Annotated in this window: 53 protein-coding genes and 1 pseudogene (1 of these 54 cut by a window edge); 33 read left to right on the forward strand and 21 right to left on the reverse strand. The window is 71.5% G+C overall.

Annotated features, from left to right (window positions below; genetic code table 11):
* A pseudogene (locus JSX79_RS10375) lies at positions 1-1,133 on the forward strand (hypothetical protein); the annotation flags it as partial.
* 118 nt (positions 1,134-1,251) lie between these two features.
* Here the strand turns inward: JSX79_RS10375 and JSX79_RS10380 are convergent.
* A complete protein-coding gene (locus tag JSX79_RS10380) occupies positions 1,252-2,109 on the reverse strand; it encodes a LysR substrate-binding domain-containing protein (RefSeq protein WP_070418614.1) in 858 nt (285 codons plus the stop codon).
* Positions 2,110-2,252: 143 nt separating this feature from the next.
* Here JSX79_RS10380 and JSX79_RS10385 point away from each other — a divergent pair, with 143 nt between their 5' ends.
* Positions 2,253-3,578 (forward strand): MFS transporter, encoded by a 1,326-nt coding sequence (locus tag JSX79_RS10385; protein ID WP_229086094.1) that lies wholly within the window; start codon positions 2,253-2,255, stop codon positions 3,576-3,578.
* A 385-nt stretch (positions 3,579-3,963) separates the two neighbouring features.
* Here the strand turns inward: JSX79_RS10385 and JSX79_RS10390 are convergent, their stop codons facing one another.
* The gene (locus JSX79_RS10390; RefSeq protein WP_070418613.1) at positions 3,964-4,611 is read right to left on the reverse strand and encodes an NAD(P)-dependent oxidoreductase; all 648 of its coding nucleotides are present in this window, start codon (positions 4,609-4,611) and stop codon (positions 3,964-3,966) included.
* Positions 4,612-4,704: 93 nt separating this feature from the next.
* On the opposite strand from JSX79_RS10390, the gene JSX79_RS10395 reads away from it, so the two are divergent.
* The 3 genes from JSX79_RS10395 (at position 4,705) to JSX79_RS10405 (ending at position 7,946) form a co-directional block, all read left to right on the forward strand.
* Positions 4,705-5,067 carry a helix-turn-helix domain-containing protein gene (locus tag JSX79_RS10395; RefSeq protein WP_229086096.1) on the forward strand — a complete coding sequence of 121 codons (363 nt, stop codon included), beginning with the start codon at positions 4,705-4,707 and terminating at the stop codon, positions 5,065-5,067.
* Positions 5,068-5,112: 45 nt separating this feature from the next.
* On the forward strand, positions 5,113-6,816 hold the full coding sequence (locus JSX79_RS10400) for an ATP-dependent endonuclease (protein ID WP_229086098.1): 1,704 nt from the start codon (positions 5,113-5,115) through the stop codon (positions 6,814-6,816).
* Between the two features lie 101 nt (positions 6,817-6,917).
* Positions 6,918-7,946, forward strand: a complete 1,029-nt coding sequence (locus JSX79_RS10405) for an NADPH:quinone reductase (protein WP_229086100.1) — start codon at positions 6,918-6,920, stop codon at positions 7,944-7,946.
* Between the two features lie 66 nt (positions 7,947-8,012).
* On the opposite strand, the gene JSX79_RS10410 is transcribed toward JSX79_RS10405, so the two are convergent.
* Positions 8,013-8,198 (reverse strand): hypothetical protein, encoded by a 186-nt coding sequence (locus tag JSX79_RS10410; RefSeq protein ID WP_022907754.1) that lies wholly within the window; start codon positions 8,196-8,198, stop codon positions 8,013-8,015.
* Between the two features lie 41 nt (positions 8,199-8,239).
* Positions 8,240-9,067 carry a GAF domain-containing protein gene (locus tag JSX79_RS10415; protein WP_229086101.1) on the reverse strand — a complete coding sequence of 276 codons (828 nt, stop codon included), beginning with the start codon at positions 9,065-9,067 and terminating at the stop codon, positions 8,240-8,242.
* 113 nt (positions 9,068-9,180) lie between these two features.
* Between JSX79_RS10415 and JSX79_RS10420 the strand changes: the two genes are divergently transcribed.
* From JSX79_RS10420 to JSX79_RS10430, 3 genes are all read left to right on the forward strand, one after another.
* Entirely contained in the window at positions 9,181-9,930 is a 750-nt protein-coding gene (locus JSX79_RS10420) for a S1 family peptidase (RefSeq protein WP_229086103.1), read from the forward strand.
* A 152-nt stretch (positions 9,931-10,082) separates the two neighbouring features.
* Complete coding sequence (locus JSX79_RS10425) at positions 10,083-10,955, forward strand: patatin-like phospholipase family protein (RefSeq protein WP_092387682.1); 873 nt, start codon at positions 10,083-10,085, stop codon at positions 10,953-10,955.
* A 60-nt stretch (positions 10,956-11,015) separates the two neighbouring features.
* Positions 11,016-13,136, forward strand: a complete 2,121-nt coding sequence (locus JSX79_RS10430) for an alpha/beta fold hydrolase (protein ID WP_229086105.1) — start codon at positions 11,016-11,018, stop codon at positions 13,134-13,136.
* A 207-nt stretch (positions 13,137-13,343) separates the two neighbouring features.
* Here JSX79_RS10430 and JSX79_RS10435 read toward each other — a convergent pair whose 3' ends face one another.
* The gene (locus tag JSX79_RS10435) at positions 13,344-14,537 is read right to left on the reverse strand and encodes an acyl-CoA dehydrogenase family protein (protein ID WP_229086107.1); all 1,194 of its coding nucleotides are present in this window, start codon (positions 14,535-14,537) and stop codon (positions 13,344-13,346) included.
* A gap of 46 nt (positions 14,538-14,583) precedes the next feature.
* On the opposite strand from JSX79_RS10435, the gene JSX79_RS10440 reads away from it, so the two are divergent.
* Positions 14,584-15,159: a QsdR family transcriptional regulator gene (locus JSX79_RS10440; protein ID WP_092387686.1), complete on the forward strand. Its 576-nt coding sequence runs from the start codon at positions 14,584-14,586 to the stop codon at positions 15,157-15,159.
* Positions 15,156-15,614, forward strand: coding sequence for a thioesterase family protein (locus JSX79_RS10445; protein ID WP_229086108.1), 459 nt, complete (start codon positions 15,156-15,158; stop codon positions 15,612-15,614). The genes JSX79_RS10440 and JSX79_RS10445 overlap by 4 nt, the downstream gene beginning before the upstream one ends.
* Here the strand turns inward: JSX79_RS10445 and JSX79_RS10450 are convergent.
* Together JSX79_RS10450 and JSX79_RS10455 are read right to left on the reverse strand one after the other, a co-directional pair.
* A complete protein-coding gene (locus JSX79_RS10450) occupies positions 15,602-15,751 on the reverse strand; it encodes a hypothetical protein (protein WP_229086109.1) in 150 nt (49 codons plus the stop codon). The two genes, JSX79_RS10445 and JSX79_RS10450, sit on opposite strands and share 13 nt — an antisense overlap.
* A gap of 19 nt (positions 15,752-15,770) precedes the next feature.
* A complete protein-coding gene (locus tag JSX79_RS10455) occupies positions 15,771-16,211 on the reverse strand; it encodes a VOC family protein (RefSeq protein WP_071296676.1) in 441 nt (146 codons plus the stop codon).
* A gap of 113 nt (positions 16,212-16,324) precedes the next feature.
* Between JSX79_RS10455 and JSX79_RS10460 the strand changes: the two genes are divergently transcribed.
* A complete protein-coding gene (locus JSX79_RS10460) occupies positions 16,325-16,549 on the forward strand; it encodes a hypothetical protein (RefSeq protein ID WP_229086111.1) in 225 nt (74 codons plus the stop codon).
* 147 nt (positions 16,550-16,696) lie between these two features.
* Here JSX79_RS10460 and JSX79_RS10465 read toward each other — a convergent pair whose 3' ends face one another.
* Positions 16,697-20,158, reverse strand: coding sequence for a bifunctional proline dehydrogenase/L-glutamate gamma-semialdehyde dehydrogenase (locus tag JSX79_RS10465; protein WP_229086112.1), 3,462 nt, complete (start codon positions 20,156-20,158; stop codon positions 16,697-16,699).
* Positions 20,159-20,239: 81 nt separating this feature from the next.
* Between JSX79_RS10465 and JSX79_RS10470 the strand changes: the two genes are divergently transcribed.
* The 5 genes from JSX79_RS10470 to JSX79_RS10490 all read left to right on the forward strand — a co-directional run bounded on the left by JSX79_RS10470 (position 20,240) and on the right by JSX79_RS10490 (position 26,842).
* On the forward strand, positions 20,240-21,142 hold the full coding sequence (locus JSX79_RS10470; RefSeq protein ID WP_070418601.1) for a LysR family transcriptional regulator: 903 nt from the start codon (positions 20,240-20,242) through the stop codon (positions 21,140-21,142).
* 193 nt (positions 21,143-21,335) lie between these two features.
* Entirely contained in the window at positions 21,336-23,243 is a 1,908-nt protein-coding gene (locus JSX79_RS10475; RefSeq protein ID WP_229086114.1) for a hypothetical protein, read from the forward strand.
* Positions 23,244-23,410: 167 nt separating this feature from the next.
* The gene (locus JSX79_RS10480) at positions 23,411-24,244 is read left to right on the forward strand and encodes a hypothetical protein (protein ID WP_229086116.1); all 834 of its coding nucleotides are present in this window, start codon (positions 23,411-23,413) and stop codon (positions 24,242-24,244) included.
* Between the two features lie 200 nt (positions 24,245-24,444).
* Positions 24,445-26,076, forward strand: coding sequence for a putative Ig domain-containing protein (locus JSX79_RS10485; RefSeq protein ID WP_229086117.1), 1,632 nt, complete (start codon positions 24,445-24,447; stop codon positions 26,074-26,076).
* A gap of 133 nt (positions 26,077-26,209) precedes the next feature.
* A complete protein-coding gene (locus tag JSX79_RS10490; protein ID WP_229086118.1) occupies positions 26,210-26,842 on the forward strand; it encodes an FMN-dependent NADH-azoreductase in 633 nt (210 codons plus the stop codon).
* A 143-nt stretch (positions 26,843-26,985) separates the two neighbouring features.
* Here JSX79_RS10490 and JSX79_RS10495 read toward each other — a convergent pair whose 3' ends face one another.
* Positions 26,986-28,029 carry an MBL fold metallo-hydrolase gene (locus JSX79_RS10495; RefSeq protein ID WP_229086121.1) on the reverse strand — a complete coding sequence of 348 codons (1,044 nt, stop codon included), beginning with the start codon at positions 28,027-28,029 and terminating at the stop codon, positions 26,986-26,988.
* 120 nt (positions 28,030-28,149) lie between these two features.
* Between JSX79_RS10495 and JSX79_RS10500 the strand changes: the two genes are divergently transcribed.
* Both JSX79_RS10500 and JSX79_RS10505 read left to right on the forward strand, forming a co-directional pair.
* Positions 28,150-29,199 (forward strand): ATP-dependent DNA ligase, encoded by a 1,050-nt coding sequence (locus JSX79_RS10500; RefSeq protein WP_229086123.1) that lies wholly within the window; start codon positions 28,150-28,152, stop codon positions 29,197-29,199.
* 82 nt (positions 29,200-29,281) lie between these two features.
* Positions 29,282-29,425, forward strand: a complete 144-nt coding sequence (locus JSX79_RS10505) for a hypothetical protein (RefSeq protein ID WP_175473622.1) — start codon at positions 29,282-29,284, stop codon at positions 29,423-29,425.
* Between the two features lie 5 nt (positions 29,426-29,430).
* Here the strand turns inward: JSX79_RS10505 and ligD are convergent, their stop codons facing one another.
* Positions 29,431-30,450, reverse strand: a complete 1,020-nt coding sequence (gene ligD / locus JSX79_RS10510) for a non-homologous end-joining DNA ligase (RefSeq protein WP_229086124.1) — start codon at positions 30,448-30,450, stop codon at positions 29,431-29,433.
* Positions 30,451-30,640: 190 nt separating this feature from the next.
* On the opposite strand from ligD, the gene JSX79_RS10515 reads away from it, so the two are divergent.
* The 3 genes from JSX79_RS10515 to JSX79_RS10525 are packed head-to-tail and all read left to right on the forward strand — an operon-like array spanning position 30,641 to position 33,303.
* Entirely contained in the window at positions 30,641-31,477 is an 837-nt protein-coding gene (locus tag JSX79_RS10515) for a DUF429 domain-containing protein (RefSeq protein ID WP_229086125.1), read from the forward strand.
* 9 nt (positions 31,478-31,486) lie between these two features.
* Positions 31,487-32,689: a glycosyltransferase gene (locus JSX79_RS10520; protein ID WP_229086127.1), complete on the forward strand. Its 1,203-nt coding sequence runs from the start codon at positions 31,487-31,489 to the stop codon at positions 32,687-32,689.
* A complete protein-coding gene (locus JSX79_RS10525; protein ID WP_229086128.1) occupies positions 32,686-33,303 on the forward strand; it encodes a uracil-DNA glycosylase in 618 nt (205 codons plus the stop codon). The genes JSX79_RS10520 and JSX79_RS10525 overlap by 4 nt, the downstream gene beginning before the upstream one ends.
* A gap of 137 nt (positions 33,304-33,440) precedes the next feature.
* On the opposite strand, the gene JSX79_RS10530 is transcribed toward JSX79_RS10525, so the two are convergent.
* Entirely contained in the window at positions 33,441-33,866 is a 426-nt protein-coding gene (locus tag JSX79_RS10530) for a hypothetical protein (RefSeq protein ID WP_071296665.1), read from the reverse strand.
* A gap of 138 nt (positions 33,867-34,004) precedes the next feature.
* Between JSX79_RS10530 and JSX79_RS10535 the strand changes: the two genes are divergently transcribed.
* Entirely contained in the window at positions 34,005-35,486 is a 1,482-nt protein-coding gene (locus JSX79_RS10535) for an APC family permease (protein WP_229086129.1), read from the forward strand.
* Between the two features lie 116 nt (positions 35,487-35,602).
* The gene (locus JSX79_RS10540) at positions 35,603-36,223 is read left to right on the forward strand and encodes a hypothetical protein (RefSeq protein ID WP_070418587.1); all 621 of its coding nucleotides are present in this window, start codon (positions 35,603-35,605) and stop codon (positions 36,221-36,223) included.
* An 8-nt stretch (positions 36,224-36,231) separates the two neighbouring features.
* Here the strand turns inward: JSX79_RS10540 and JSX79_RS10545 are convergent, their stop codons facing one another.
* From JSX79_RS10545 to JSX79_RS10555, 3 genes are all read right to left on the reverse strand, one after another.
* Entirely contained in the window at positions 36,232-36,693 is a 462-nt protein-coding gene (locus tag JSX79_RS10545) for a hypothetical protein (protein WP_071296662.1), read from the reverse strand.
* Positions 36,694-36,788: 95 nt separating this feature from the next.
* Positions 36,789-37,208 carry a DUF6264 family protein gene (locus JSX79_RS10550; protein WP_229086130.1) on the reverse strand — a complete coding sequence of 140 codons (420 nt, stop codon included), beginning with the start codon at positions 37,206-37,208 and terminating at the stop codon, positions 36,789-36,791.
* Positions 37,208-37,588 carry a hypothetical protein gene (locus JSX79_RS10555; RefSeq protein ID WP_070418584.1) on the reverse strand — a complete coding sequence of 127 codons (381 nt, stop codon included), beginning with the start codon at positions 37,586-37,588 and terminating at the stop codon, positions 37,208-37,210. Before JSX79_RS10555 ends, JSX79_RS10550 begins: the two co-directional genes overlap by 1 nt.
* Before the next feature lie 56 nt (positions 37,589-37,644).
* On the opposite strand from JSX79_RS10555, the gene JSX79_RS10560 reads away from it, so the two are divergent.
* A complete protein-coding gene (locus tag JSX79_RS10560; protein ID WP_308061374.1) occupies positions 37,645-38,814 on the forward strand; it encodes an acyltransferase in 1,170 nt (389 codons plus the stop codon).
* A gap of 10 nt (positions 38,815-38,824) precedes the next feature.
* Complete coding sequence (locus JSX79_RS10565) at positions 38,825-39,160, forward strand: hypothetical protein (RefSeq protein WP_229086134.1); 336 nt, start codon at positions 38,825-38,827, stop codon at positions 39,158-39,160.
* 9 nt (positions 39,161-39,169) lie between these two features.
* Here JSX79_RS10565 and JSX79_RS10570 read toward each other — a convergent pair whose 3' ends face one another.
* Positions 39,170-39,658, reverse strand: a complete 489-nt coding sequence (locus JSX79_RS10570; protein WP_229086136.1) for a DUF427 domain-containing protein — start codon at positions 39,656-39,658, stop codon at positions 39,170-39,172.
* A 146-nt stretch (positions 39,659-39,804) separates the two neighbouring features.
* On the opposite strand from JSX79_RS10570, the gene JSX79_RS10575 reads away from it, so the two are divergent.
* Positions 39,805-41,232, forward strand: a complete 1,428-nt coding sequence (locus JSX79_RS10575) for an amino acid permease (RefSeq protein WP_070418581.1) — start codon at positions 39,805-39,807, stop codon at positions 41,230-41,232.
* A gap of 91 nt (positions 41,233-41,323) precedes the next feature.
* On the opposite strand, the gene JSX79_RS10580 is transcribed toward JSX79_RS10575, so the two are convergent.
* From JSX79_RS10580 to JSX79_RS10590, 3 genes are all read right to left on the reverse strand, one after another.
* Positions 41,324-41,917 (reverse strand): MmpS family transport accessory protein, encoded by a 594-nt coding sequence (locus JSX79_RS10580; protein ID WP_229086138.1) that lies wholly within the window; start codon positions 41,915-41,917, stop codon positions 41,324-41,326.
* 107 nt (positions 41,918-42,024) lie between these two features.
* Positions 42,025-42,474, reverse strand: a complete 450-nt coding sequence (locus JSX79_RS10585; protein ID WP_071301818.1) for a BLUF domain-containing protein — start codon at positions 42,472-42,474, stop codon at positions 42,025-42,027.
* Positions 42,475-42,535: 61 nt separating this feature from the next.
* The gene (locus tag JSX79_RS10590; RefSeq protein ID WP_071301817.1) at positions 42,536-42,841 is read right to left on the reverse strand and encodes a hypothetical protein; all 306 of its coding nucleotides are present in this window, start codon (positions 42,839-42,841) and stop codon (positions 42,536-42,538) included.
* 86 nt (positions 42,842-42,927) lie between these two features.
* Here JSX79_RS10590 and JSX79_RS10595 point away from each other — a divergent pair, with 86 nt between their 5' ends.
* Complete coding sequence (locus tag JSX79_RS10595) at positions 42,928-43,608, forward strand: hypothetical protein (protein ID WP_229086139.1); 681 nt, start codon at positions 42,928-42,930, stop codon at positions 43,606-43,608.
* A 44-nt stretch (positions 43,609-43,652) separates the two neighbouring features.
* Positions 43,653-46,943: a DEAD/DEAH box helicase gene (locus JSX79_RS10600; protein WP_229086140.1), complete on the forward strand. Its 3,291-nt coding sequence runs from the start codon at positions 43,653-43,655 to the stop codon at positions 46,941-46,943.
* A gap of 307 nt (positions 46,944-47,250) precedes the next feature.
* Here JSX79_RS10600 and JSX79_RS10605 read toward each other — a convergent pair whose 3' ends face one another.
* Both JSX79_RS10605 and JSX79_RS10610 read right to left on the reverse strand, forming a co-directional pair.
* Positions 47,251-48,030 carry an aldo/keto reductase gene (locus JSX79_RS10605; protein WP_229086141.1) on the reverse strand — a complete coding sequence of 260 codons (780 nt, stop codon included), beginning with the start codon at positions 48,028-48,030 and terminating at the stop codon, positions 47,251-47,253.
* 33 nt (positions 48,031-48,063) lie between these two features.
* Positions 48,064-48,609 (reverse strand): cysteine hydrolase family protein, encoded by a 546-nt coding sequence (locus tag JSX79_RS10610; protein ID WP_070418575.1) that lies wholly within the window; start codon positions 48,607-48,609, stop codon positions 48,064-48,066.
* 140 nt (positions 48,610-48,749) lie between these two features.
* On the opposite strand from JSX79_RS10610, the gene JSX79_RS10615 reads away from it, so the two are divergent.
* The 5 genes from JSX79_RS10615 (at position 48,750) to JSX79_RS10635 (ending at position 52,832) form a co-directional block, all read left to right on the forward strand.
* Positions 48,750-49,568, forward strand: a complete 819-nt coding sequence (locus JSX79_RS10615; RefSeq protein ID WP_229086143.1) for an HNH endonuclease family protein — start codon at positions 48,750-48,752, stop codon at positions 49,566-49,568.
* A gap of 120 nt (positions 49,569-49,688) precedes the next feature.
* The gene (locus tag JSX79_RS10620; protein WP_229086145.1) at positions 49,689-50,507 is read left to right on the forward strand and encodes an SDR family oxidoreductase; all 819 of its coding nucleotides are present in this window, start codon (positions 49,689-49,691) and stop codon (positions 50,505-50,507) included.
* Positions 50,508-50,599: 92 nt separating this feature from the next.
* Entirely contained in the window at positions 50,600-51,268 is a 669-nt protein-coding gene (locus tag JSX79_RS10625; RefSeq protein ID WP_229086147.1) for a GPP34 family phosphoprotein, read from the forward strand.
* Between the two features lie 193 nt (positions 51,269-51,461).
* The gene (locus tag JSX79_RS10630; protein WP_229086148.1) at positions 51,462-51,890 is read left to right on the forward strand and encodes an SseB family protein; all 429 of its coding nucleotides are present in this window, start codon (positions 51,462-51,464) and stop codon (positions 51,888-51,890) included.
* Positions 51,891-52,601: 711 nt separating this feature from the next.
* Entirely contained in the window at positions 52,602-52,832 is a 231-nt protein-coding gene (locus JSX79_RS10635) for a hypothetical protein (protein WP_229086150.1), read from the forward strand.
* A gap of 133 nt (positions 52,833-52,965) precedes the next feature.
* On the opposite strand, the gene JSX79_RS10640 is transcribed toward JSX79_RS10635, so the two are convergent.
* Positions 52,966-56,503, reverse strand: the 3' portion of a protein-coding gene (locus tag JSX79_RS10640) for a TM0106 family RecB-like putative nuclease (RefSeq protein WP_229086151.1). Its footprint extends 14 nt past the window's final position; only the last 3,538 of its 3,552 coding nucleotides appear in the window; the start codon falls outside the window, past its right edge — the gene reads right to left on this strand; the stop codon is at positions 52,966-52,968.

Raw genomic sequence — 56,503 nt, forward strand, 5'->3', positions numbered from 1 at the left:
CTCCGGAGACGGCCGGCCCCGGCAGCACGCTCCCCGCACCGCCCGCCACACCGGCACTCGTCGACGACGACATCGTGGTGCCCGACTTCCCGCCGGAGGAGCACCTCCTGCCCCCGGCTCCGACCTCGCCCGCGGTGCACACGGTCCCGTTCGACACGGCCTCGATCGGCCCCGCCCCGGTCTCACCGATCGACGCCGTCGGTGCCGTCGGTGCCGTCGGTGCCGCGTCCGTCACGCCTGGGGCCGCACCCGCTCCCGACGCGCCGGTCGTTCCGGTGGGCCCGAGCGTCCCGGTCGTCGGTCAGCCCCGGTTCTCCGTGCCGGGCCTCGAGCACGTCGTCGTCGAGGGGTCGGAACCGGCTCCCTCGGGACCGATCGGCTACCGCACCCCCGCCCGGTTCGCCCACCAGCGCCCCGCCGCTCCGACCGCCGCGGCTCCGGCGACCGCCGCTCCGGCTGCGGCTCCGGCCTTCGACGCCGTCATCGCTCCGCCTGTGCCCGGGGGCCCGGGCTCGACACCGGCTCCCCGTGCGGATGCACTGCCGCCGACCGAAGCGCTCCCCCTGATCGACCTGCCGACCCGCGGCTCGGACACGGGACGCGGCCGGTCGACGAGCCCACGAACACCGAAGGGCACGAAGCCCTCGAAGGCCCCCAAGGCCGCGAGGCCCGCCCGGCCCTCGCGCACGAGGAAGCCGACCGCGAGGACCGCGACCGACGCGCCCCCGGCGGTGGACGCGACCACCCCGGCTGCCGTGACGGTGCGTGGCGGGGGCGGGCCGCGCCTCCAGGCAGCCGGGACGACGCAGCGGGTGGGGACGACTCCCGGGGCCGTCCTCGGCGCCCTCGCCGGACTCGCCACGCTCGGACTCGGCGCGTGGTGGTTCACCGCCCCCGCGACGGTGCACGGTGTCGGGCTGGTGCTCGGTGTGCTCGCGCTCCTGCTCTCGATCGTGACGCTGCGGCGGCCCGAGGCGACGTGGCAGCGGCCGCTCGCGCTCCTCGGTGCCGTGCTCGGCGGGGTCGGGACGCTCGTGCTGGTGTGGGCCGTGGCCTCGGCGGTGCTGCCGGTCCTCGGGGTGACGCTGCCGGACCTCACCGGGACGGGGACGGTCCCGACGCTCGCGCCGTAGCGCGCCGCGCTGCGCGCGCCCCCGCGCCCCGCGCCCCGCGCGTTTCGTGAGCAGAAATGGTCGGGTGCGCGCCACCGACCCGACCATTCCTGCTCACGAAACGACCACGCGCCGCCGCTCACACCGCGCGGACCACCCCGCGGGACAGGATCGCGTTCGTCAGGGCGTCGATCGGTTCCCGCTGCACCGTCGGGTTCGCGATCAGCACGTAGTCGACCGCCGGGAGGTCCGGCAACGCCAATCGCTGCGACACCTTCACGAGGTCCGCCGGGATGAGCGAGTGCGGGAACACCGCGACCCCGATCCCCGCGCGGACGGCCGCGAGCACCCCGTTCACGTCGCGCGTGTTGCAGGTGATCCGCCACGTGCGTCCGGCGGACTCGAGCGCGTCGATCGCCATCTGTCGACTGATGCTCGGCGCCTGGTACGCGATGAGCGGCACGGGCTCCCCGGGCTCCAGCGCGATGCCGTCCTGCGCCATCCAGACCATCTGGTCGGTCGCGACGCGGGTGCCCTCGGCGGACTCCCCCGCGGTCTGCTTGATGAACACGAGGTCGAGCTGCCCCGCGTGCACCCGGCGGAGCAGCGGTGAGGACTGGTTCACCGTCAGCTCGAGGTTCACCTGCGGGTGCAGCCGTCGGAAGTCCCGCAGGATCCGGGGCAACTGCGTGATCGCCAGGTCGTCGGCCGCCCCGAACCGGAGCCGCCCGCGGGTCGCCGCTCCCGAGAAGTACGCGTCGGCGGTGGCGTGCGCCGCGAGGATCGTCCGCGCGAACCCGGCCATCGCGTCCCCGTTGTCGGTGAGCGCCACGCCCCGGGTGTCCCGCGCGACGAGGGTCCGCGAGACGGCCGTCTCGAGCCGCCGCACGTGCTGCGACACCGTGGGCTGGCTGATCCCGAGTCGGGCGCCGGCCTGGGTGAAGCTCCCCGTCTCGGCGACCGCGAGGAACGTCTGCAGCAGAACCGGATCCAGCACCGGACACCCTTCGTCGTGACGACCCCATTCGACTTCGCAATGGAGTGATAGCCACCATAGGGGTATCGAATGGGGCGCGCGCAGTTAGTTTCGAGTGGGTACAGTCCCGCCTGCTCCACCTCGACCTCCGGAGACCCCCACTCGTGAGTGCGTCATCGACGACCCTCCCCCCGCCCACCGAACCGCTGCCGATCCAGGCCACCCGACCGCCGTGGCGCCACACCCTCATCGCCCTGTCGGTGCCGAACTTCCGGCTCTTCACCGCCACGAACCTCGTCGCGATGACCGCCGGCTGGATGCAGCGCATCGCGCAGGACTGGCTCGTCCTGCAGCTCACCGGGTCGGTCGCGCAGGTCGGCATCACGGTCGCGTGCCAGTTCGCGCCGATGCTGCTGTTCGGGCTCCTCGGCGGAGTGCTCGTCGACCGGTTCTCCAAGCGCGCGCTGATGATGATCACGCAGGGCTCGTTCGCCGTGCTGTCGGCCCTGCTCGCGGTCCTGACGCTGTCCGGGGTGGTGCAGGCGTGGCACATCTGGGCGATCGCGTTCGTCGTCGGCATGGTCACCGTCATCGACAACCCCGCACGCCAGGTGTTCGTCACCGAGATCGTCGGCCACGAGCACCTGCGCAACGCCATCAGCGTGAACTCGTCGGTCTTCCAGCTCGGCGGCATGATCGGCCCCGCCCTCTCCGGAGCGCTGCTCGTCGCGGTCGGCGCCGGCTGGTCGTTCGGCGTCAACGCGATCGCCTGCGTCGCCGTGGTGGTGACGCTCGGGTTCCTGAAGGTCTCGGAGCTCCACCGCACACCCCCGGCACCACGCGGGAAGGGGCAGCTCGTCGAGGGCCTCCGCTACGCCGTCCGGAAGCCGACCATCATCGTGCCGGTCATCCTCGTGGCGTTCTTCTCGGTCTTCGCGCTGACGATGCCGGTGCTGCTGTCGGCCTTCGCGTCCGAGGTGTACGACGTCGGCGCCGGTGGCTACGGCGTGTTCAACTCCGCCGTCGCGATCGGCGCGCTGGCCGGCGCACTGCTCTCGACGCGGCGCGCCACCGTCCGGCTCCGCACCATCGTCGGCGGGGTGTTCTGGACGGGGATCCTGCTCGTGATCTCCGGCTCGATCCCGGTCATCGCGCCGTTCACCGTCGCGCTCGTCGCCGTCGGGATGTCGCAGCTGCTCTTCCAGACCGCGTCGAACTCGCTCGTGCAGCTGTCCTCGAACGTGGCGATCCGAGGCCGGGTGATGTCGCTCTACGTCCTCGTGCTGCTCGGCGGGCAGGCGATCGGCGGCCCCCTCATGGGCCAGGTGGTCGACCACTTCGGGGCCCACGTCGGGATGGTCGTCGCCGGAGGCGTGCCGGCCGCGGCCGCGGCCGTCGTCGGCGTCGTGCTCGCCCGCCGCGGCGGGCTCCACCTGGCGGTGCGGATGCGGCACCACATGCCGGTGCCGTCGATCGTCGGGCACCGCTGACGCGTCGGACGGGAGGCGCGGTGCGGGCGGGCGCCGCGCCTCCCGTCCGACGCGTGGTCGCGCTGGGCGCGCGCGCTCGCTGCTGCCGTCGTCGTCGGCGCCGCCGCGCCCCGCGCCGCCGGCACGCCGCCGCGCCTTCGCGCCGCCGCGTGGCCGCGTGGCCGCACTGCCGCGTGGCGTCGAACCACGGAACCGACGTGGAACCAGGCGCGCCGCCTGGTTCCATGTCGGTTTCGTGGTTCCGCACTGAGCGCGCGCTGCGCGCCCGCATGCACACCGCCGCGCGCGCTGCGCGCCCGCGCCCGCCGCACAAGCAAAGTCACCCGGAACCGCGCGGAGGCGCAGTTCCGGGTGACTTCCGTTGTGCGGAGGCGAACCGAACCGCCTAGTAGGCGACCCCGAAGCGCGCCTGGTGGTGCGCCGGCGAAGCGATCTCGTCGACGAAGGCGATCGCGAAGTCCTCGCCGGAGATGTCCGAGTTGCCGTCGGCGTCGGTGAGCAGGACATCGTCGGTGGTGCGGTAGGTGCCACGACGCTCGCCGGGGTTGTAGCCACCGAATGCAGCCGCCGGGCTCACGTAGAACCAGTCGACGTCGGTGTCCGACGCGCGGAGAGCCTCGAGGACCTGACCGTGGCTCTTCGCCTCGCCCTTGAACGCGTCGGGGAACTCGGCCGTGTCGTACAGCGCCGGGCCACCCTCGGCGACGAGCAGCGAACCGGCTCCGCCGACGATGCCGAGGCGCGCACCGGCAGCAGCGGCTGCGTCGACGAACGGCTGGAACGCGTCCTTCAGCTCGCTGCCGTCCGCCTGCACCGCGTGGAGCGCGACGACGATGACGTCCGCACCCTTCGTGACCTCGGCGACGAAGTCGGTGTCGAAGGCATCACCCTGCGCGAGGGTGAGCCCCTCGGCCGGCTCGAGCTTCGAGGTGTCGCGGGCGACGGCGGTGACGGCGATGCCGCGGGAGAGGGCCTCGCGGGTGATGGCGGAGCCGGCGTAGCCGGTGCCACCGAAGACGACGATGCTGGTCATGGAGCAGTCCTTTCGTGGAACGTTGACACTCACCGTACAAGCGTTACTCTCTTTGAGTAAGTAGGCACCTCACGGTGCGTAACGGAGGTCGTCGTGTCAGCACTCGAGTACAGCCCCTACGCCGCCGAGTGTCCCTCGCGACAGCTGCTCGACCGCATCGGCGACCGGTGGAGCGTCCTGACGATCGGCACCCTCGCCGACGGTCCGGCACGCTACTCGGCGATCGCCACCCGCGTGCAGGGCGTCTCGCAGAAGATGCTCACACAGACGCTCCGGGCGCTCGAGCGCGACGGACTCGTCACCCGCACGGTCTTCCCCGAGATCCCGCCGCACGTCGAGTACGAGCTGACCGATCGCGGCCGGTCCCTGCGCGAGGTGCTGAAGCCGCTCGAGGACTGGGCGACCTCGCACATGGACGACGTCGCGGTCTCCCGCGAGCAGTACGACACCCGGTGACCCCCCGAATTAGGCGCAGGGCATCGCTCACCCCGACGTGAATATGTGGAAGTATCGAAGAGACTTATTGAAGGGGATCAGGTGCGTCTCAAGAGCTTGCGAATCCGGAATTTTCGAACAATCGCGGAGGAGCAAACAGTTGAGTTCAACGATGGCTTTACCATCGTGGGACCCAACAACACCGGAAAGACGAATATTCTTCGCGCAATTCAGATGCTTTACACTGGATTCGACAACCATCAGGGGTATCTTCGCTCGCGAGACCTCACCTTCGGGAAAAATCGCGAACAAACTACCCTCGTCGCGGTGTTCGATCGTGACCACGAAGCAGACGATGAGGTCCTCATAAAATATGGGAAGCTTCTCGATCTATATGTGCCGCCGCGCCCGCGCAATGAAGGTGAGATATCCCTTCAGCTCATTTTTTCGAACGCTGGTAGCCCCTCGTATCGCCTTTCGTCCGACAGCACCTCAAGACTTCCAAAAGATCAACAGTCGACTCACTCTCGTCTCATACACGAAATTGTTGATTCGCTCGTAAGCTCGACCGCGATTCATTTCGTCCCCTCCTCAAATAGTAGCGACGAGTTATTCAAAGAGATCGTTAGCCCACTGGTGAAGTCTAGTGTCGCCAGGCAGCTTGAGACGGAATTATCAGCCATTCGGGGCGCGCTCTCGACAGTGTCGGAGAGCCTGACAACGATTGTCCAGTCCTCCGGTTTGTCGCAACTCGGCATCCACCTGCAGACCGATGACGGAAGCATCGGCGGATTTCTGTCGCACTTCGATTTCACGCTCTCCGACCCGGCTCGCACCTCCGCCTTCGACAAAGGACGAGGAATCCAGGCGCTGGCCATGCTCGCCTGTTTTGCCTGGATTGCACATCAGGAGCGTCACGAGGGCCTCTCATCCATTTGGCTTATTGAAGAGCCTGAAAGCTACCTCCACCCGGAGCTTTACCCATCCGCTCTGCAACTCTTGGCAGAAATCGAGAAGTCCGGTCAGGTCATCCGAACGACTCACGCGATGACGATGGTGCCGCGTGCCACGGCGTCCATAGTCGGTACCGCTACCAGCGCGGAGCACCTCACGACGCTGCAACGGTTCGGCAGCACCGAGGAGGCGACGAACTCTCTCCGAGGATCACTGGGAGTCCGATTTAGTGATTATTTCGGTCTTTCGGATCACAATATCTTTGTCGAGGGGCCAACCGACGTCACTTTCCTCGAGTGGGCTATTCCGCTCCTCGGTGGCGAGAAGCAGTACCCACTGCTTAGCGGTGCAATGGTCAGAGCATTTGGTGGCACGAAGAACTTAGCAGGCTTCCTGAAGGCGAATTACGGTCACATCCGTCCCGAAACTGCGGTTGTCTCGATCTTTGATGGCGACGATGCGGGGCGAAAAGCGATCCGGGAAGTGCAACAATATCTCGGTAATCACGGCAGCGGGTTCGAAGCCAACGTAGATTGGGTGATCGCTCGTGCAGGGTTCGCTGTTGAGGGTCTGTTCCCCGACCTCCTCCTCGCGGAGGCGCAGTCCGAACATCCCGGCTGGTTCGATAGCTGGATGATCGATGCCGGTGGCGTGGTCATTGCCTTCGATGTCAAAGATTCTTCGAAGGCACAATTGGGCGCCTTACTTCGCTCGAAAGCAGAAACCAGCCCTGTGGAGGGTTGGAGCCCGCATTGGCGGAATCTTCTTGACACCACTGAGGCCGCGCTCGCCGGCTGGCGATCGGGGCGTCGCTGAACGATTGCGCTGTCTCCTTCTACAACCACGTGCAACGCGTCAAGCTCCGGTCCAGCCGCTCGACCGGATGGCGCACAGATGCACCGTGGTTGCCTGGGGACATGCGATCAGTCGTCTACTCGAAGCCCGGTGACTCGTCCGTCCTGACCCTCGAGGAGCGTCCGCTCCCGGATCCCGGTCCCGGCGAGGTCCGTGTCCGTGTCGTCGTCTCTGGCGTCAACCCGACCGACTGGAAGGCCCGCGCCGGCGGCACGTACGGCGACGGCCTGCCGTTCCCCGAGATCACGCCGAACCAGGACGGCGCCGGAGTCGTGGACGCGGTCGGCGAGGGTGTCGACGGACTGTCCGTCGGTGACCACGTCTGGCTGTACATGGCGGCTGCGAGTCGCCCGACCGGCACCGCCCAGGAGCACACCGTCGTGCCCGCCGCCCGTGTCGTCCCGCTGCCGGAGGGCACGAGCTTCGACGTCGGCGCCTCGCTCGGGGTCCCGGCGATGACCGCGCACCGTGCCCTCACGACGCACGAGCACGGTCCGGACCGGCTCGCTCCGGGAGCCCTCGACGGCAAGACGGTGCTCGTCGCCGGCGGTGCGGGAGCCGTCGGACACGCGGCGATCCAGCTCGCACGCTGGGCCGGCGCCACCGTGGTCACCACCATCAGCTCGGACGCGAAGGCCGCGCTCGCCACCGCCGCCGGTGCGCACCACACGGTGAACTACCGCGACGAGGACGCCGGCGCGCGGATCCGCGAGATCGCCCCCGACGGTGTCGACATCGTCGTCGAGGTCTCGATCCCGCAGAACGCCGGGCTCGTCGCCGAGGTCCTGGCGAACCACGGCGTCGTGTCGATCTACGCGAACAACGGCGGCGACGAAGCCACCCTGCCGATCCGCCCGAACATGAGCGTCAACGCCCGCTACCAGTTCCTGCTGCTGTACACGATCGGCGACGAGGCCCTCGCGGCAGCGGCCGAGGACGTCACCGCGGCACTGCGCGACGGTGTGCTCTCCGTCGGCGAGGACGCGGGCCTGCCGCTCGTGCGGTTCGCCCTGGAGGACACCGCGGCAGCGCACGACGCCGTCGAGCAGGACACCGTCGGCAAGGTGCTGATCGACGTCAGCGCGGAGTGACGAAGCGCTGCGTCCGCCCGGGTCGGGTGGACGCAGCGCTCCGGTGGTCGGCGCCGCGGGGCTGGTTCAGCGGGCGAGTGCAGCGGCGAGGCGTGCCTCGAAGCGGCGGCGGGCAGCGACCCGCTCCCGCTCGATGTTCGCGGCGATGACCTCGAGGTCTTCGTAGTCGGCGTCGGTCGTGTCGTCGGTCCAGTTCGGGGTGTACACCCGGGACCGACCGAAGGGCTTCGGTTCGGGGGTCACGATGGTCATGTGGGGATGGTACGTCGAGCGTCCGACAAATCGTGTGCGCATCACAGGCCTTTCCTGCGGTTGCGGTCGCGGTCCGGGAACGGGGTCGCGAGCGAGAACGCGATGGCCATGAACGAGGCCATCAGCGCGACGTACTTGGCGTCGAGGTCGGTGAACGCGTCCGGCGCCGGCGAGTCCACGGTGAGCATGCCGAACGAGTACTCCTCCGACCGGATCACGACCGAGACGTACGAGCGGTAGCGGGGTTCGAACCCCGGCAGGTCCTCGTCGGCGTCGACGTCGGTGGCACGGTCGCCGACCACCCGCGGGCCGCCGCCGACCAACACCCAGTCGAGGTTGCGGTCGCCGTAAGGGGTCCCCGCCCGGAACACGCCGGCGGTGTCCTCCGCACCCCCGTGACCGATGGGTTCGAGGCCCCGCAGGTCCTCCGACAGCTGGTAGACGTTCGCACGGACGTCGGGCACACCGGGGAGCAGGTAGAACGCGAGCGCCACGGCGACCCGGTCCGCGAACGCCGGCAACTCCTGCCGGCGGTCCCGCCGGCGCAGCTCGGCGAACCGGGCGAGCCGCGTGGCGAGCTGCCCGAACGCGTACCGGACGGCCGTCCCCTGCTCGAGCTCGGTCGACCGCGCCACCGCCGCCGCAGCCGTGACCGACGCCTCGGCCCGTCGGGCGCGGACGACCTGCACGACCACCGCGGCCGCCAGCACGACCAGCCCGAACACGACGAGCGAGACCTTCACCCCCGGAGCCACGACGAGGTTCGGCAGCTGGAAGGCAGCGGTCGGCGCCGTCGCGACCACGATCGGCCAGACGACCGCTCCGGCCCGGCGTCGCCCACGACCCGTCGTGGCCTGGTCCCCTGTCATGTCGACGACGCTAGGACACCCCACCGACGCTGACGGAGTTGTCCACAGGGTGACGTTGTTGTCCCCTGCAACGCGGACTTGACCCCTGAACAGGGGGCGAGCACGATCGGGCCATGAAGCAGCGAACGAACCTCAGAGGCCTCGCCCTCGCCGGAGCCGCCGCAGCAGCCGCGGCCATGACCCTGCTCGGCGGTGGCCTCGGCGCGACCGCAGCGAGCGCCGCCACCGTCTCACCGCAGGTCATCGGCGGCGAGCAGGCACCGAGCACCCCGTGGGAGGTGCAGCTCGTCTTCCAGCAGGGCGGCACCGGCACGTACGGGTGCACCGGCGAACAGCTCAACGCCTCGTGGGTGCTCACCGCCGAGCACTGCGTCGACGGCACCACCGCGATGAACGTCTACCACTCGAACAGCACGACGAACCGGGGCGCGGCGACCGCGGCGGACCGGCTCTACTCCGCGCCGTCCGGGGACATCGCGCTCGTGCACCTCAGCACGCCGAAGACCCTCTCCTCGTACGCCCAGCTCGACCTCGGGTACACCACGAAGAGCTCCGGCACCGGCACGATCCTCGGCTACGGCAACCGTGCGAACAGCGTGCCGACGACCGGGCTCTACCAGGCGACCGTCAACCTCACGGGGAGCTCGACGGACGCGTACGGCGGACGCGCGCAGCACGTCACCGGCGTGACCGGTGCCTCGAACCACGGCGACTCCGGCGGCGCGCTCGTCGTGAACGGCAAGGTCGTCGGCGTCTGCTCGACCGGCGACGTCGCCGACCCCGGCGCGAACACCCACGCCGGTTCGAACTACGCCGTCCTCACCCAGTCCGCCAGCTGGATCCGCTCGACCGCGGGGGTCTGACCCAGCGCACCCACCACGGTTCGGGAGGCGCGGTGCGGGCCCGCACCGCGCCTCCCGACCTCCCGTGCGCACGACCGGTGCCGCGCTCGGTCGCTCTCCACAGGTCGCGTTGCGCGCCCCTGCGCGTCGTCTGCACCTGGTAAGCAGGACGCATGACCGACGTCTCCACGCCTGCGCCCGGAACCAGAGCACTCGTCCTCGGCGGTGGTGGCGTCGCCGGCATCGCCTGGGAACTCGGGGTGCTGTCCGCCCTGCAGGACGCCGGGGTGGACCTCGACGCCGCGGATCTCGTCGTCGGGTCCAGCGCCGGCAGCGTCGTCGGCACCTTCGTGCGCTACGGCGCGGTGCAGCAGGCGTACGACCAGCAGCACGCAGCCGTCCCGACGACCTACGAGGAGCCCGTCCCCATCGACGGCGAGGACTTCCAGCAGCGCATCGGCGCCGTGCTCGAGGGAGCGTCGTCCGACCAGGACGCCCGCGCCCGACTGGGCCTCCTCGCCCAGCGCACCACCGACGGGCAGACCGACGACGAGCGCACGGCCACCTTCGCCGAGACCCTCCCGTCGTCGGAGTGGCCGGCGAAGCCGCTCGCCCTCACCGCGATCGACGCGACCGACGGCACCTTCCGCGTGCTCACCGCGGCCGACGCCGTGCCGCTCCCCCGCGCCGTCGCCGCGAGCTGCTCGGTGCCGCTCGTCTGGTCACCGGTCGGGATCGAGGGCCGTCCCTACGTCGACGGGGGCATGCGCTCCGCCACGAACGCCGACGTCGCCGCCGGGTACGAACGCGTCCTCGTGATCGCGTGCGGACCCGAGGGGCCGTCGCCGCTCGGGCCGTGGCTCGACGTCGCGGTCGAGGGGCTCCGGGCGGCCGGCAGCTCGGTCGAGGTCGTCGTCGCGGACAGCACCTCGCAGCAGGCCTTCGGCACGAACTCGCTCTCGCTGTCCACGCAGGCACCCGCCGCCGATGCCGGACGGACGCAGGGCGCTGCCGTGGCCGAGGGCATCGCCGCGTTCTGGGCGTGAGTTCTCCACAGACCGCCGAGTGACCGTGTCGGGTTCCGGGAGCGCCGCTAGCGTGGGTGCATGACGACGCCGTTCTCGGACCTCGACCAGTACACAGCCCTCCCCCGCGTGGACGGGATCGCGGTGAGTCCGGACGGCTCCCGGGTCGCGCTGACCGTCAGCGTGCTCGACGCCGACGGCACGGGCTACCGGCGGTCGGTCTGGGCGGTCCCCGGAACCTCGGACGCTGCGGCCGCTCCGGTGCGCTTGACGCGCTCGGCCAAGGGCGAAGGCGGCGTCTCGTTCACGCGCACCGGTGACCTGCTGTTCGTCTCCGGCCGCCCCGACGGCGACGGCGACAAGGACAGCGACGCCGCGCAGCTCTGGGTCCTCCCCGCCGCCGGTGGTGAGGCACGACCGGTCACGAAGCTCGCGGGCGGGGTCGGTGGCGTCCTCGGCACCGCATCGCACTCGGACACGATCGCGGTCACGGCCGGGCTGCTGCCGGGTGCCGGCACCGACCGGACCGGCGTGGTCGCCGCCGACGCCGAGCTGCGCGGACGCCGGAAGGACCGGAAGGTGCAGGCGATCCTGCACGAGACGTACCCGGTCCGGTTCTGGGACCACGACCTCGGCCCCGACGAGACGCACGTGCTGACGCTCGACCTCGGCACGCTGCAGGAGCAGGCGACCACACCGTCGGCGACCGCCACCGATCCTTCCGATGACGAGGCCGGACCGTCCTACCCGGCGCACCTCCCCGCGCTCACCGACCTCACCCCCGCTCCGGGGCGATCCCTCGAACACGTCGACGGGGTCCTCACGCCGGACGGCTCGGTCGTCGTCGCCACGGTCGGTGTGCAGGAAGCCCGCGGGTCCCGTTCGACGATCGTCGCGTTCGACGTCGCGACGGGCACGCGCACCGTGCTGCTCGACGACCCCGATGTCGACCACGAGATGCCGACGATCAGCCGCGACGGCCAGACGCTGGCATGGGTCCGGACCGAGCGGTTCACACCCCGCGGTGCGACCGAGCAGGAGATCTGGGTCGCCCGGCTCGACGGGTCCGCACTGTCCGACGCACGGCGGATCGCGGTCGAGTGGGACCGCTGGCCGAACGAGCTCGTGTTCGCGCACGACGACGGTGCGCTCCTGGCGACGGCGGACCACGACGGTCGCGCGCCGGTGTTCCGGCTCCCGCTCGACGGCGGCGCCGTCGAACAGCTCACCCACGACGACTGGGCGTACTCGAGCCTGCGCGTGGCGGCGGCGAGCGGGACCGTGGTGGCGCTCCGTGCCTCCTGGGCCGCGCCGCTGCACCCCGTCCGGATCGAGGCCGACGGCACCGTGACGACCCTGGCGACCCTGGCGACCCCGGCGCCGCTGCCCGAGGTGCCCGGCCACCTCGAAGAGGTCGAGACGACCGCGGCCGACGGCTCCCGCGTCCGCGGCTGGCTCCTCCTGCCGAACGACGACGCCGGAACCGCCCCGCATCCGCTGCTGCTCTGGATCCACGGCGGTCCGCTCAACTCGTGGAACCAGTGGTCCTGGCGGTGGAACCCGCAGCTCGCCGCGGCCCGCGGGTACGCCGTGCTGCTGCCGGACCCCGCACTGTCGACCGGGTACGGACTCGACTTCATCAACCGCGGCTGGAACGCGTGGGGGCAGGCTCCGTTCACCGACCTCATGGCGATCACCGACGCGGTCGTCGCCCGTGACGACGTCGACGAGACCCGGACGGCCGCGATGGGCGGGTCCTTCGGCGGCTACATGGCGAACTGGGTCGCCGGGCACACCGACCGGTTCCGGGCGATCGTCACGCACGCCAGCCTCTGGGCACTCGACCAGTTCAACGGCACGACGGACATGTCGCAGTACTGGCAGTCGATCTTCGACGAGACCGGGCTGCACGAGAACGACCCGCACCGGTTCGTCGCGGACATCACGTCACCGATGCTCGTGATCCACGGCGACAAGGACTACCGGGTGCCGATCGGCGAGGGGCTGCGTCTCTGGTCGGAGTTGGCGGAGCACCACGCGGCGGACGACGGGACGATGCCGCACCGGTTCCTGTACTTCCCGGACGAGAACCACTGGGTGCTCAAGCCGCAGCACTCGGTCGTCTGGTACGAGACGGTGTTCGCGTTCCTCGAGCAGCACGTGCTCGGGGGCGAGTGGCGGCGGCCGGAGTTGCTCGGGTAGCGGGGCGGGCGCCGCGCGGGCGCGCGGGGTGCCGGCGCGCGGCGTGTCACACGCGATCCGCGACACGGCACGAGTCGATCGACGCGTGGAATGTCGATCACCGCACCCATCACCCGCGGCCCGACCGTGACCGCACGGCTTGCGACGTTCCGCGCGTCGATCGACACGCGGAACGTCGCGAACACGCGCCCCAGCCCGGCCCGCCCCTCAGACGAACGCAGCCTGCCCTGTGATCGCCCGCCCCACGATGAGCGTGTTCACCTCGCGCGTCCCCTCGTACGAGTAGATCGCCTCGGCGTCCGCGAAGAACCGGGCGACACCCTTCTCGAGCACGATCCCGTTGCCGCCCTGCACCTCGCGGCACCACCCCACGGTCTCGCGCATCTTCGCCGTCGCGAACGCCTTCGCCATCGCCGAGTGCTCGTCTGCCCCGGTGCCGGCGTCCTGCATCGCCGACGCCTGCGTGCACAGTGCGATCGACGCGGTGATGTTCGCGAGGGACTTCACGAGCAGGTCCTGCACCATCTGGTGCGCTGCGATCGGCTTGCCGAACTGCACGCGGGACCGGGCGTAGTCGAGCGCGGCCTCGTAGGCGCCGACCGCGATGCCGATCGCCTGCCACGCCACCTCGGTGCGGGTCAGGCGGAGCACTTCGGCGGTCGCGCGGAACGAGTCGGCGTGCTGCAGTCGTCGCGACTCCGGCACCCGGACGCCGGTCATGACGATGTCGGCGTTCTGCACCCCGCGGAGTGCGATCTTGTCCTCGATCTTCGTCGCCGTGAACCCCGGCGTGTCCGTCGTGACGAGGAAGCCCTTCACCTGACCGTCGGCGACGTCCTTCGCCCAGATCACGACGACGTCCGCGAAGGTCGCGTTGCCGATCCAACGCTTCTCGCCGTCCAGCACCCACGTGTCACCGTCGCGCCGGGCCGTCGTGCGGAGCCCCCGAGCGGAGTCGCTGCCGGACAGCGGCTCGGTCAGCCCGAACGCCCCGACGAGCTCGCCGGAGGCCATGCGCGGCAACCACTCCTGCTGCTGCTCGTCGCTGCCGGCCACCGCGATCGAGTTCATCGCCAGGCCGGACTGCACCCCGATGAACGTCGCGACGCTGGCGTCCACACGCCCGAGCTCGAGCGCCGCCCACCCGCGGTACACCGCCGAGTTCTCGAACTGCCGGACGAGCGGGATGCCCGGCCCGTACATGCCGAGCTCGGACAGCGGCTTGATCACCTGCATCGGGAACTCGGCGCGCGCCCAGTACTCGTCCGCGATCGGGCGCACGTCGGATTCGAGGTACGTGCGCAGCCGTCCGAGTGACTCGCGCTCCTGGTCGGTCAACCCCTCCTGGAACCGGTAGAAGTCGGACTCGAGGAGCGCGGGGATGGCCGTCGTCAGTGACATACACTGATCGTGCATCATTCTGCGAAACGTTGCAAGGGAGGAGCGCGTGTACACATCGGATTCTGCGCTGCGCGCGTTCCGGGAGGCGCGACACACCTTCATCGCCGGCTCACGCATCGACATGGGCGCGCTCGCCACCTCGCTCGGCGTGGACCGCACGTCGCTGTTCCGGTGGGTGGGCAACCGCGACCGGTTGCTGTCCGAGATCCTCTGGTCCCTCGCCGTGCCGACGTTCGACGCGGCTGCCGCCGCGGCTGCTCCCGCCGGAGCCCCGCGCATCATCGACGTGCTCGACCGGTTCACGGCGGACCTGATCGACGCGCCCTACTTCCGGTCCTTCCTCACCCGCGAGCCCGCACGGGCACTCCGTCTGCTGACCACCACCGAGAGCGACGTGCAGAGCCGGTTCGTCGGCCGGGTCACCGCCCTCGTCGAGGAGCAACGCGTCGCCGGTGCGTTCGACCCGACGCCGCTCTCCGCCGAGGAGCTCGCCCGGCTGCTCGTCCGGATCTCCGAGTCCTTCACGTACGCCGACCTCATCTCCGGCCAGACGCCGGACCCCGAGCGCGCACGAGCCACGTTCGAGTACGTCCTCCGACCGACCACGACAGGAGCCCGATGACCATCGCCGACTACCCCTTCGTCCGGCTCTACCCCACCCGGTGGAACGACAACGACATGTTCGGGCACGTGAACAACACGATCTACTACAGCGCGATGGACAACGCGGCCACCTACTGGTTCCGCGAGGAAGCCGGCCTCGACCCGTTCGCGTCCGAGTGGATCGCCGTGCTCGTGTCGTCGAGCTGCCGGTTCGTCGAGTCGGCGGTGTGGCCCGACGTCATCGAGGTCGGGATGCGGTCGAAGCACCTCGGGAACACGAGCCTGTCGTGGGAGTTCGGCCTGTTCCGGCAGTCCGACGGCGCGCTGCTCGCGACCGGGGAGTTCGCGCACGTCATCATCGACCGTGAGGGCGCCCGTCGGCCGATCCCCCTCCCGAACGACCTGCGCGAGCTCGTCACCGCCACGATGGCGACGCCCGCACGGTCACCCGAGCCCGAGCCTCAGGGGCGGTAGTCCTCGCGGCGGGGGTTGTTGAGCCGCACCGCGAGGTCGTCACCGGCCGGGTCGTGGCCGTTGCGCGTCCCGATCACCTTCACCATGGTCGACAGCACGAAGCCGATCCCCCGGCCGATGACCCGCACGATGCGCATGCGTCGAGGATAGCTCGCGTCAGCCCTTCAACGCCGCCAGCTCGAGGTTGATGTCGTCGGGGTCCTGCACCGACAGGATGACCATGCCCGCGTCACCGAGGTCGGTCACCTCGCCGTGCTCCACCCCGGCCGCGTCGAGTCGCGCGGCCGCCTCGTGGAGTTCGTCCACCGACCCGACGACGAAGCTCACGTGGTCGAGGCCGACCGTCTCCGAGTCGAACCGCTGGCCCGCCGGCGCGACTGGACGGAGCCCGAACACCTGGTCGCCGAGCCGGAAGACGCTGCCGCCGTAGAAGCGCTCCCGGTCCTCGCGGACGCCCGGCTCGTCGATCTGGTCGCTGAAGTCGATCGCCGGGTCGGTCCCGAGCAGCTGCTGGTAGAAGGCCTTGCTGCGGTGGATGTCGGTCACGGTCACGCGGACGTGGGCGAGTGCGGTGGGTCGGGCGAACGGTTCGGTCACGGGAGTGCTCCTCAGGGAAGGGGCCGACAGGGTCCGGCCCACCCCGACGCAACGCGCCCCACCTGACCGGACGCCCCGACCGTGCGGCGACCGGACAGCCGGAGGGTCGACCCGTGGGCTCATGGTTCTGGATCTCGATCGTCCTCATGGCGTACGGCGTCGTGCTGCTCGTGTTCCCGAAGCAGTTCGCCCGCTGGGGCCGGAAGCTGGAACAGCTGCAGGGCGACCGCTGGGCGGCCTCGATCATCACGCCGGGCTTCATCCGGGTGATCGGCTGCCTCTTCATCGTCGGTCCCGGCCTGACCCTGATCGAGCTGCTCCTGCACCGGGGCCCGTGACCGCCTGACGCCGCCCGGCGCGGATCGTCCCCGAACAACCGAAGCGCTCCCGAACCGCGGGTTCGCGTGGTTCGGGAGCGCTTTGGTTGTGCGCCGCAGTCGACGCGCCGCCGGGCAGACGCAACGCGGCGCGGCGCGGCCGCCGCGCTAGATCAGGTCGTCCGTCAAGTGGTTCGGCGTGCCGAAGCGGTGCGCCGTGATCGACACGGCCTGCTCCCGCACGAACGGCAGGATCTCGAGACGCCCGGCCTCGGTCACCGGCTCCCCGTACACGGCCACGTCCGGCCGACCACCGATCGCCGTGTACAGCGCCGACGTGTCGCCACCGATGAGCCGCACGCGACCGGACGGACCACTCGCCACCGCCGACGCGAACGCCGCGTCGGAGTGCGACTGCGTCAGCGACCGGACGTTCGGCAGTGCCCGGACGGCCGATGCGACACCGGACGGCAGGGTCGACACGGTCGAGACGTCGATCGTCGTACCGGCGCGGACGGACGCCGCGACGACGCGGACCAGATCGGCGACCCCGTCATCGGAGGCAGAGGCAGCCAGGCGCACCCGCACCGCCGGGTACGGCAGGTAGCGCGCGATGTTCCGTTCCGCCGTCAGCGCGGACACGTCGGTCGCCGTGCCGAACAGCGACGCCCACGCCTGCTCGTCGGACGCCACGGCCCGGTCGAGCGACGGCGACGCCACCCCGGCGGCACGGACGAACGCGGCGACCGCGGACGAGGGAGACGAACCGGACGCGGCCGGAGCAGGCGCCCAGGACCCGAGCCCGAGCAGGTAGTTCAGCCCACCGGCCTTCGTCCCGGCACCGACGGCCGACTTCTTCCACCCGCCGAACGGCTGGCGTCGGACGATCGCGCCCGTGATGCCACGGTTGACGTAGAGGTTGCCCGCCTCGATGCGCCCGAGCCAGGTACCGATCTCGGCGCGATCGAGGGAGTGCAGGCCCGAGGTGAGGCCGTAGTCGACCTCGTTGACGATGTCGATCGCCTCGTCGAGCGTGCGCGCGGTCATGATGCCGAGGATCGGCCCGAAGTACTCCGTGCGGTGGAACGCCGACCCGCGGCGGACACCGTCACGGACACCGGGGCTCCAGAGCGTGCCGGAGTCGTCGAGCTTCGCGGGCTGTACCGCCCACGACTCCCCCGCGCCGAGTGTCGTCAGGCCGTCCAGGAGCTTGCCGGCGGCGGGCTCGATGACCGGCCCCATCTGCGTGGTGGGGTCGGTCGGGTAGCCGACGGTCAGCGACGACACCGCGTCGATGAGCTGCGAGCGGAAGCGCCGCGAGGTGGCGACGGAGCCGACGAGCACGACGAGGGATGCGGCCGAGCACTTCTGCCCCGCGTGCCCGAAGGCCGAGGCGACGACGTCCTTCACGGCCAGGTCGAGGTCGGCGGACGGGGTGACGATGATCGCGTTCTTGCCCGAGGTCTCGGCGAGCAGCGGCAGGTCCGGCCGGAAGGACCGGAACAGCGAAGCGGTCTCGTACGCCCCGGTGAGGATCACCCGGTCGACGAGCGGCGACGCGACGAGCTGCTGCCCGAGGTCGTTCTCCGACACCTGCAGGAACGCGAGCACGTCGGCCGGTGCGCCCATGGCGTCGAGCGCGGTCTCGATGATCGACGCGAGGACGGCACCGGAGCGCTCGGCGGGCGGCGCGGGCTTCAGCACGACGGCGGACCCGGCGGCGAGCGCGGCGAGGGTGGACCCGGCGGGGATCGCGACCGGGAAGTTCCACGGCGGCGCGACGAGCGTGAGGGCGGCCGGGGTGAAGGACGCACCGTCGACCTCGTCGAGCTCGGACGCGAGCGAACCGTAGAAGTGCGCGAAGTCGATCGCCTCGGACACCTCGGGGTCGGCCTGGTCGATGGTCTTGCCGGTCTCGGACGCCATCACCTCGACGAGGGCCGCGCGGTTCGCCTCGAGTGCGTCGCCGACGGCGTGGAGCACCGCGCCACGCGCGGCACCGGACCAGGTCCCCCAGACGGCACCGGCGTCCCGGACGCGACCGAGCGCGGAGTCGAGCGCCGTGGCGGAACCGACCCGCGCCTCCTGGACGGCACGGACGCCGAGCGTCGACGACGCGACCCGGTCCGTGATGGCCGCACCCCACGATCGCACCGCGGCGACCGACGGGTCGCTGTCCGGCGTGTTCTCGAAGTGCCCCGGGCCGGGGCGACCGACGGCGGCGTAGCGGTCGGCGACGCGGTGGGATGCGGGGGCATCGAGCCCACCGGGCAGGGCGAGGGGGGCGAGCGACGTGCGGAAGCGCTCCTCCTCGCGGGCGAACAGGGCGGGCGAGGACACGAGGGAGAACACCGCGGACATGAAGTTCTCCTGCGACGCGCCTTCCTCGAGGCGGCGGATCAGGTACGCGATCGCGACGTCGAACTCCTGCGGGTGCACGACGGGCGTGTAGAGCAGGAGCGATCCGACGGTGTTCTTGACCGCAGAAGCCTGCCCCTGCGCCATGCCGAGCAGCATCTCGAACTCGATGCCGTCCCGGACCCCGCGCTCCCCGGCGAGCAGCCAGGCGTGCGCGACGTCGAAGAGGTTGTGGCCGGCGACCCCGACGCGGACGTTCTCGATGCGCGACGGCGTCAGCGCCCAGTCGAGCACGCGCTTGTAGTTGGTGTCGGAGTCCTGCTTGGTGTGCCAGGTGGCGAGCGGCCAGCCGTGCACCGACGCCTCGACCTGCTCCATCGGCAGGTTGGCGCCCTTGACGAGGCGGACCTTGATGCCGGCGCCGCCGCGGGCACGGCGGGCGGCGGACCACTCCTGCAGGTGCTCCATCGCGGCGAGCGCGTCGGGCAGGTACGCCTGGAGCACGATGCCGGCTTCGAGGCCGAGGAACTCCGGCTCGTCGAGGAGCTTCGTGAAGACCGCGATGGTGAGGTCGAGGTCCTTGTACTCCTCCATGTCGAGGTTGATGAACTTCGCCGGGGACGCCGATGCGGCACGGCGGAACAGCGGGCGGAGCTTCTCGATGATGTCCTCGACCGCGTGGTCGAACGCCCACGGGGAGTGCGGGTGCACGGTGGAGGAGACCTTGATCGACACGTAGTCGACATCGTCGCGGGCGAGGAGCTTGTGCGTGCCCTCGAGTCGGCGGGCTGCTTCGCCCTCGCCGAGGACGGCCTCGCCGAGCAGGTTGACGTTGAGCCGGACGCCGTCGCGCTTGATCTTCGCGATGGCCGGCCCGAGCTTGGCGTCGGTCGCGTCGACGATGAGGTGGCCGACCATGTCGCGGAGCACGCGGCGGGCGATCGGGACGACGACGCCGGGCAGTGCCGGTGCCATCCCGCCGCCGAGTCGGACGAGCCCGCGGAGCGCGGCGGGCAGGAAGCCGGGCGCACCGGGCGCGATCGCACGGAGCTTGCGTGCGGCGACGCCGAGGTCCTCGGGGCGGACGACGCCGTCGACGAACCCGACGGCGAAGTCGAGGCCGGCGGGGTCGGCGAGCACTCCGGCGAGCTGCTTCGCCGAGCCGTCGACCGGGTAGGTCTCGGCTTCGGCGAGCCACTGTCGCACGAGCGCGACGGACTGGTCCGCGAGGGCGTCGTGGTCGGTGGCGGGGTGCTCGTGCAGGGTCGTCATGGCATCAGTGTGGAGCCCGCCATGCTGAAGCGGAAGCAACGTTTCGTGACGGATACCCATCAGCGACACTAAAGTGTTGGCATGCTCGACGTCCGCCGCCTGGTCCTCCTCCGGGAGCTCTCGATCCGTGGCACGATCGCCGCTGTGGCCGAGGCCGTGAACTTCACGCCGTCGGCCGTCTCGCAGCAGCTCTCCGCCCTGGAACGCGAGGCCGGCGTGCCCCTGCTCCGCAAGGCCGGACGGCGGCTCCAGCTCACCCCGCAGGCCGAGGTGCTCGTCCAGGCCGCGGGGCACGTGCTCGACGTCCTCGAGCGGGCGCAGTCCGAGGTCGAGGAGACCATGCCGACCGTGCAGGGTCGGATCCGGGTGGCGGTGTTCCAGTCCGCGGCGCTCGCCCTGATGCCGAACGCCCTGCACGCGATGGCGACCGAGCACCCGGACGTCCGCATCGAGATGGTGCAGCGCGAGCCGGAGACCGCACTGCACGAGACGTGGATCCGGGACTTCGACATGGTCATCGCCGAGCAGTACCCCGCGCACGCGGCACCGCGGCTCCCCGGACTGCAGCGCGAGGACCTCACGACCGACGCCGTCCGTCTGGCGCTGCCCCCGGTCGACACGGCCCTCGCGCCGGTGTCGTCGATCGAGGACGCCGCGGCGCTGCCGTGGGTGATGGAGCCTCGAGGGACCGCGTCGCGGCACTTCGCCGAGCAGGTCTGCCGTCGCTGGGGCTTCGAGCCCGACGTGCGGTACGAGACCGCCGACCTGCAGACGCAGATCCGGCTCGTCGAGTCCGGCAACGCCGCGAGCCTCATGCCGGACCTCATGTGGACGGGCCGGACCACGACGTGCCGGTTGGTGGAGCTGCCAGAGCACCCGCGGCGGACGATCTTCACGGTGGTCCGAGCGGCCGGGTCCTCGTCGCCGGCGGTCCGCGCCCTCCGCTCGGCCCTCGAGCGCGCTGCCGCGACCGTCGGCGACTGACCGTCGGCGACCGATCCGAGCGCGACCGACCGTCGGCGACTGACCCGACGGCGACCGACCCGAGCGCGACCGACCGGTCGCTCCGTCGTCGTTACCGGACCGAGACGTACCGGGTCGTCAGGATCGTCGGCGCCGCGACACCTCCAGGATGAGGGCACCTCCCGGTGCCCCGCACAGCATCCAGGGGGATCCCATGAAGCAGTCCTGCACCGCCAGTGTCCGACGCGGCGCCGCCATCGGCGCAGCCGTCGCCATCGTCACCGCCTCCTCGGCGTTCGGCATCGGCGCGACGAGCGCGATGGCCGACGAGGCTCCGACACCGCTCACGCCCGCCACCAGCGTCACGACCGGCACGTCCGACGGCTCGGGAGGCGCGACGAGCGACCCGACGTCGGCCACCGCCGACGAGACGGGGACGACTCCCCCCGTGGTCACCGACGACCCCGCCGAGTCGCCCGAGCCGGCCCCGACGCCCGACGCGCCCACGGACCCGACAGCGGCACCGGAGCCGTCCGCCACCACGACCGCACCCGCGGCGACCGCGGCGACCGCGTCGGCCGAGGAGGCTCCGGAGCAGTCCGCCGCCGCGGCGCTCGACTTCCCCGAGGGCACGAGCGCCGACGCCCCGCTGGTCCTCACCGCGACGGTGGGCGACACCGTGTCCCGGACGTTCACCGCGACGGGCGGGTCGGGCACCGTGTCGTACAAGGTGCGCGGCGCGAACGGCAGCCCGGTCATCGGCCAGGGCGACTTCAACAGCGACTTCTCGTTCGACGGGACCACCGGCACGCTGTCCGGGTCGCCTCGGTACGCCCTGCGGACCTACACGTTCCAGGTCATCGCCACGAGCGGTTCCGAGACCGCCGTCGAGTACGTCGAGCTCACGGTGAAGCCCGGTGCCCCGGTCGGTGTCACCTTCTCGGTCGCCGCGCAGGAGACCTCCGGCCTGTGGCAGGTCGAGCCGGACGGCACGATCTGGGAGGAAGCAGTCGGCAAGGGACGAGTCCGCATCGTCTCCGACGTCCCCGTCGCGACCGGGACGACCCTCTCCCTGGCTGGTCTCGCGGTCGACGCCTACGGCAACCGCGTGACCGGGAGCGACCAGGACGACGACTACCCCCGGTCGACCGTCACGAGCACCGTGGCGTCCGACCGTGCGGTGTGGGACCCGGCGGGTGCGAACCTCGTGACCTTCACCGAGGCCGGCACCCGCACGGTGACCGTCTCCGAGGGCGGCGTGTCCACGTCCTTCACGGTCGTGGTCGCCGACGAACCGTTCGCCTTCGTCGACCCGTCGTCCGCCGACGCCCCGATCGCCATCGACCCGACCGCGGGCGAGCAGTTCACGCGGACGTTCGACGTGTCGGGAGCGACCGACCCGTCCGACCTCCGCTACGAGCTCCGCGGTGTCCAGGGCGAGCCCTTCGACGACACCTACGCCCGGAACGGGCTCGACCTCGCCATTGACCCGACCACGGGCGTGCTCACCGGGACCGGCACGGCGGCGACGTCGTTCCGCTTCCAGGTCGTCGCGACGAGCGGCGGGCAGGAGGCCGTCGCGAACGTCGAGGTCACCGTGTCGCCCGCGGCCTTCGCGAAGCTCGTCGTCGCGGTCCTGCCGTCCGATCGGGACCCGGAGTCGGAGACCTGGGCGGTCGACGGCGACACGATCACGCACATCACCCCGGACGGCGGTTCGGAGGTCGTCGACGCGGTCCCCGCACGACAGGGGCAGCGCATGCTCGTGCTCGCGGTGCCGGTGGACGCCTACGGGAACGCCGTCGCCGACCACGACGACCTGACCATCACGAGCGACGTCGCGAGTGACCGGATCGCGTACGACCCGAGCACCGCCGCGACCTGGGTCACGTTCGAGCACGCGTCGCCGCACGTCGTGACCGTCGCGTACCAGGACCGCACGCAGGACATCCGGTTCGACGTCACCCCGACCGCGGCGACGGCGGGAGCCACCACGGACACGGGCTCCGGCCGTCTCGCCTACACTGGCGCGGAGACCTCGGGTCCCCTCGCCTGGGCGCTCGGACTGCTCGCCGCCGGCGGCGGACTGCTGGTCCACCGGCTGCGTCGCCGTCGCGCCTGAGACGCGACCGTCCGGCGGACCGGGAGGCGCGGTGCCAGCTGGCACCGCGCCTCCCGTCATCGTCGGCACGCCTGAGTGAACCGGAATGCCCCGGGGACGCCTGCGGTCGTACCGTCGTCGCTGACAGGAGCGGATCGCCGCCCTGCACAGAACGACCAGGGGATCTCATGAACACCACCACGTCGTCGCGCCGTCGCGCGGCCCTCGTCACCGCCGTCGCGGTCGCCGCCGCCGCAGCCGGTTCGACCGCCGTCCTCGGCGTCGACGCCGCATCCGCCAGCACCACGGTCACGAGCCAGCACGCCGCGGCGACGCCCGCGCCGCTCGCCTTCACGCAGAGCTCCTCCGCCGCCCACCCGATCGCGCTGACCGCGACCGCGGGGAAGGCGTTCTCGCACACCTTCACCACCAACGCGAAGGCGGGGTCGGTCGCCTACGCGATGGACGAGCCGGCCGGGCCGACGGCGGACTCGCCGCGCGCGTCCGACCACTTCTCGGTGAACACGAACACCGGCGTCCTGTCCGGCACGGGGGTCGAGAGCGGCATCTGGGACTTCCAGGTCGTCGCCCTCCGCAACGGCGTCGAGGCCCACGCGTACGTGGAGCTCACCGTGGTCCCGGGGGCAGCGGTCGGCGTGCGGACGTACGTCTCGCAGCCGAACACGACCGCACCGATCTGGTACATCGCGCCGAACGGTGTCGTCCGCCAACGGCTGACCCCCACGAGCAAGGCGACGGTCGTCAAGACCGTCCCGGCGGTCCGGCTCGAGCAGCTCATCGTCACCGGGGTCGCGGTCGACGCCGAGGGCAACGTCATCAAGGCTCCCGACGAGGGCGGCGACGTGTCCACGGTCACGAGCAACGTCACGTCGGACCACGTCACCCGGACCGGCGCCCAGGACACGATCACGATCAGCGGTGCGTGGTCGCACCGCCTCACCGTGACCCAGGAGCACGCGCACACGTCGTTCACGGTCTCGGTGGCGCACGCCGCGCACTGAGTCGACCACGGGGAGCCGCGGGTGGCGCACTGAGCAGCACGCCACCCGCGGTTTCCCGCACGCACCCCCAACCCAGGTCACATTTCGTGCTCGGTGCTCCCGAGCACGCGCGCGTACCCCTACGATCCGATCAGGCCGAGGATTCTCGGCAGATTCTTACGATCCGGCACCCGACCGGACCTGAACACCTGGGGGAACACGTGCGCCGCAGCACTTCCACCGTCCGACGCGCCTGCGCGCTCGGGACCACCGCCGCGCTCATCGCGCTGACGACCGGTCTCGGCATCGCGACCGCGACGGCAGCACACGCCGAGGGCGCCGACACGTCGGTCCCGACGCAGACCGCGCCGGCCGACCCGACGCCGACCGACGCGCCGACGGACACCACGCCGACGGACGCGCCGACCGACCCGGCACCGACGGACGCGCCGACCGACACCGCGACGGACGCGCCGACGAGCACGCCGACGAGCACCACGGCACCGTCCGCTCCCGCACGGAACCAGACGCCGTCGGCCGCGTCGACGGACGCACCGGTCACGCCGCTGGCCGCCGACCCCGCCGTCACCGTCTCCGGCGACACCAAGGTGGGCTCGCAGCTCACGGCGGACACGACCGGGTTCGACGAGGACGGCTCGTTCAAGTACGTCTGGACCGAGGCCGACGCCGGCCCGACGCCGACGACCATCTCCAAGTCCAAGACCTTCACGGTCGACCAGACCGAGGCGGGCAAGCAGCTCGTCGTGACCGTGACCGGCGACCTGCCGGGCGGCGGCAAGGAGACGGTGACCTCGGATCCGTCCGCGGTCATCACGCAGGACCCGGTGTTCGTCGACGCGGACGGCAAGCCCATCACCGAGGGCACCGAGGCGGACGTCGACGTGCTGCCCCTCGAGGCCACCGCCGGTGACCCGTTCTCGTACACGTTCCGCGCCCAGGGGTACCCGGCGCCGACGTACGAGCTGGACTGGTACTACGGCGACGAGGAGGACTCCGCCGACTCGATCGTCGAGTCGAAGTCGCAGGCCGACTCCATCGCGATCGGGTACGGCTTCGAGGAGGACGACGACTTCACCGTCGACGACCAGCTCCCCGAGGGCATCACGTTCGACCCGACCACGGGCGAGCTGAGCGGTACCGCCACCCTCGCGTCGTTCTACGACTTCGCCGTCACGGCCACGAGCGGTGACGTCTCGACCACGCAGTACGTCGAGCTGACCGTCGACCACGCCGCCGCGTTCGGCATCACCGCGTTCACGACCGACGAGAAGTCGATCACCGCGCGGGACAAGCGCATCTGGCTCATCCAGCCCGACGGCTCGATCTACACCGTCGACCTGTCGACCGACGAGGACGGCTTCCCCGAGGAGCTCACCCTCACGCCGACCGGCCGTCCCACCGTGGCGCAGGGCGGCACGCTCATCGTGTCCGGCTCGCCCGTCGACCGCTTCGGCAACGACGCGTCGGACTTCGACGACGAGGGCAACCCGACGTTCGTCCCGACGGTGACCTCGGACGTCGCCACCGACGTGGTCGCGCCGTACGAGGAGAACGGTGCCGAGGGGCAGGGCGTCTTCGGCGTCACGTTCCCGCACGCGTCGATCCACACCCTCACGGTCGCGAGCGGCGCGTTGCAGCCGCTCTCGTTCGCGGTCGACGTGCGTCCGACCACCCCGACGGTGGCCGTCGTCACGCCCACCACCGCGAAGGGCCAGCTCGCCTACACCGGTTCCGACGCGACGGGTGCCCTCCCCTGGGCCCTCGCGTTCGTCCTCGCCGGCGCCGGTCTGATCGGTGTGCGCACGCTGCGCCGCCGTCACGCCCAGCGCTGACGCCCAGACGCCTCCCGCCAGTCGCGTGCCCGCGTGACTGACGGGAGGCCCACCTCGGCCCCGCCTCGCCCCTCACCGGCGCGGCGGGGCCGTTCCCGTCATCCGGCGGGTGTCGATCGGTAGCGTGGGGGCCATGCCCACCCTCCTGCACATCGACTCCTCGGCCGACCTCGCGCACTCCCGCTCCCGCGCCCTCACCGCGGCCTTCGCGGACGCCTGGCGCGCACGTGGCCCGGAGTACACGGTCGTCCGCCGCGACCTGCACGTCGACCAGCTCCCCCACCTCGAGACCTCGGCACTGCACTGGGCCGCCGCCGACCGCACGGACGACGAGGTCGTGGCCCCCGAGGCCGACGCGCTCCGGCAGGAGGTGATCGACGAACTCCTCGGCGCCGACGTCGTCGTGGTCGGTGCGCCGCTGTACAACTACACCGTGCCGTCGACGCTCAAGGCGTGGATCGACCGCATCCACGTGCCGGGTGTCCTCGCCGGTGCCGTGCAGCCGCTCGCCGGACGTCCGGTCGTCACCGTCGTCAGCCGGGGTGCCACGTACGACGCCGGGACCCCGACGGAGGGCTGGGACCACGGCTCCCCGGTCCTGCACCTCATCCTCGGGACCGCGCTCGGCATGAAGCCGTACCCGATCACCGTGAGTGCGACCCTGGCGGACCGGCTGCCCGACCTCTCGCCGCTCGCCGACCACGCCGCCGCCGAGTTCGCCGACGCGAAGACGACGCTGGAGCGCCTCGCCGCGACGCTCGGCTGACGCAGGCCGCGGGCGGCCGCGGCGGCCCGCACAACCGAAGTCCATCCGCGCCGCGGCGATCCACGGCGCGGATGCACTTGCGTTGTGCGACGGCGGTGCGAACCACGGCGCCAAGGCCGCCGAGGCCGCCGCGACCGGCCGGGTCAGGCGGGACGGACCTCGTCCGCGCGACCGAGCAGCGCCGCGTGGAACGCCGTCTGCGTCAGCGCGCTGGCGAGCAGGAACCCCGTCATCGACTCGATGCCCCCGCTGAAGGGCACCCGGGACGCCACCTCGTAGAGCGTCGGCGAGGACAGGGCGTCGAGCGCGTCGGCGACGTGCCGCGACCGTTCCTCGCGGTGCCGAGCCAGGGTGCGGGCACGGCCGACGACGTCACGGAAGCGGTACTCGTGGCCGGGGCAGACCTCGAGGTCCGCGGAGCCGTCGAGCCGTCCGAGCGAGGCCAGGTAGTCGCCGAGCGGGTTCGTGGCGGTTCGGCCCCCGAGCCCGATCCCGGAGTTGATGCGGGGCAGGACGTGGTCGCCGGTGAACAGCAGGCCGTCCTCCGCGTCGATGAAGCAGCAGTGCCCGGCGGTGTGCCCGGGGGTCCACAGCGTCCGGATCGTCCGACCGGCGACCGGCAGCACGTCGCCGTCCTCGAGCAGCAGGTCCGCGAAGGGCTCCGCCGTCCGACCGAGCCCGATCCGTCGTCCGCTCCCCCAGGCCTCGACCACGCCGGCGCGCAGGTGCTCCGGCAGTCCCCACGTCGCGATGTCGGCGTCGTTCGCCGCGGCGTCCGCCCGCTCCCGGTGCAGCGCCTCGACCTCGAGCCGGTGCATGGCGACCCGGGCACCCGTGGCCCGTCGGATCGCCGCCGCGGCACCGAGGTGGTCCGCGTGCAGGTGCGTCACGACGACCAGCCCGACGTCGTCGAGCGACCGGCCGATCGCCGTGAGGCCGTCGCGGAGCACGTCGAGACCGTCGTCGGCGGTCCACCCGGGGTCGATCAGCGCGAGCGAGCCGTCGGAGCCCTCGACGACGTACACGAGCGTCGCGTCGGGCACCCCGAAGCGGAACGGCACGGCGAGGGTCCAGATGCCCGGCCGGACCTCCTCCACGGGCGGCAGGACGCCGTCGCGGAGCGCGGCGGCCTGCACGGGACTGATCGGTTCCGGTGCCGGCGCTGCCGGCGGGGGCACGGTCGTCACGCGACCACCCTACTGAGGTGCGGGTCGCGACCGGGCCGAGCCGCGCCTCCAGGGCCACGGCCACCGGACGACGGACCGACACCTGCCGGACGGACGCGGCCGCCCGAGTAGACAGGACGCATGGAGATCGCACCGATGCTCGCCAAGGCCGTCCCCACCGTCCCCGAACCCGACAGCGTGCGCGGAGGACTCCGGTACGAGCCGAAGTGGGACGGGTTCCGCGGCATCGTGACCATCGACGGCGACGACGTGGAGATCGGCAGCCGCGGAGCGAAGCCCCTCACCCGCTACTTCCCCGAACTCGTCGAGGCCTTCCGCGCACAGTTCGGTGGCCGCGAGCACCCCGTGGTCCTCGACGGCGAGGTGATCCTGCGCTCCGGGGACGCCGGCGCGGAACGGCTCGACTGGGAGGCGCTGTCGCAGCGGATCCACCCCGCGGCCTCGCGGATCGCGAAGCTCAGCGCCGAGACCCCCGCGCAGTTCGTGGCGTTCGACCTGCTCGCGGTGGACGGCACGGAGCTCCTGGACCTGCCGTTCGACGAGCGTCGGTCGCGCCTGGACGCGCTGTCGCAGGACATGTCCGACCCGCTGTTCGTCACGCGCACCACGCTCGACGTCGACCTCGCCCGCGAGTGGCTGACCACGTTCGAGGGCGCCGGGCTCGACGGTGTCGTCGCGAAGCCCCGGGCGAAGCCGTACGAGCCGAACAAGCGCACCATGCTCAAGGTCAAGCACCACCGCACGGCCGACGTCGTCGCGATCGGGTACCGCGTGCACAAGAGCGGGACCGGCGTCGGCTCGCTGCTCGTCGGGTTGTACGGCGACGACGGCGAGCTCCGGCAGGTGGGCGGCGTGTCCGCCTTCTCCGACAAGCGACGGGTCGAGTTGGTGGACGAGCTCGACCGGGTGGTCCTCCGGGATGCGGACGGGAGGCCCGTCACCGGTGACGGGGAACGCTCGCGGTTCTCGTCGGGTCGCGACACGTCGTTCGTCCGGCTGGCGCCGTCGCTGGTCCTGGAGGTGCGGTACGACCAGATGGAGGGCGACCGGTTCCGGCACACGGTCCAGTTCGAGCGGTGGCGTCCCGACCGCGAGGCCGCCTCGTGCGGCTTCGACCAGCTCGAGGTCCCGGCGGCGTACGACCTCGACGCCGTGCTGCTGTCCGATTGACGCTCGACGATTGATGTAGTTAGGCTAACTAGGTAACTTCTTCCATGCGGATGCATCCGCATCGAGCAGACGGGAGCGGGACATGATCATCGACGGCATCAGCGACGCCCACCGCGGGACGTGGTCCCGGTTGACGCGTCTGCACACGGCGAGCGTCTCGCTCCCGACACACACCACGCGCGTCGCCGAGCCCGAGGGCCGCGCCGAGGACTGCGCCGCCGTCTGACCCGTTCAGGCCTTCTTCGCGCGTGACGGCTGCACGCGCGGCGGCTCCCCCGGCATCTTCGGGAAGTCCGGTGGGAAGGGCAGCTCGCCCTCGCCGTTCTCCAGGTCGCGCTCCCACCACGCCAGCAGCGGTGCGATGCTCGCGGGCTCGTCGTGCATCGCCTGCCACGGGTCGCCCGTGGTCCGCAGCCGCTCGGGCACCGACCGGATCGTGAACGCCGTGGGATCGGCGTCGTCGAGTTCGTCCCACGCGATCGGCGTCGACACGACCGCGTGCGCGAGGGCTCGGGGACTGTAGGCACCGGCCATCGTCCGGTCGCGGTTCGCCTGGTTGAAGTCGACGAAGACGCGCCCCCCGCGCTCCTCCTTCCACCACGCGGTCGTCACCCGCTCCGGCATCCGTCGCTCGAGTTCGCGTGCGGCGGCGATCACCGCGTGCCGGACGTCGAGGAACTCGTACTCGGGCAAGATCGGCGCGAAGACGTGCAGCCCGCGGTTCCCGCTCGTCTTGATCCACGCCGTCAGCCCGACCTCGTCGAGCACCTTCCGGAGCTCGTGCGCGACGGGGACGGTGTCGTGGAAGTCGGTACCGGGCTGCGGGTCGAGGTCGATGCGGAGCTGGTCCGGGTGGTCGGGGTCCCCGGCGCGCGAGGCCCACGGGTGGAACACGACGGTGTTCATCTGCGCGGCCCACACCGCGACGGCCGGCTCGTCCACCACGAGCTGCGGGTGCTGCCGGCCGCTCGGGTAGGTGACGGTGACCGCGCGGACGTACTCGGGCGCGCCCTTCGGCGGGTTCTTCGAGAAGAACTGCTCGCCGTCGACGCCGCCCGGGAACCGCTGCAGCGAGATCGGGCGGTCGCCGTTGGCTCGGACGAACGCGTCACCGACGGCGACGAGGTACTCCGCCAGGTCGAGCTTCGTGATGCCGGGCTCGGGCCAGAGCACGCGGGAGGGGCTGCTGATCCGGACCTCCCGGTCGCCGTCCGGCCCCGGGACCGTCAGCGTCGTCGCTTCGCTCGCCATGCAGCGGACCGTACACGGGCTGGCCCAGGCCCGGCCGCAGCCCCGGTCGGGCTGGGCCGGGGTCGGTCGGGGTCCGGGTCGGGGTCGAGCGGGCGAAGTCCGTCACGCTCGGCGCGCCGCACCGACCGGTTCCGCCCGCTCGGCGAACCGCGCGCGGCATGTCCCGCCCGCCCGGGTGCACGATGGACGGGTGAACGCGTACCTCGGGGTGGACTTGGCATGGGGACTCGGCACCGCGATCCGCGCACCGAACGAGACCGGACTCGTCGCGATGGACACCGACGGAGCGGTCACCGACGCCGGCTGGGCCCGGGGCGTCGACGCCGTCACCGACTGGATCGCCGGACACCTCGGCGAGCGCTCCCTCATCGCCGTGGACGCCTCGCTCGTCGTGACGAACCCGACCGGCATCCGCGAGGCCGAACGGCAGGTGGGCCAGCGCTACGGCCGGTGGAAGGTCGCGGCGAACCCGACGAACCTCGCGTCGGCGGCGAGCGCCGGGGCCCGACTGCTCGAGCGGCTGACGGCCCTGGGCGTCGGGTACGTGTCGTCGACGGCGGCGATGCGGGAGCGCACCGGTCCGGCGGTGTTCGAGTGCTACCCGTACACGACCCTCGTCGGGGTCGAGGAGCTCGGCTACGACGTCGAGCGGCCGCGGTACAAGCGTCTCGACCTGCGGGTTCCACCGGCGACGGCCCGGGCACGCCGGGCGGAGGCGTTCGACGAGCTCGTGCGTCGGCTGCGCGAGACGCCGCTGGACCCTCCGCTCCGGCTCGACACGCATCCGCTCACCCGGGCGCTCGCCGAGCCCTCCGGGATCCACGGGCCGACGCACAAGCACCGGGAGGACCTGCTCGACGGGGCCCTCTGCGCCTGGACGGCCGCGTTCTGGGAGCGGCACGGCGACGACCGCGTGCAGATCCTGGGAGGCGATCCGTGCCTCCCGTCCGACCCCGTGGACGAGGCGGGCCGACGGCCCGTCGTGGTGGCGCCCGCGCGCCCGTCGCAGCGGCCGACGCGCGGATAGGCTTGCGCGGTGAGCACCACCACCGAACCCCTGCGCATCGGGCTGGTGTCGCTGCACACCTCCCCCGGCGACGAACCCGGCTCCGGCGAGGTCGGCGGCATGAACGTCGTCGTCCGCCACCAGGCCGAGGCCCTCGCGGACCGCGGCCACCACGTCGACATCATCACGCGCCGCTCGTCGCCGACGCAGCCCGACTCGGTGTCGCTCGTGCCGGGCGTCTGCCTGCGGTTCCTGTCGGCAGGGCCGGCCGAGCCGGTGCCCAAGGGCGAGCACGACGCGTTCATCGAGCCGTTCCGCCGCGAGCTCGAGCACCTCGGCTCGTTCGACGTGCTCCACTCGCACCACTGGTTCTCCGGCGCGGCCGCACTCCCCGTGGCCCGTGAACGGGGCGTCCCCCACGTGCAGTCCTTCCACTCGATCGCCGCGGACAGCGACACGCCGCTGTCCGAGGGCGAGCGCCCGGAGTCCGACGGACGGATGGCCGGCGAGCGCATGCTCGCGCACGAGTCCGACGCGGTCGTCGTCGTGTCCTCGGCCGAAGCCGACACCGTCCGCACGCGGCTCGGCGGCGAGACCGGGCGCATCTGGATCGTGCCGCCGGGCGTCGACGGGTCGGTGTTCCGTCCGTCCGCAGCCGGTGCCCGCCGCGCGGACGTCCCGTACGTGGTCGCCGCCGCGCGGGTGCAGCCGTTGAAGGGGCTGGACCTCGCGATCGAGGCGATCGCCGGCATCAGCCAGGAGGCGCGACCCACCCTCGTCATCGCCGGGGACGCCTCGAGCGAGGCGGGTGACTACGTGGACGAACTGCGTCGGCTCGCGGCCCGCCTCGGGATCGCCGACCGCGTGACGTTCGTCGGTCCGCAGTCGCGGGCCGACCTGGCGTTCCTGTTCCGCGGCGCGGCAGCCGTGCTGGTCCCGTCGCACTCGGAGACGTACGGCCTCGTCGCGCTCGAGGGCTCCGCGTCCGGGGTGCCCGTCGTGGCCGCCGCTGCCGGAGGACTGCGTGAGGCCGTGGTCGACGGCGAGACCGGTGTCGTGCTCGAGTCCCGCGACCCGGCCGTCTGGGCGGCGGAGACGGAGCGGATCCTGACGGACGCGTCGTACGCGGCGTCGCTGGCCGCGGCCGGACGGGAGCACGCGGAGCGACTCAGCTGGGAGCGCTCGGCCGCCGGGCTCGAGGACGTGTACCGCCGGGTGCTGGGACGCGCGTGACCGGGGGCGGGCGGTTCGACGCGTTCTGGGCAGCGCTCGACGCCGTGCCGGTCGCGGACGACGCCGAGGCGCTGTACGACGTGTCGACCGCTGCCGGGCGGCTGCGTCGGGCGAACCTCGAGCGGTACCTCACGACCGTCGGCGCGCAGGCGGACACGGTGCTCGTCGCCGAGGCCCCGGGGTGGCGCGGCATGACGAACACCGGCGTGCCGTTCACGAGCATGCGGGAGCTCGGGCCGGACTACCTCGTCCCGCCCGAACCGACCGCCCCGTGGGAGGCCTCGTCCCGCGTCGTGCAGGCTGCCCTGGCGTCGTGGCACGGTGCGCTCCCGATGACGTGGGCGATCTTCCCGCACCACCCGTTCGCCGCCCCGGACCGGCTGACGAACCGGACGCCACGGCCGGCCGAGGTCCGGGAGGGCGCGCCCGTCGCGCTCGCGCTGCTCGATGCGATGCGGGCGGGTCCGGGCGGCGATGACGTCCGGGTCGTCGCGGTGGGGCGGAAGGCGCAAGGGGCGTTGGCGCTGGCGGGGATCGACGCCGTGGCGGTGCGGCACCCGGCGCAGGGCGGGGCCGCGCAGTTCACGGAGCAGGTGCTGGCGCTCCGCCGCTGAGCGCGCGGCGGGCGGGCGCCCGGCGCGCTCGCACAACGCAAGTGCATCGGAACCGGGGATCGGCGTGGTTCGGACGCACTTGCGTTGTGCGGCGACGAACGGAACCGGCAGCGCAGCGGGGCGCGGCTCGGCGGGGCTCAGGCGGAGCGGACCTCGACGCCCTTCGCGGCGAGCCGCTCGACCACGTGCGCGGGCAGCGGTGCCGCGGCGTACACGGTGCCGAGGGCCGGCAGGTCGAGGACGTCGTCCCAGTTCTGCGGGTCGTACCGGTCGTCCGAGCCGTCCCACCCCGGGTGCACGTCCTGCAGGACCTCGAGGTCGGAGTCGACGGTCAGCTCCGTGACGAGCGAGAGCTGCGACGGCAGGAGGTCGAGGTCGTCGTAGTACTCGCGCGCACGGTCGTCCTGCCCTTCGACGTCGAGGTCCTCGTCGCTCTCGTCGTCGTCCCCGGCGTAGGGCTGGAGGACGTCGAGGTCGTAGCAGAGCACGTCGAGCACCAGGAGCTTCGCGTTGAAGTCGGCGAACTCCACGGGTTCCTCGGTCGTGTTCGTCTCGTCGTGCATGGCTCGGAGCGTAGCCGTCGCCCCCCGAGAGCGCCCAGGGGCAGTGGCACGTGTCCGACGGAGCACGAGCATGTTGCGATCTGCGGCGATTTGCCTGTGAGACTGGACAGGATGACCCGAAGCGGAACAGGCTGACGCATGGCCACCACCAACACAGAGCGCCCGCAACAGGAGCAGCCAGAGCTCCGGCGGGTCATCGGTCCCAAACTCCTCCTGCTCTTCATCGTCGGGGACATCCTCGGCACGGGCGTCTACGCGCTCACGGGTCAGGTCGCGGCAGAGGTCGGCGGAGCAGCGTGGCTCCCCTTCCTCATCGCGTTCGCCGTGGCGCTGCTGACGGCGTTCTCGTACCTCGAGCTCGTCACGAAGTACCCGCAGACGGCCGGTGCGGCGCTGTACGTCCACAAGGCGTTCGGCATCCACTTCGTGACCTTCATCGTGACGTTCATCGTGATGTGCTCGGGCATCACCTCGGCATCGACGGCCTCGCGCGCGTTCGCGGCGAACCTCGGCGCCGGCTTCGGGTTGGAGCTGCCGAACGCGGTCGTGATGCTCATCGCGATGGGCTTCATGCTCGCGGTGATGGCGATCAACTTCCGGGGCGTCAGCGAGAGCGTGAAGACGAACGTCGTCCTCACCCTGGTCGAGCTGTCCGGTCTCGTGATGGTGATCCTCATCGGGTTCTGGGCGATCGCCGGCGGCAACGCGGACTTCTCGCGCGTGGTCATGTTCGACACGCCGGAGGACAAGTCGCTCCTGCTCTCGGTGTCGACCGCCACGTCGCTGGCCTTCTTCGCCATGGTCGGGTTCGAGGACTCGGTGAACATGGCCGAGGAGACGAAGGACCCCTCTCGCATCTTCCCGAAGGTCATGCTCACCGGCCTCGGCATCACGGCCGTGATCTACGTGCTCGTGTCCATCTGCGCCGTGGCGGTCGTGCCGATCGGTGAGCTCGCCGGCAACGAGACGCCGCTCGTCACCGTCGTGCAGACCGCGGCCCCGGACTTCCCGATCGCCGACCTGCTGCCGTTCATCTCGATGTTCGCCGTGGCCAACACCGCGCTGATCAACATGATGATGGCGTCGCGACTGCTGTACGGCATGAGCAAGCAGGGCGTCCTGCCCGGCTTCCTCGGCAAGGTCTCCCCGGCCCGCCGCACCCCGTCCACCGCGATCGTCTTCACCACGCTCATCTCGCTGCTGCTGATCGGGTGGGTCTCGCTCGACCCCGACTCCCCCATCGTCGTCGTGCTCGGCGGCACCACCTCGCTCCTGCTGCTGTCGGTGTTCGCGGTCGTGAACGCGTCGGTGCTGGTGCTGCGCCGGGACAAGGTCGACCACAAGCACTTCCGGGCCGGGGTCATCGTGCCGATCATCGGTGTCGTCACCTGCCTGTGGCTCGTGCTGCCCTTCTCGTCCGGGCGCGACCCGCAGCAGTACCAGATCGCGGGGGCGCTGCTGGCGCTCGGGATCCTGCTGTGGATCGTGACGTGGTTCACCCACGGGCGGAAGCAGACCGAGAAGGCGCCCACCGGTCTCGTCACCGAACCGACGAAGGTCCAGCGCCCGAAGGAGCCGGTGGAGACGCGCGACCACGACCACGACCACCGCGACGTCTGACCCGCGAACGACCGAGCCGGTCCCGCGACACCCCCGATCGGGCGGGTGCGGTTCCCAGGCGGCGCACGTAGCCTCTTCGTGCTCCGCCTGACCCGCCCCGCTCGAGAGGACCCGCCATGCGCCGCGTCGGCATCACCCTCGCGTCGGTGTTCGGCGCGGGCGTCGTCGCGATCGGCATCGGCGTGGTGGTGGTCATCGTCATCGCGGTGAACTCGCTGACGGGTGCCGCCAAGGGTGTCGTCGCGGACCCGACCCCGACCTGCCCGGACGTCGCGACGAGGACGATCGGCGGCATCGTCGTCCCCGCGGGCCCCGTCGGCGGGTTCTGCCAGGACCGCCTGGTCAACGCCGCGTACGTCATCAGCGCCGCACAGGCCATGGGCATCGGACCGCACACCCAGGCGGTCGGCGTGATGACCGCCATCGGGGAGTCGAGCCTGGTGAACCTCGACCACGGGGACGCCGCCGGACCCGACAGCCGCGGGCTCTTCCAGCAGCGGGACAACGGCGCCTGGGGCACGTACGAGCAGCGGATGGACCCGTACACCGCGGCGTCGATGTTCTACACGAAGCTCGTGAAGATCCCCGGGTGGAAGACCATGACCCCGACCCAGATGGCGCACGCCGTCCAGATCAACTCGGACCCCGACCACTACGCGAAGTTCTGGCCCGAGGCGAAGTCCGTCGTCGAGGGCCTCACCGGGGAGACCGTCCCCGACACCGCACCCCAGGGCTGACCAGCACGTCACGAGGCGAGCGGGAGCGGACCGTCGTCCACCGGCTCGACCGGCTCGACGTCGTCGAGCGACACGATCGCGACCCCGCCGGTGTGCACTGCCACCTGCGCACGGAGCCGGACGTGGTGCTCCTCGAACGCGCAGGCGCACGCGTCGACCCACTCCCAGTCGACCGGGAACAGCCGGGACTCCCCCGGGCGCTCCCAGACCAGCACGACCTCGGCCGCGCCGACCTGCACGAGGACGTCCCCGACCAGCGCGGCGAAGTCCTCGACGTGTTCGTCGGGTTGCCACGGCAGGTCGGAGATCGGCATGACGAACGACACCGGCACGGCCCGTTCGTCGAGGAAGAGCACCCAGCACTGCCGGGTGATCGGGCGTTCGACGAGGGCGGTTACGAGGTCCACCACGTCGTCGTCGGTGCGGGCAGGGGTGCGGATGAGGCGGTCGAGCATGTCGGTGTCTGGCATGCCCTCAGCGTCGCCGAGACCACCGCACCGCGCGGCGACCAGACGCCCATCTGTGGACGACCGCCACGCAGGGCCGCCCTGTGGAGGAACGACCCTCAGATGCCGTGGGTGATCGCGCTGTCGACGAGCAGGATCGCGCCGAAGAACACCGCCACGACGGCCGCGATGCCGACGAGGGCGAACGGCCACGAGAGCCGCCGCCGCACGAGTCGCAGCACGCACACCACGAGCGCCGCGACGAGCACGAGGGCGACGAGCACCGGCCCGACGTAGACGACCGCACCGCCGAGGGTCTCGTCGCAGGAGTTGCCGGGAGCGCCGCACGAGCTGAACGCCAGCGACAGGAACACGATCCCGCCACCGGCGACCACCGACTCCGCTGCCAACAGCACCAGCAGCACGACCGTGGCGACGACGTCCGCGACGCGACGGCCGCCTGCCAGGGGGTGTCGCGCCTCCCGTCCGAAAGCCGCCGGACCGGACCCGAGCGGATCCGCGACCACGGGGGCTTCCATCACCCTCGCCGCCCGCGCGTGGACCAGAGGGCCCAGGCGATGAGGACCGGCTGGCCGAACAGGCGGCCGATGCGCTTGACGTCCGTGTCGAGCCCGAAGGCGTCGCGACGGTTCAGCCACTGGGAGATGTTCCCGGGGAAGATCGCGGTGAAGAAGAGCGCCGCCACCGTGCCGACGAAGCGACGCGAGCGACGGGGTGCGAGCACGAGGGCGCTGCCGAGGCCGATCTCCGCGATGCCGGAGGCCAGGACCGTGGTGTCCTCGTCGAGCGGGACGAAGTCGGGCACCTGGGCGCGGAAGTCCTGCCGGGCGAAGGTGAGGTGGCTCGTGCCGGCGAAGACGAGCGCGAGGCCGAGCAGGACGCGGAGGAAGGATCGCATGCCTCCATCGTGCCCGTGCCGGACGCTTTCGTCCGAGTCTTTCGGAGAATCGCGTCATCGCTCTCGACGGACTCCGTGGACTCGCGGCGGCTGGAGTGGTCATCCACCACATGGTGCTCGTGCAGTCTCCTGCGACCCGCGATCTCTACGCCAGCGACCGCGCAGCAGACCTCCCGCTCTTCGGGTGGCTCCTCACCTACACACCGCTGCACCTCCCGTGGCTCGGAACCGCGAACGTGCTGGTCTTCTTCGCACTCAGCGGCTTCGCCCTGGCATCGCCACTCGTCGACCGCCCGGTCGGACGTCCGATCCGGTACTGGCTGTCACGCGGTGTCCGCCTGTACGTGCCAGCATGGGCTTCTCTCGCTTTCGGACTGGTGATCTTCTTCCTCGCAATCCGTCTGAGCCCGGACTTCGCGAGCACAGCATTCGCGGACCGCATCGAGCACCTCAACGCCTCGACCGTCGGCCGCGACGCACTCCTCGTCCCCGGACACGTGTCGAGTCTCGTCAACGGCGTGCTCTGGTCGCTCTCCTGGGAGGTGGCGTTCTCCTGCGCCGTTCCCCTCATCGCTCTGTGGCTGCGCCACTGCGAACGCAAGGGTGTGCCGACGCTCGGAGCGATCGTGCCGGTTGCCCTGCTGCTGGGCGCGGCCGTCACCGTCGACGTCGAACTCCTCCGTCAAGCCGCCCTCTACACCGCGACCTTCCTCGGCGGGGCCGGGCTCGCCTTCGCGCACCGTCACGCCGCCGCGAACGGCGGTCGGCGGCCGCTGAAGCCCTGGGAGACCGTTACGTGGTCGTTGGGCCTCCCGATCACGCTCTGCGCGCACTGGCTGGTCCTCCCGCTGGCGCCGACCGACGTCGTTCTCCGCTGCACGGAGGCGATCACCGCCCTGTCCGCGATCGCCACGGTCTGGTTCGTGATCAACGCACCGACGCTCAGGCGTCTGCTCGAATCACGAGTCGCGCTGTACGCCGGCACCCTGTCCTTCAGCCTCTACCTGACCCACGCACCGGTGCTCGAGTTCGTCGATGCTGTGTCCGGGCACGCACCATGGGCAACCCTCGTGGGAGCCACAGCGTCGGTCCCCGTGGCTGAGCTGTTCAGACGGGTGATCGAGCAGCCGTCGCAGTCCCTCGCTCGGACCATCCGCGGTCGGACAACCCGTCGGCACCGCGCTCCGACGCTGCCGGACTCGGACATCCCCTCGCACGCTTACTAGATTCAGGTGCATGGGAACAGCCTCCCGCGACCACGAGCCACCCGCAGCACCCGCCGTCGTGGCCGCGCTGCTCGGTCCGATGGCGCTCTACATGGGGTTCATCGTCCCCGCGGCCTCGATGGGGCGTCACGTCGTGCTCGGTGCGGTGTTCGGCATCGTGTGCATCGCCAGCGGCTGGCGCGCACTGTCGATCGCACGACGGACCCAACGAGGCGTGCGGGTCTGGTCGTGGATCGGGATCGTCCTCGGCGTGCTCGGACTCGTGATGCTCGTGTGGCAGCTGCTCGTCATCGTGACCGGCGGCGCCTTCCCCTCCCCGTTCTGGACGCCGTACGCCCACCGCTGACGCGGCCCCTCACCACCCGAGCGTGCCCGGCGCCCCCTTGAACGGTCCGACCACCCGCGAGGTGATCCACCCTCCGTAGAAGTCCCCCTCCTGCGCCTGGACCACCTCGCCGCCGACCTCGCACGAGTCCATCGCCGAGGGGTAGATCGCCACCCGGTCGCGCAGCTGCTCGTAGCCCGGCTCGGGCGTCGGGTAGTTCCACGCCGCCCGCGGAGCGACCACGTCCCCGCCCACCACGTCGAAGTACCGCGCGCGCCCCTTGAACTCGCACATGCTCGACCCCTCGGCCGGCCGGAGCTCGAGGCCGGCCATCGGCACGTAGTACACCGGCGGGTGCGAGGTCTCGAGCACCCGCACCGCGTCGGTCGTGTCCACGACCACCTCGCCGCCGAGCCGCACGACCACGCGTTCGGGCACCGGCTCCACGGCGGGAGGCCTCGGGTAGTCCCACACGGACTCCTGGCCGGGGGCGGGCTCGGTACGGTTCGGTCGGCGCATGGGTCACGTCTACGCCGTCTCCCTGCCCGCGGGCCTGGAGGCGCGGCTCACCCCCGCCCCGCCGGCCCGGCCCGTCCGTGGTCGCCCGGGGCGCGGGGCGCGGGGCGCGGCGGACGCGCGGCGCCCGCAGGGTGCAGAGTGGGCGCGTGACGACGACGACACGCACCCTCTTCCGACGGAAGCCGATCGAGACGATCGACGACGAGACCGGTGGCGACGGCGGCCTGAAACGGCACCTCGGCCTCTGGCAGCTCACCGCGATCGGCATCGGCGGCATCATCGGCGCGGGCATCTTCACCCTCGCCGGCACGGTCGCGAACGGCGTCGCCGGCCCCGCGGTCCTCATCAGCTTCCTCGTCGCCGGTGTCGCGAGCGCCGCCGCTGCCCTGTCGTACGCCGAGTTCGCCGGCCTCATCCCGAAGGCCGGCAGCGCGTACACGTACGGCTACGCGGTCCTCGGCGAGATCGTCGGCTGGTTCATCGGCTGGGACCTGCTGCTCGAGTACACCGCGATCGTGGCGGTGGTCGCGATCGGGATCTCCGGCTACGTCGGGTTCCTCGTCGGCCAGTTCGGCATCGACCTGCCCGCCTGGATGCTCGGCGCACCGGGCACCGGCGACGGCCACGTGATCGACGTGTTCGCGATCATCCTCTGCCTGCTCACCGCGTTCGTCCTCACCCGCGGCATCCGCAGCGCCGCACGGTTCGAGTTCGTCGCCGTCGGCATCAAGGTCGCACTCGTCGTGCTCATCGTCGTGCTCGGCGTGTTCCACATCAACAGCGCGAACTACTCGCCGTACTTCCCGTTCGGCTTCGGCGGCGTGATGACCGGTGCCGCGACGGTGTTCTTCGCGGTGTTCGGCTACGACGCGATGTCCACCGCCGCCGAGGAGTCCACCGACGCCCGCAAGCACATGCCGAAGGCGATCCTGCTGTCGCTCGGCATCTCGATGGTCCTCTACGTCCTCGCGACCCTGGTGCTCACCGGGATGCAGAAGTACACCGACATCGACCCCGCCTCGGGCTTCTCGTCCGCGTTCGCCTCGGTCGGCCTCGGCGGCGTGGCGAACATCATCGCGATCGGCGCCATCGTCGGCATCATCACCGTGCTCGTGACCTTCATGCTCGGTGCGAGCCGCGTCTGGTTCTCGATGAGCCGCGACGGCCTCATGCCGAAGTGGTTCGCGAAGACCGACCCGAAGCGCCACGTGCCGACCCGCGTCACGTGGATCCTCGGCATCGCGTCGGCGATCCTGGCCGGCGTGCTCCCGATCGGGGTCGTGGCCGAGCTGACGAACATCGGCATCCTGCTCGCCTTCGTGGTGGTCTGCTCCGCCGTGATCGTGCTGCGCTACCGCCAGCCCGACCTCGACCGGCAGTTCCGGCTGCCGTTCATGCCGGTGATCCCGATCATCGGCGTCATCGCGTCGCTGTGGCTCGTGACGTTCCTGCAGTGGGAGACGTGGGTGCGCTTCGCGGTCTGGTTCGCGATCGGCCTCGGCGTGTACTTCGGCTACTCCCGTCGGCACAGCAAGCTGGCGACCGGCGAGGCGACGGGCAAGCCGATCGTCTGACCGGCGCCCCGTCGCCTTGCTCGCACCACGGGAACGGCCCCTGTCATGAGCGACGCACGCTCAGGACAGGGGCCGTTCGGCGTTCGAGGGCTCAGCTCGCCGAGCCGGAGCAGCTGGCCACGGCGTACGGGCCGGTGGAAGTCGACTCCTGGATGGTCTTTCCGTCAGCAGTGATCTTGCAGCTGATGGTCGTCGCGTCGGCGCCGGCCTGGGCGACGAGCGAGAACACGCTCGAAGTGAACAGGCCCTCGTCCGCGATCGGGACGTCCTTCGACCACGGAGCGGTTGCCGACGTGTCCTGCTGAGTCGAGCTCTTGCCGTCGTTGACCGTCAGGTAGCTCACGCTTGACAGCGTCTTGCCGTCACTCGTCACCTCATAGTGGACCGTGCGCGAACCCGCAGCCGCCGCGTAGAACGAAGCGGTGAGGATGCCGACCAGCAGGGCGATGACGCCGAGGATCGAGCCGGCAATTGCCAATCCGCGTGGCCGGTTCTTCTGCACGAGGCCGATGATCCCGAGGATCAGCGCAACCGCGCCGAGGAAGATCGAGACGAAGTTCACGATCGGAATCGCGCATCCGACGATCGCGACGATGCCGACGATCAGCGCGGTGAGTCCGAGTGGGTTCGAACGCTTCGGCGCATGCGGCTGGGGTACGTAGGCGGGGGGCTGATCCTGGGTCATCGGGTCTCCTTGGTACAAGCTGGGAACAACCCTGTGAGCCTAGCCAGCAGTGAGAGACGCTCGAAACCCCTCGTCCGGGTACCACGAAAGCGGGACCAAGCGGCGGGCTACGCGTCCCGGCGGTGCTTCCCCTTCGCCGCCGTCGGGTCGGCCATCGGGTGGTTGCGGAACCACCGCAGCAGCTCCCGCGACCGGCCGGTGTCGGCGCTCTGGTCCCCCGAGGTGAGGAAGTCGCTGAAGCCCTCCGGCGTCGCAGCGCCCTCGACGTCGCGGTCGTACGCCATCGACCACTCCGGGAAACGCCGGGTGTGGATGGACTCCTCGGCGAGGAGCCGCACCTCGTCGTGGCGCTCGTCCGCGAGGATCCGCTGGTACGTCGACAACACCTGCTCGTACGGTCCCTCGAGCAGCTGCATGAACCGCCCGTTGCGGTGCACGAGCAGCCCGGTCAGACCGTCGGCGGTGTTCCGGGCACGGGCGTGGGCGAGCACCTCGTCGAGGGCGTCGTCGTCGAATGGCTCCGTGGCCGCGCTCATGTAGACGAGTGACTGCAGCATGCCGTCGATCCTGCCCGCTCCGGCGCGCCCGCGACTCCCCCAGAACGGGACGCCGGACGTCCTACGACCGGATCTCGCGCATGTTCTGGGCCTGCCACCCCTCGGGGACCGACGCGCGGAAGGCCTGCAGCGCCTCCTCGTAGGTCTGCCCGGTCGCCTCGTGCGGCCTGGTCTCCTTGGAACGGGCGATCGCGCGCACGGTGGTCTCGCCGGTCGCCTTGCTCGTGACCGCGTTCACCTGCTGCAGCTCGAACCCGTGCAGGTCCAGGGCCTCGACCGCCGCCGTGCGCGCCGCCTCGATGTTCTCGCCGCTGCCCTCGGCCTCCGTCGTCGCGGTCGAGCGCAGTTCTCCTCGCAGTGTCGTCACCCACCAAGTATCGCGGCCCCCGGACAGGGTCTGTCGCACGCGGGTGCCGCACGCCATCATCGGGAACGCCGATCCGGAGGAGTCCCATGCGCCGCACCACCCTCACCGCAGCACTCGTCGTCAGCGTCGCCGCCGTGGTGTCGTCCCTCGTCGGTGTCGCGCCGGCGCAGGCCGCCGGGATGCCCGCAGCGATGAAGGCGCAGTACGACCACCATTACGGCACGTTCACCCCGTTCACGAAGTCGGGCAGCCGGAACGCCACGATCGTGCTCCCGCAGAACGCCCGCAGCGGGATCATCGTCGCGACGTTCACCCCGGCGGATGCAGAGCACACCGAGTTCGAGGTGCACGAGCTGAACAGCAAGGGCGGCCCGACCGGTTCGAACCCCATCGGCCAGGGCGGCAAGTACACGGGCCGCGTCGCCTACGGCACCGACTCGTGGCGGAAGCCCGCCGCGCTCAAGGTCGAGGCCAGGGGGCAGTGGACCCTGCGGTTCAGCCAGGTCTCGAGCGCCCCCGCCCTGACGACGTCGGGGCACGGCGACAACGTGATGCTCTACTGGGGCGCGACGGCCACCCGCCAGTTCCGGTGCACGACGACTCGTGTCGCGACGTGCATGCTCCGCGAAACCCTGCTCCGCAACGACTACGAGACCATCCCCGCCAGCGACAACGGCTCCGGCAAGGACCTCTCGAAGCGGATCACCCTGTCGAAGGGCCCGTCCGTCCTGCAGCTGAACGCCGGCAGCACCTGGTCGATCCGCTGACCCGGCGAGCGCCGGAGGTCGGTGGCACCTGGCACGATTGACCCGTGCCAGCCGCCCCGATGATCGACGCCGTCGACGTCATCCGTTTCGTCGGGCCGCAGGCGTTCGGCCGCGCGCGGGACCTCGTCCGGGCCGGCCTCGTCGACGACGCCGTCTGGCACGACGACGACGGCACCGTCACCGGCGCGGTGTCCGGCTCCGCCGACGACCCGTACGAACTCCGCATCGAGACCACCCCGGCCCGCGGCGAGTTCGTCCGTCCGGTCCGCAGCACCTGCACCTGCCCGCTGGGCGGCGACTGCAAGCACGTCGCGGCAGCCCTGCTCACCATCAACGCCCGCGCACTCGCCGCAGCCGCCGGCCCGAAGCCGGAACAGCCAGCTCCGCCGCCCTCGGACTGGAGGCACGACCTCGCCCGCCTCGCCGGCGACGACGAGCAGGTGGCCGAGCCACAGGGCACCCCCATGGGTCTGCAGTTCGAGTTGCGTGACGCGGTCTCCGCCCGGCTCGCCTCGCGTGCGCGAGCCGCCGGTCGCGCGCTGCCGACGGCCTCGCGGTCGGTGCGACTCGGCGTCCGCCCGGTGACCCGCAGCGACGCCGGCAACTGGGTTCGGGGGCAGCTGACGTGGGGCACGCTCCCCTACTCGATGAACCGGCTCGGCCTCTCCCCCGAGCAGCACGCCTGGTTCGTCCAGTTCGCCGCGCTCCACCGCGCCGGGCAGCTCGCCGGGCTCCCGGGCGAGGCCGACTGGATCCACCTCGACGACTTCGGCAGCCCGCTGCTCTGGCCGCTCCTCGCGCAGGCACCGGCCCTCGGCATCGCGTTCGTCACCGGCAAGCGCGAGGGCGGTGCCGTGCTCGGAGCCGAGGCGCGTGTGCTCCTCGACGTCGCCCGGCAGGACGGCGGACTCGTGATCGGTGCGAGCGCGGTCCTCGACGGCCGACCGGCGGCGCCAGGCACGGCCCGGACGATCGGCGACCACGGCGTCTACGTCTTCCGCGAGAGCCCCGAGTTCCACGTCGCGTTCGCCCCGACGGTCACCCCCGTGCCGGAGGACCAGCGGCGCATGCTCGTCGACGGCGCACGGATCACCGTTCCGGAGCCCGAGGTCGCCGAGTTCCTCGCCGACTGGTCCCCGCGACTCCGTGGCGCGCTCGGCCTCGTCAGCGCCGACGGCTCCGTCGAGCTGCCCGAGCGCACCCCGCCCGAGCTCGTGCTGACGACGACCTTCGAGCCGGCCCGGGCGCCCCGCACGGACGACCGCGTGCACCTGCAGTGGCGCTGGCACGTCGACGGGCGGAAGGACCCCGTCGCGCTGCACGGCCCCCTCCCGGACCTCGCCGGGCTGCGCGCGGCCGACGACACGGCCGGCCCGACCGGCCCCGGCGGCGGACTCGCGTGGTTCGAGGACGGCACGATCGACGGCGCCGACGTCGCGGTGTTCGCGAACGAGCTGCTGCCGGAGCTGCCGGCGCTCGGCGTCCGCACCGTCGTGCAGGGCGAACGCGTCGACTACGAACGGCTGACCGGTCGGCCGCACATCCGCGTGACGACCATGCCGTCGGACAAGCACGACTGGTTCGACCTCGGCATCTTCGTGTCCGTGAACGGTAAGCAGGTGCCGTTCACGCCGCTGCTCCGGGCGCTCGCGAAGCGGGACCGGCGGATGAAGCTCATCGACAACTCGTACCTCTCGTTGTCCGACCCTGCGTTCGACCGGCTGAAGGAGCTCATCGACGAGGCGCGCGACCTCGACGAGTGGGAGCCCGACCAGCCGATGACCGTGACGCCGCTGCAGGCCGGGCTGTGGTCCGAGTTCGACCAGTTGGCCGACGAGACCACGCACGACGAGCGGTGGGAGGCGATCGCGGCGGGGCTGCTCGGGGCGACGCCGCCGGAGACGGTGTCCGTGCCGGACTCGGTGCACGCCGAACTCCGGCCGTACCAGCACACCGGGTACGCCTGGCTGTCGTTCCTGCTGTCGCACGGGGTCGGCGGGGTGCTCGCGGACGACATGGGTCTCGGCAAGACGCTGCAGGTCCTCACGACGATCGCCGCCGCGCGCGCGTCCTCGCCGGACGCGCCGCCGTTCCTCGTCGTCGCGCCGACCTCGGTCGTCGGCAACTGGGCGGCGGAGGCAACCCGGTTCACGCCGTCGCTGCGCGTCACCACGATCGGCGCGACGACGCTGAAGGACCCCGGGCTCGTCGCACGCGCGGCTGCCGCGTCGGACATCGTCGTGACGTCGTACGCGCTGCTCCGGCTCGACGCGCAGGCGTACACGGACCTGCCGTGGGCGGCCCTCGTCCTCGACGAGGCGCAGTTCGTGAAGAACCCGCAGTCGCAGACGCACCGGGTGGCGGTGGACCTCCGCGCGCCGGTGAAGTTCGCGATCACGGGCACGCCGCTCGAGAACGGGCTGACGGACCTCTGGGCGCTGTTCCACATCGTCGCGCCCGGGCTGCTGTCGTCGTGGTCGCGGTTCGGGGACGACTACGTGAAGCCGCTCGGTTCGCCGGACCTCCGCGGGGCCGCGCGTCTGGAGCTCACCGCGCGGCTCCGACGGCGGATCCGGCCGCTCATGCTCCGGCGGACGAAGGAGAGCGTCGCCGCGGACCTCCCGCCGAAGCAGGAGCAGGTCGTCCGGGTGACGCTCGATCCCGCGCACCGGACCCTGTACGAGACGACGTTGAACCGGGAGCGTCTGAAGGTCCTCGACCTCATCGACGACCTCGCGAAGAACCGGATGATCGTGTTCCGATCGCTGACCCTGCTGCGGATGCTCGCGCTGTCGCCGGCGCTGGTCGACGGTTCGCGAGAGGACCTGTCCTCCGCGAAGCTCGACCTGCTGCTCGACGAACTCGAACAGCTCGCCGCCGAGGGTCGCCGCGCCCTGGTGTTCAGCCAGTTCACGTCGTTCCTCCGCATGGTGGCCACCGCCCTCGACGACCGGGGCGTCGGCTACGAGTACCTCGACGGCTCGACGAGGCGCCGCCCCGAGGTCATCGACCGCTTCCGGAACGGCACCGCCCCGGCGTTCCTCATCTCGCTCAAGGCCGGTGGCTTCGGGCTGACCCTGACCGAGGCGGACACCGTGTTCGTGCTCGACCCGTGGTGGAACCCCGCCGCCGAGAACCAGGCGGTCGACCGGACGCACCGCATCGGCCAGACCCGGTCGGTGAACGTGCAGCGGTTCATCGCCGAGGACACCATCGAGGAGAAGGTCCTCGCGCTCGCGGCGAAGAAAGCCGAGCTGTTCGCGACGATGATCGACGACGACGCCCTCTTCGCCGAGGACCTCACGGCCGACGACATCCGCTCCCTGCTGGCCTGACGCGCGGGCGCGCCGCTGGGCGCACGGTGCGGAGCCCGTCAGTCCGAGTGCTCTCGCCCACTCCGTACGCGGTCGTCGGCGCTCACGGAGGAGGCACCCCCACACCGACTGACGGAACGCGCACGGTGCGCGCTCCGGCGTCGCGCCCACCGTGACCGGCCGACGGAACGCGCGCCGTGCGGGACGGGAGGCGCGGGTCGGGCCCGCACCGCGCCTCCAGTCCGCCGGCGGCGCGGCAGCAGGACGAGTGACGTCCCGCGGGACCACGGCGGTGCGTGGTCCGGCGGGACGTGGGCCGTGCCGAGGGTCAGCGCGCGAGGGCGTCGATCGCGGCGACCTCGTCGGACGACAGCTCGATCCGGGCACCGGCGGCGTTCGACCGGATGCGCTCGGGGTTCGACGACTTCGGGATGACGACGAACCCGTGCGCGACGTGCCACGCGACGATGACCTGTGCGCTGTCCGCGTCGTGTGCGGTCGCGATGTCGACGAGCGTCGGGTCCTGCAGGTTGCTCGCCTTGAAGGGGCTGTAGCCCTCGAGGACGACCCCGCGGGACGCGAGCCCGTCCGCCACGGCACGGTCGAACTCGACGGGGCTCCACTTGATCTGGTTCACGGCCGGGGTGACCCCGGTGGCGCTGATGAGCTCGTCGATCTGCGCGAGGGAGTAGTTGCTCACCCCGACCGCCTTCGTGAGGCCGTCCGACTGCGCCTGGACGACCTGCTCCCACACGTCCGGGCGTGCCTCGCCGTTCGGCGGCCAGTGCACGAGCCAGAGGTCGAGGTGGTCGAGGCCGAGCTGGTCGAGGCTCTCCTCGATGGTCTCCCGCACGCGGTCGGCGTTGTCCGGCGGCAGCTTGGTCGTCACGAAGACGTCGTCGCGGGCGAGACCGGACTCGGCGACGGCCTTCCCGACGCCGCGCTGGTTGCGGTACCCGGTGGCGGTGTCGATGTGGCGGTACCCGGCCGCCAGTGCTTCGCCGACGGCGGCGGGCGCCTCGGCGTCGGGGATCTGCCAGGTGCCGAAGCCGAGGAGCGGCATCGACCCACCGGTGACGGACACGGACGGGTTCGCGTAATCGGTCATGCACCCGTGTCTACGCCGTGCCCGCGGAACGGTTCAGAGCGAGGCGGTCCACTCGGCGACGGTGACGACCTCGGCCTGCCGCGGGAAGACCTTCTCGGTGAGGACGCGGTGGACCTCCGCGTCGCCGTCGGCACACGCGTCCGAGAGGACCGTCAGCCCGAAGTCGAGGTCCGCCGCCTGGCGCAGCGTCGAGAGGACGACGCCGCTCGTGGCGATCCCGGCGAGCACCAGGTCGCGGACCTCGAGGCCGCGGAGCAGCACCTCGAGGTCCGACCCGGCGAAGGCACTGACGCGGAGCTTCGTCACGACGAGGTCGTCGTCCCCGACCCCGAACGCGCTGTGCACATCGGTCGATCCCGGAGTCTGGGACCCGATGCGCTCCCGCATCCCGCCGAACATCTTGTTCGTACGCGCGGCCTCGGGTGCGCCCGGCCGGAACGCCACGCGGACGAAGACCACGGGGATGCCGCGCTCCCGGGCGGCCGAGACCGCTGCCGTCGCCGCAGCCAGGGCCTCGTCCGTGCCGAGTCGTTCGACGATGCTGTTCTGGTAGTCCATGACGAGGAGTGCGGTGCCCACCTCGTGGACGCTACTCCGGCGGCCCGGGCGGCCGACCCTCCGCCGGGGTCCGGGGCGATGTCCGACGTGTCCGGCATCATCGTCGGTGCCCCGCACCACCGCACCACCGCACCCCGCACCACCAGGAGTTCCACCCACGCATGACGTCCCGCCGACGCCGCACCCGCACCAGCCTCACGTCCGTCCTCGTCGTCCTCGCACTCGCCGTCGGCGGGTACGCCCTGCACACCGCGGGCATCATCGCGCCCGACGCCGAAGCCGCACCGGCGACGACCAGCGCGCCCACGGGGACCGACGCCCCCACCATCGAGACGGAACCGGGCGCGCCGGGGACGACCCGCGCCTCCCGAACCGACGCGACGAGCGCGCCGAGCGCGACGACCGCGACGAGCGCGACCGACGCCGCAACAGCAGCCACCGCACGGGCGGAACTCGCCGCCCTGCCGGTCAAGGGCAAGGCCCCCGCCACCGGGTACGACCGGGTCGGCGACTTCGGCACCGCGTGGCTCGACGTCGACCGGAACGGCTGCGACACGCGGAACGACGTGCTGGCGCGGGACCTCTCGGCGATCACCCGCCAGGGCCCCTGCCGGGTGCTCACCGGGACGCTCGTGTCGCCGTACACCGGGGCGACGATCGGCTTCGTGCGCGGCGAGACGACCTCCACGCTCGTGCAGATCGACCATGTCGTCGCGCTCGAGAACGCCTGGCGGACCGGGGCCCAGCAGCTCTCGCAGCGTGAGCGGGAGTCGCTCGCCAACGATCCGGCGAACCTGTTCGCAGTGGACCAGCACTCGAACGCGCAGAAGCGTTCCGGCGACGCCGCGACCTGGCTGCCGGCGGACAAGTCGTTCCGGTGCACGTACATCGAGCACCAGGTGGCGGTGAAGACGAAGTACCGCCTGTGGGTGGCCCCCACCGAGCACGACGCGATGGAGCGGATCCTGCGGACCTGCTGAGCACGGCCGCAAGACAACAGGTGTAGCCTAACTCCCGTCGATGCGAATGCATCGTTCGGACTCGCTGCTCCACCGCGGACCCCGAGCCCTTCACCGTCGAAGACCTCAGGAGGCCTCCCCATGACCGCAACCAGCTCCCCCGCAACCAGCTCCCCCGCGAACCGCTTCACCGACCGCGTCGTCCTCATCACCGGCGGCGGCTCCGGCCTCGGCCGTGCGACCGCCGTCCGTCTCGCCGCCGAGGGCGCGAAGCTCTCCCTCGTCGACGTCTCCTCCGAGGGACTCGAGGCCTCGAAGGCCGCCGTGCTCGAGACCGCCCCCGACGCCGAGGTCCTCACCGCCGTCGCCGACGTCTCGGACGAGGCCCAGGTCGAGGCGTACGTCACCGCCACCACCGAGCGCTTCGGCCGCATCGACGGCTTCTTCAACAACGCCGGCATCGAGGGCAAGCAGAACCCGACCGAGTCGTTCACCGCCGCCGAGTTCGACAAGGTCGTCTCGATCAACCTGCGCGGCGTGTTCCTCGGCCTCGAGAAGGTCCTGAAGACCATGCGCGAGCAGGGTTCCGGCATGGTCGTCAACACGGCGAGCGTCGGCGGCATCCGCGGCATCGGCAACCAGTCCGGCTACGCCGCCGCCAAGCACGGGGTCGTCGGTCTCACCCGCAACTCCGCCGTCGAGTACGGCCGCTACGGCATCCGCATCAACGCCATCGCCCCCGGCGCCATCTGGACGCCGATGGTCGAGAACTCGATGAAGCAGCTCGACCCGGAGAACCCCCGCAAGGCCGCCGAGGAGTTCATCCAGGTGAACCCCTCCAAGCGCTACGGCGAGGCGCCCGAGATCGCCGCCGTGGTGGCCTTCCTGCTGTCCGACGACGCCTCGTACGTCAACGCCACGGTCGTCCCGATCGACGGCGGGCAGTCCGCCGCGTACTGAGTCACGCAGCCCGGCGCGCGGCCACCTCGACGTGCGCTGGGCATCGGCCTGGAGGCGCGGCGCACCCCCGCCCCGCGTGGCAGGCTGCGGACATGGCTGAGCAACTCACGGTCCCCCAGGCGTTCGCGCTCCTCCAGATCGAGTCCGACGGGCGGAAGTCCACGGACGTGCAGACCCTCGACGCCGGGCTCGCCGGTGCCGTCCTCGCGGACCTCGCCCTGCGCGGCGTCGTCTCGCTGCAGGACGGCTTCGTCGCCGTCGTGAACGGTGCGGCCACCGGCGACCCGGTCCTCGACGGCGTCGTCGGCACCATCGCCGCCGCTGACAAGCCCCGCAAGGCGAAGTGGTGGATCACCCGCATCGGCAAGCGACCGCTGCGGGACGACGTGTTCGCCGGACTCATCGCACGCGGCCTCATCACGCTCGAACAGGGCAAGACGCTCGGCATCTTCCCCACCACGAAGTACCCGGAGCGCGACGGTGGCCCCGAGGCGCTCCTCCGCGCCGGCATCGGCGACGTCCTCGCCGGGCGCGCCGAGCCCACGCCGTTCGCCGCCGCCGTCATCGGCCTGCTCGACGCGACCAGCACGCTCCGCAAGCAGTTCGGCAAGGTCGACCGGGCGCTCGTGAAGGAGGTCACCTCGGGCAGCTGGGCCAGCCCCGCGGTCAAGGCCGTGCTCGAGGACATCCAGACGGCGGCGATCATGGCGACGGTGGCGGCGAGCACCGCGGCGACGACGGCGACGATCTCCTCGAGCTGAGCCCGACCGCCGACGTCGGCGCCGCGGGAGCAGGTTTTGTTCCGGGTCCGTGACCGTTCCGGTTCGCGATCCCCGGCTTCTCCGAACCAGAACGGTCAACCAGCGGGCGCGGTCCCCGGTCGCCGTGCTGCGACGTCGTGACGACCCCGTCGGCCGTGACAGCATGGTCGACGACCCCCGGGAGGGAACCCGCATGAGCACCAACGACCAGACCGGATCCGCCTTCGGCCGTGGCGTCGACAAGACCCCGCCGACCGCCGCCGCCGAACTCCGGCGGCGCATGGCGACCTCGCCGGCCGGCTTCCTCCGCAGCGCCGCGTGGGTGCCGTGGCGACCCGCGGACGCTCCCGACGGCGGAAGCGTCGCGCACGTGGTCATCCGCGAGAAGCCGTTCGTCCCGGTGTTCACCGACCCCGCCGAACTCGCCGCTGGCCTGCCCGACACCGAGGGCCGCCCGGTGTCGATGTCCGAGCTCGTGACGGCGCTGCCGGAGGAGTTCGGCATCGTGGTCGACCCCACGAGTGCCGCCGAGGCGAACTTCCTGCACGCTGACGTCCTCGCGGGCATGCGCGCGCAGATGCAGAGCGGTGTCCACCTCGACGGGGACCCCGACCAGGGCTGACCCCGTCGCAGGGGCGCCCGTCCCAGTTCTGGGGATCCCTCACAGCCGCCGATCACGCGACGATGGTTCGGCAGCGAGAGGGGCGCAGATGGCGTTGGGTGGACCGGGACCGAGAGATTGGTCACCGTCGGGGTCGAACGATCAACGGGCCACCGGCCCGGTGAACCAGCGTCCGCTGTACGCGCCGTCCCCGTTGCTCGCCGTCCGTCCTGCTCGGAGGACCCGTCCGTGGGCGTTCGCGACCCTCTCGGTGGTGCTCGGGGCCGGGAGCGTGGTCCTCGCAGTGGCGGCACCGCAGCACGACGGTGTCGCGTCGGGCTTCGTCGTCTCGACCATCGGCGTCACCGCGATCGTCTCGGGAGTGCACGCGGTCCGGCGGGCCCGCTGGGGTTCAGCGAGTACCCGCGCGTTCGGGCGGGGCGGCGCGATGCTCGGCGTCGCCGGCTCCGCGCTGATGCTCTACGGCCTCGCGGCGTTCGGTCTGGCCGGGGTCGGTGTGACGCTCCCGGCGTTGTCACTCATGCCGACCGGGCCGGAAGCACCGGCTCCGGTGGGCGCTGCGGCACCGGCGTCCTCGGCCGGCACGGGCACCGCACCCTCCGCGGCCCCCGACCCATCTGCCCTTGCCGTGCCGACCGACGTCGGGGTCACGTCGGGGACGGCTGCGCAGGAACAGTCGATCCTCGTACAGCGGGCACCCTCGCGTTCACGATGCGCCAGCACTTCGGAGCCGGCCCCTTCCCCGCCGAGCTGGTGCGGGCGGAGGCACCGGGACGACTCATGTCGAGCGACGGAACGACCCTCGCACCACTCCTCGAGGGCACGCGAGTGCTGTACTCGGTCGCGTCCGACGGTTCAGCCTGGTCCGTGACGCTCGTCGGCCCGACCCACGGCTCGGTCGCCACCTACAGTTCGACGATCGGCACCGTGCAGACCGGATGAGCCACCGCCGTCCGGACCTCGAACAGGACGCGTCACGTCCCGACCGCCGTGACCACGGCTTCGGTCACGATGACGAGAACGATGAGGACGCCCACCAGGACGATCCCTTCGACCAGGCTCGCAACCGTCGTCATCACCACGAAGTCGACACCCTCGGCACGTGGCCCGAGCGGCTGCTCGGACCGGGCTCGACGAGCTCGATGAACCGAGACAGCAGCGACAGCCCGGCGATCGAGGGCGGCAGGCCCGTCGCCAGCGCCGGCGAGTACACGAGGTACGCCGCCCACTTCGCCCGCGACAGCGCCACGTTCAACCGGTTCGGCATGAGCAGGAAGTCGAGCCCGCGCGGGATGTCGGCAGCGCTCGACGCCGCGAGCGACACGATCGACACGACGGCCTCGCGCCCCTGGAACAGATCCACGGTGCCGACCTGCGTCCCCCGCAGTCCTGCACGGTCGAGGGCGTCGCGGATCACCGCACCCTGGGCGTTGTACGGCGCGACGACGATCACGTCCTCGTCAGTCAGCACGCGTTCGGTGTCACCGTCCACCCACCGCCGACCGACGACGTCCTGCGCGAGCGCGACGACCCGAGCCGCTTCCTCCACCGAGGACGTGGTGTTCCCCGCGTGCACGATCGGCTCCGGGTGGACGCCCGCGTCGATGCCGTCGAGGTGTCGCCCGGACACCATCGACGCGAGCTGCCCGTCGTACGACAGCGCCGACACCGACGCCGTGAGTGCCGGCTCCATCCGCCGGGTCCGCGCCAGGAAGTACCCGAACGCGTCCGGCAGCACGTGCTGGCCGTCGGCGAGCCAGCCGAGCGCCGATTCGTCGACGGGCTCCGGGTGGGACCCCTGCGACACCTGCGGCAGCTGCTGCGGATCCCCGAGGAGGAGCAGACGCGTCGCCGCGATCGAGGACGCGATCGTCGGCGCGAGGGAGAACTGCCCGGCCTCGTCCACCACGAGCAGGTCGAGGGAGCGGCGCGGGATCGTGCCCTCGTTCGCGAAGGTCCACGCGGTACCGCCGACGACCCCGCCCCTGCCGGTCTCGGCGCAGGACGACAGGAACGCGGCCACTGCGGCGTTGTTCTTCACGGGCGTCCACGGTGCCGACTCGACGTCGTCCGGGTCCGCTCCCGCCCGGGGCACCTTCACCACGCGGTCGGCGGGCGCCCCGGCCTGCACGACCGACGCCAGGAAGTTCTCCGAGGTCGCGTGCGACTGCCCGACGACCCCGACGCGCCAGCCGTACTCGCGCACGAGCCGCGCGACGATGTTCGATCCGACGTACGTCTTGCCCGTCCCCGGAGGGCCCTGGATCGCCAGGTACGACCGGTCGAGGCCGAGCAGCGTCGCGACCACGGCCGACACCGTGTCGTCCCCCTGCACGGGGACGATCGGCCCCCGCGGCGGGACCCGCCGGAGGAGGTCGAGCGCCGGATCGGGCAGCATGGCGGGCAGGGCGTCGAGGACCGCTTGTCCCCACTCCGCGATCGCCTCGGGCTGGGGCTTCGCCCGCGGTGGTGCCGCCGGTGCGAGGGCGACCGGGAAGTCCTCGTGCGGCGAGCCGCCGACCGGCAGGCTCTCCTTCACGAGCACCTCGAAGCCGTCACCGTCCTCGAACGCGTCCAGCACGACCGCGCGGGCCGACGCGCCCTTCGAACCCGGCGCCGGAGCGGCGATCGACGGCGGGAGCGGGTCGTCGTAGACGAGGTGGGGCGTGCCTCCTGGACGGAGCCGCGAACCGGGCGCGAGCGTCCCCGACAACCGGATCTCTCGGGACTGCGACCGGGCACGCGGCAGCGTGCCCCAGTCGCGCTCGACCGACGCCCGCTCGACGACCAGCACGTCGCGGGTGTCCGCCCACTCGTCCACCGGGTTCCGCAGGCGGTCGAAGTGGTCCTGCCAGAACGTCTTCGCCTCGCGCCGGTGGTAGTCGATCGCGGCTGCGGCGAGCGCCAACGCGGTCTGGTCGGGCGTGCGGTCGAGGGCGTCGACCCCGTCGAGCTGTGCGGCGAGCGCCGTGTACACGGGGTTCGGTTCGCGGTCGACCGGGATCGGCGGGAGCAGTTCGTCCGGCTCGGCAGCGACGGGCGCGGACGAGGACGCGCGCGCTGTCGCTCGGAGCGACAGGAGCCAGTCGCGCAGACGGAGGGTCGACCGGCAGTCGTAGGCGTTGTAGTCGGCGACCTCGTCGAGCATGTGCTGCCCGGCGGTGGCGTCACCGTTCCGGAGCTCCTCGATCGCGTCGACGTACGCCGTGATGCTGTCCGCCGCGTTCGTCACATCGCTGAGCCGCAGGTCCGAACCCATGTACAGCGGCTCGAGCTTCTTGATGGAGTAGCTGCGGCTGCCGACCACGAGCGCCTTGCGCACGATCGGGTACAGGTCGACGAGGACCCCCGCGCGGAGCAGGTCGTCGACGGCTTCCTCGCCGACGCCGTGCCGGGCAGCGAGGGACAGCAGGTGCGTCCGCTCGTACGCCGCGTAGTGGTAGATGTGCATCCCCGGGTACTCCTGCCGCCGAGCCTCGACGAAGGCGAGGAAGTCCAGCAGCGCCTGGCGCTCGTCGCGGATCGTGTGCGCCCAGAACGCCGTGAAGCGCGCCTCGGGGTCGACGAGCCCGAACAGGTAGTCGAGTCCCCAGTGCACGCCGTCCTCGGTGTGGAGCGGGTCCCCCTCGAAGTCGAAGAACACGTCGCCCGGGTCCGGCGTCGGGATCGCGTCGAGCGCTCGGGCGTCGAGCACCTCGAAGAGCGGCTTGGTCGTCCCGGTCGCCTGGGCACCGTCGGCTGCGGTCCGCGCGTGCTCGGTGTCGACCTGGAGGCGCGCCTGACGCACCAGCCGCGCTTGCGTCCCGCGCGGGAGACCGGGCACGGCCGTGGTCCGGTCCGCCAGCTCGTCGATCGTCCGCACCCCTTGCCGGATGAGCTTCGTCCGCTGGTCGAGTCGCATGCCCGCGACGAGGACCAGGTCACGGTGCTCGGCGACCTGTGTCGTGCACACGTCGCACCGGCCGCACGACGAGTACCGCGGGTCGGCCCACTGCAGCGACTCGGTCTCGGCCATCCGCTCGGCGATCACCCGCTGGAGCTCGGCGCGCTGCGTCCGGTACACCGGCGCGATGTCGGCGAGGTCGTGCGTGGTGGTCGTCCGGTCGCCGAGCACGAGGTGGACCTGCTCGCCGGTGGGGATGCCGTGCGCCTGCATCTGCTCGGCGTACGCGGCCAGCTGCAGCAGGGCGCTGATCTTGGCGTGGCGGGCGAGCTTGGTGTCGTACACCTCGTACTGGCCGCGGTCGTTCCGCATGATGAAGTCCGCGAAGCCGATGAAGCCCGGCGCCCCTGCCGTCGGCGGCGCGAAGAAGGTCGGTTGGTAGAGGACGTCTGCGCCGGTACGCATCGCGTCCAGCGCGGCCGCCGCTGCCGACGGGTACTCGGCCGGCGCCGGTCGGTCGAACTCGACGACGTCCCGCGTGTCCTTCAGGATGGCGAGGTAGTCGAGCTCGTGCTGGTCCCCCAGGCGTGCGGTGCGCTCGAGCATGTCGTCGTGCGACTCGGGCAGCGGTTCGCCCCGGCCGAGCTTGACGTCCATGCGCCGGAGGAACGCCCACTCGCAGGCCGCCCACGTCGAGAGGTCGCTCGGGCTGAGCAGGACCTGCCCGTCG

Origin of the sequence: Curtobacterium sp. GD1, from assembly GCF_020882855.1 — a bacterium.
Classification (GTDB): domain Bacteria; phylum Actinomycetota; class Actinomycetes; order Actinomycetales; family Microbacteriaceae; genus Curtobacterium.

Excerpts from the sequence above, each read along its gene's own strand:
- JSX79_RS10390 (WP_070418613.1), bottom strand. The coding sequence starts at position 4,611 with ATGACCAGCATCGTCGTCTTCGGTGGCACCGGCTACGCCGGCTCCGCC.
- JSX79_RS10405 (WP_229086100.1), top strand. The coding sequence starts at position 6,918 with ATGCGATCAGTCGTCTACTCGAAGCCCGGTGACTCGTCCGTCCTGACC.
- JSX79_RS10410 (WP_022907754.1), bottom strand. The coding sequence starts at position 8,198 with ATGACCATCGTGACCCCCGAACCGAAGCCCTTCGGTCGGTCCCGGGTG.
- JSX79_RS10415 (WP_229086101.1), bottom strand. The coding sequence starts at position 9,067 with ATGACAGGGGACCAGGCCACGACGGGTCGTGGGCGACGCCGGGCCGGA.
- JSX79_RS10420 (WP_229086103.1), top strand. The coding sequence starts at position 9,181 with ATGAAGCAGCGAACGAACCTCAGAGGCCTCGCCCTCGCCGGAGCCGCC.
- JSX79_RS10425 (WP_092387682.1), top strand. The coding sequence starts at position 10,083 with ATGACCGACGTCTCCACGCCTGCGCCCGGAACCAGAGCACTCGTCCTC.
- JSX79_RS10430 (WP_229086105.1), top strand. The coding sequence starts at position 11,016 with ATGACGACGCCGTTCTCGGACCTCGACCAGTACACAGCCCTCCCCCGC.
- JSX79_RS10435 (WP_229086107.1), bottom strand. The coding sequence starts at position 14,537 with ATGTCACTGACGACGGCCATCCCCGCGCTCCTCGAGTCCGACTTCTAC.
- JSX79_RS10445 (WP_229086108.1), top strand. The coding sequence starts at position 15,156 with ATGACCATCGCCGACTACCCCTTCGTCCGGCTCTACCCCACCCGGTGG.
- JSX79_RS10450 (WP_229086109.1), bottom strand. The coding sequence starts at position 15,751 with ATGCGCATCGTGCGGGTCATCGGCCGGGGGATCGGCTTCGTGCTGTCG.
- JSX79_RS10465 (WP_229086112.1), bottom strand. The coding sequence starts at position 20,158 with ATGACGACCCTGCACGAGCACCCCGCCACCGACCACGACGCCCTCGCG.
- JSX79_RS10470 (WP_070418601.1), top strand. The coding sequence starts at position 20,240 with ATGCTCGACGTCCGCCGCCTGGTCCTCCTCCGGGAGCTCTCGATCCGT.
- JSX79_RS10475 (WP_229086114.1), top strand. The coding sequence starts at position 21,336 with ATGAAGCAGTCCTGCACCGCCAGTGTCCGACGCGGCGCCGCCATCGGC.
- JSX79_RS10480 (WP_229086116.1), top strand. The coding sequence starts at position 23,411 with ATGAACACCACCACGTCGTCGCGCCGTCGCGCGGCCCTCGTCACCGCC.
- JSX79_RS10490 (WP_229086118.1), top strand. The coding sequence starts at position 26,210 with ATGCCCACCCTCCTGCACATCGACTCCTCGGCCGACCTCGCGCACTCC.
- JSX79_RS10500 (WP_229086123.1), top strand. The coding sequence starts at position 28,150 with ATGGAGATCGCACCGATGCTCGCCAAGGCCGTCCCCACCGTCCCCGAA.
- JSX79_RS10505 (WP_175473622.1), top strand. The coding sequence starts at position 29,282 with ATGATCATCGACGGCATCAGCGACGCCCACCGCGGGACGTGGTCCCGG.
- ligD (WP_229086124.1), bottom strand. The coding sequence starts at position 30,450 with ATGGCGAGCGAAGCGACGACGCTGACGGTCCCGGGGCCGGACGGCGAC.
- JSX79_RS10530 (WP_071296665.1), bottom strand. The coding sequence starts at position 33,866 with ATGCACGACGAGACGAACACGACCGAGGAACCCGTGGAGTTCGCCGAC.
- JSX79_RS10535 (WP_229086129.1), top strand. The coding sequence starts at position 34,005 with ATGGCCACCACCAACACAGAGCGCCCGCAACAGGAGCAGCCAGAGCTC.
- JSX79_RS10540 (WP_070418587.1), top strand. The coding sequence starts at position 35,603 with ATGCGCCGCGTCGGCATCACCCTCGCGTCGGTGTTCGGCGCGGGCGTC.
- JSX79_RS10545 (WP_071296662.1), bottom strand. The coding sequence starts at position 36,693 with ATGCCAGACACCGACATGCTCGACCGCCTCATCCGCACCCCTGCCCGC.
- JSX79_RS10550 (WP_229086130.1), bottom strand. The coding sequence starts at position 37,208 with ATGGAAGCCCCCGTGGTCGCGGATCCGCTCGGGTCCGGTCCGGCGGCT.
- JSX79_RS10555 (WP_070418584.1), bottom strand. The coding sequence starts at position 37,588 with ATGCGATCCTTCCTCCGCGTCCTGCTCGGCCTCGCGCTCGTCTTCGCC.
- JSX79_RS10565 (WP_229086134.1), top strand. The coding sequence starts at position 38,825 with ATGGGAACAGCCTCCCGCGACCACGAGCCACCCGCAGCACCCGCCGTC.
- JSX79_RS10570 (WP_229086136.1), bottom strand. The coding sequence starts at position 39,658 with ATGCGCCGACCGAACCGTACCGAGCCCGCCCCCGGCCAGGAGTCCGTG.
- JSX79_RS10580 (WP_229086138.1), bottom strand. The coding sequence starts at position 41,917 with ATGACCCAGGATCAGCCCCCCGCCTACGTACCCCAGCCGCATGCGCCG.
- JSX79_RS10585 (WP_071301818.1), bottom strand. The coding sequence starts at position 42,474 with ATGCTGCAGTCACTCGTCTACATGAGCGCGGCCACGGAGCCATTCGAC.
- JSX79_RS10595 (WP_229086139.1), top strand. The coding sequence starts at position 42,928 with ATGCGCCGCACCACCCTCACCGCAGCACTCGTCGTCAGCGTCGCCGCC.
- JSX79_RS10605 (WP_229086141.1), bottom strand. The coding sequence starts at position 48,030 with ATGACCGATTACGCGAACCCGTCCGTGTCCGTCACCGGTGGGTCGATG.
- JSX79_RS10615 (WP_229086143.1), top strand. The coding sequence starts at position 48,750 with ATGACGTCCCGCCGACGCCGCACCCGCACCAGCCTCACGTCCGTCCTC.
- JSX79_RS10620 (WP_229086145.1), top strand. The coding sequence starts at position 49,689 with ATGACCGCAACCAGCTCCCCCGCAACCAGCTCCCCCGCGAACCGCTTC.
- JSX79_RS10625 (WP_229086147.1), top strand. The coding sequence starts at position 50,600 with ATGGCTGAGCAACTCACGGTCCCCCAGGCGTTCGCGCTCCTCCAGATC.
- JSX79_RS10630 (WP_229086148.1), top strand. The coding sequence starts at position 51,462 with ATGAGCACCAACGACCAGACCGGATCCGCCTTCGGCCGTGGCGTCGAC.
- JSX79_RS10635 (WP_229086150.1), top strand. The coding sequence starts at position 52,602 with ATGCGCCAGCACTTCGGAGCCGGCCCCTTCCCCGCCGAGCTGGTGCGG.